This is a genomic window from Clostridium sp., assembly GCF_017888565.1.
Lineage (GTDB): Bacteria > Bacillota > Clostridia > Clostridiales > Clostridiaceae > Clostridium.
This window is the reverse complement of record NZ_JAGHFX010000075.1, coordinates 1-54,406: the sequence shown is the minus strand read 5'-3', so window position 1 is coordinate 54,406 and position 54,406 is coordinate 1. Positions and strand designations below refer to the sequence as shown.

Sequence of the window (54,406 nt, the reverse complement as noted above, 5' to 3'; positions counted from 1 at the left end):
TTGTGCTTTATTGACATAAAAAATCACCCCATTATGTAGATTGTACACGACCTTTTATTGACTGTCTACATAATGGGGGTAAGACCAAAACGCGACCCCCTTTATAAAAAGGAGTTAACTTTTTTAAGGCAATAAAACTTACTGAAATTGAATAAATTAAATTTCACATTAAATAGTTTTTTAAAACAGTACTTCTATATTATAAATTTAACTTAAAGTATATTCTTTAAAAATGATCTTCTATGTATTTTACATGCTCCAAATTCTTTTAAACCTTCAATATGTTTACTAGTGCCATAACCTGCATTTTCCTCAAAAGCATAATGTGGATATTCTTTTGAATAATCCTTCATTAAATTATCCCTATATACCTTTGCTAAAATCGATGCAGCAGCTATTGATGCTGACTTTGCATCACCTTTTATTACTGATTTATTTGGAATATTAATTCCTTTAATTAAATATCCATCTGATAAAACAAGATCTGGTTTAATACTCATAGATGTACAAGCTTCTAAGAATATAGTATTATTGCAATAAGCTATACCCTTTTCATCTATTTCATTATTTGATCTTTCTGAAATAAAATATGCTAAAGCTTTTTGTTTTATTATTTCTGCTAAAGCTTCTCTTTTCTTTTCTGATAATTTCTTGGAGTCATTCAACCAAAGTATAAGTTCATCTTCTATTACATTTAAATCCAATATAACTGCGCAAGCTACAATAGGGCCTGCAAGTGGTCCTCTACCAACTTCATCAACTCCAGCTATATATGTATACTTTCCAAAACCTTTATCAAAATTATACATTGATTTTACTCTTTGAACTTCTTTTTCTATCCTTTTCTTTTCTTTAAGTATTTTTTCACCTAATGCTTTGACATTTTTTCTTTCATCTAAAGCTAGTTTATCAATTAAATATACAAGCTCTGCATTATATCTTTCTTCAAGTATATTTATATCATCTACATAATGTTTTATTTCTTTATAACTTAAAGATTTTATATCCTTATTTAATAGATCCATTAAACTACTCCTCTAGCTCTTCTATATCATCTGGACGCTCAAGTGAAATATTACCTATTTTTCCACCTCTAAACTCATCTAAAAGAATTACAGCTATTCTATTATAATCTATTTCTCCACCCTTAACTAAGCACCCTCTTTTTCTCGCTATGCTATTTAGTGTTTCTAATGGATCTTCATTTATTTCTTCAATTTTATATCTTTCCTTTAATTTATTTCCATAAAAACTTTGAAGTCTTTTTACTAAATTAAATGAAAGTTCTTCTATATCCATTATTTCATCTTTAATAGCACCTGTAAACGCTAAATTAAGAGCTGTTTTTTCATCTTCAAACTTAGGCCATAAAACTCCAGGTGTATCTAGCATTTCTATATCCATCTTAGTTTTAATCCATTGTTTACTCTTTGTTACTCCAGGTCTATCACCTGTTTTTGCTATATTATTTTTAGCCATCTTATTTATAAATGTAGATTTACCTACATTAGGTATTCCTACTACCATAACTCTCATTTGTATTTTTACTAAACCTTTAGCCTTTAATCTATCATGCTTTTCTTTTAATAATAAATCTAAAGTTGGTTTAATTTGATTTAATCCTTTTCCTGTTAAACAATTTACCTCAATAACTTTTACATTTTCTGAAGATAAATGGTTCATCCACATCTTTGTTACTTTTGATTCTGATAAATCACTTTTATTTAAAAGTATAACTCTTGGTTTTCCTTCACAAAGTTTATCTATATCAGGATTTGCTGAGCTTCTTGGTATTCTAGCATCTCTAATCTCAATAACTGCATCTACTAGTTTTAAGTTTTCTTTTATTTCTCTTTGAGTTTTTTTCATATGTCCAGGAAACCAGTTTATTGTAGGCATATTAAAATTCCTCCCTATCTCTACTTACTATTTTTTATTATATCCATTTATATTTTCTTATATATCAGCAATGAAAAGTTTACTTTCTTTATAAATAAAAAGTAAAGAAAAAGGGACTTATAAAAGTCCCTTACTTAATCATTAGATAATTATCTAACGTTTAATTCTTTAACTTTAGCAGCCTTACCTACTCTATCTCTTAAGTAGAATAACTTAGCTCTTCTAACTTTACCTTTTCTTACAACTTCCATCTTATCAATGATTGGAGAGTTTATTGGGAAAGTTCTTTCTACTCCAGTTCCGTAAGCAACTCTTCTTACAGTGAAAGTTTCTCTTAATCCACCGTTTTGCTTCTTAATAACTGTTCCTTCAAACATTTGTACTCTTTCTCTTGTACCTTCTTTAATTTTAACGTAAACTTTAACAGTATCTCCTACGTGAAAATTTGGAAGATCGCTTCTCATTTGTTCTGCTTCAATAGCTCTTATTATTTCGTTCATTGTGTAGTCCCTCCTTAAATTTATATTAGACGTTCTTAACAAATACTTGACAGAGGACCGCCCGTACTAACACAAAGCTTATTTTAACATAAGTTATGTTATATTTCAACAATTTATTTATACTTTTCTAGTATTTTTCTGTCCTCTTTAGTGAGCATTATTTTATTATATAAATCTTCTCTTTTTATCTTAGTTATTATTAAAGATTGAGCCCTTCTCCACTTTCTTATATTCTCATGATGCCCTGAAAGCAACACGTCCGGAACTTTATCTCCCTCAAATTCTTCTGGCCTAGTATATTGTGGATATTCTAATAATCCATCTGAAAAAGATTCATCCATATAGCTTTCTTCTTTTCCTAGAACTCCACTTTTTAATCTTAATATAGAATCAATCACTGGAATTGCTGCCATTTCACCACCAGTTAATATAAAATCCCCTAATGATATTTCTAGATCTATATATTTATAAACTCTTTCATCAATGCCTTCATAATGACCGCATATAAATATAAGTTCATCTTCTTTTGCTAATTTTTTAGCCATACCTTGATTGAATGTTTTTCCTCTCGGTCCTAGAAAAATAACTTTTCCTTTATTAGTTTTTTTACAGTGCCTTATAGAATCCACCAATGGTTGAGGGGTCATTACCATTCCTGCCCCTCCACCATAAGGATAATCATCTACTTTTTTATGCTTATTTAGTGTAAAATCTCTTATATTTATTGCATCTATTTCTACAAGATTTTTTTCTTTAGCTTTTCCTATTATACTGTAATTAAATATATCAAACATTTCAGGAAATAATGTAAGAATATTAATCTTCATCTTGCCATTCTCCTACTGGTTTTATTGTAATTTTTCTATTTTCTACATCTATATCTGTAACTATGTCTAGAAGTACAGGTATTAATAATTCTTTAGGTTTTCTTATCCAATACACATCATTATTCTTTGTTTGTATTACATCATAAACTTCTCCTAAAGGTTTTCCTTCTGTATCATAAACATTACACCCTATTATATCTGCAATATAATAGGTATCTTCTTCTAATGGAACTGCATATTCTCTTGGAATTTCCATATACTTATTTTTATATTTTTCTGCTTCTTCTATAGAATCAATTCCTTCTATTTTTACTATTACTCTATCTTTTTGAAATTTACAACCTTGAATTTTTCTTTCTGTTCCATCTATTAATACAAAATCCAAATCATTATATCTTTTAGGATCATCAGTTAAAGCTATAACTTTTACTTCTCCCTTTAATCCATGAGTATTTACTATTTTCCCAACTCTTAAAATATCCCTCATTTTAGCACCTCTTTTTGTTAAATTATTTATTTTAATTTATCTATTTAGCTTAGTATTGTCAATATATACTAAAATTAAAACACTAATTTTCATTTAGTATATTTAATATTTCTAATATTTCTATAATCTTTAATAGATACATTAGAAATATTACAATAAATATATTAATCTATGTATTTACTTATATTAATTGAATGTTTAAAAAGAGTTAGGATTATCCTAACTCTTTACATCAATAATTTCAACTACTACTTTTTTGTCTTCTTTCATTGCTGCTGCTTTTACAACAGTTCTAATAGCTTTTGCTATTCTTCCCTGTTTACCAATTACTTTTCCCATATCTGCAGGAGCAACCTTTAGTTCCAGAATAATTGATTGCTCTCCTTCGATTTCATTTACATGAACTTCAGTTGGATTATCCACAAGGGATTTAGCTATAATTTCAATTAATTCCTTCATAAACACCTGTAATTATAGTAATTACAGAGTTCACCTCCTAAAAATTACTTATTTAATCCTGCTTGAGCAAAAAGTCTCTTAACTACATCTGTAGGTTGAGCTCCATTTTGTACCCATTTAGTAGCTTTTTCTTCATTGATTTTAACTTCAGCTGGTTCAGTTAAAGGATTGTAGTATCCTATTTCTTCGATGAATCTACCATCTCTTGGTGCTCTTGAATCAGCAACTACTATTCTATAGAAAGGAGCTTTCTTAGCACCCATTCTTCTTAATCTGATTTTTACTGCCATGTTGTTTCACCTCCTTTAAAAGTGTCATTATATTAACTCATAAAAGGTAATTTACCAAAGAATCCTTTTTTAGATTTCTTTTGAAATGACTTCATTTGTTTCATTTGCTTTCTCATCATATCAAAGCCCTTAATGAGTTTGTTTACTTCTTGTAATGATGTACCTGAACCTTTAGCAATTCTTTTTTTTCTTGAAGATGATCCAGCTATAAGCTTTGGATTTCTTCTTTCTTTTGGTGTCATTGAATGAATTATAGCTTTTACTCTGCCTAATTGTTTTTCACCAGCATCAAAATCTATATCTTTCATTTCTTTTGGAACCCCAGGCACCATTTCCAGTATCTTGCTTAAAGACCCCAGTTTTTTCATTTGCTCCATTGCTGTTAAATAATCTTCATAAGTAAAGTCATTTTCTAGCATTTTTGAGCTTAATTCTTGTGCTTCTTTATCGTCAAAGGCTTGCTGAGCTTTTTCTATTAATGAAAGAACATCTCCCATTCCTAATATTCTTGAAGCCATTCTATCTGGATAGAAAACTTCAAAATCGCTCATTTTTTCACCCACACCAATAAACTTAATTGGTTTTTCTGTAACACTTCTAATTGATAAAGCTGCTCCACCTCTTGTGTCACCATCAAGCTTAGTTAATATAACACCAGATACATCTAATGAATTATTAAAGCTTTCAGCAACATTAACGGCATCTTGACCTGTCATTGAATCTACTACCAGTAATATTTCTTGAGGATTTACTTCTTCTTTAATAGATTTCAATTCTTCCATAAGATTTTCATCTATATGTAGTCTACCTGCTGTATCTATTATTATTACATTATTTCCATTTTCTCTTGCATGAGCTATACCTGCTTTTGCTATATCAACAGGATTTACTTTATCACCCATTTGAAAAACTGGAATATCTATTTGCTTTCCAACTACCTCTAATTGTTTAATAGCTGCTGGTCTATATATATCACAAGCTACTAAAAGAGGTTTTTTATTTTGTTTTCTAAGTTGTAGTGCAAGTTTTCCACTCATTGTAGTTTTACCTGCCCCTTGTAGACCAGCCATCATTATAACTGTTGGTCCTACAGAGTTAAAGTTTAATTTACTTTCACTACCTCCCATAAGATTAGTAAGTTCTTCGTTAACAATTTTTATAACTTGTTGAGCTGGAGTTAAACTTTCTAAAACTTCATTTCCAACACACTTTTCACTGACACTTGAAATAAACTTCTTAACTACTTTAAAGTTAACATCAGCTTCAAGTAACGCAAGTTTTACTTCTCTCATGGCTTCTTTTATATCTTTTTCAGTTAGCTTTCCTTTGCCTTTAAGCTTCTTAAAAGCTTCCTGCAACTTATCGGATAAACCTTCAAAAGCCATGTTAATCCCTCCTATGATCTTATAAATCTTCTAATATACTTTTATATTTATTATAATCATCTTCAGATATTGAGTATTTATTCTTTAACTCCTCAAGAAGACTTATAATTACTTTTTCTTGATTAAAACTTTTTTTAAGTAAATTAAGTTTACTTTCATAGGATAGAAATTGTTTATAACATCTCTTTATTAAATCATGGATAGCCTGACGACTCGTGTTATTCAATTCAGCAATTTCGGCTAAGGATAAATCCTCATTATAGTAAAGCTCCATAATTTTATACTGTTTCTCTGTTAATAATGGACCGTACAAATCCATTAATAATGAAATCTCAACCCTATCTTCCATTTCATCACCTTACCCACAAAAGAGATTTTAACAAAACAATTCTATACTGTCAAGTACTTTTACTTAACACCCTACAAAAATTTTGTCCAAAATTTTTAAATGAACAATTGTTAATTATTAATTGTTAAAACAGAGCTTCTGCAAATCCTTCTGCATCGAATTCTTGAAGATCATCTATTCCTTCTCCTACCCCTATATATCTAACCGGTATGTTTAAAGTATTTTTAATTGAAATTACAACTCCACCTTTAGCTGTTCCATCTAGCTTAGTTAAGATAATACCGTCAATAGGGCACGCCTCCATAAATTGTTTTGCTTGAATTACTGCGTTTTGTCCTGTAGTTGCATCTAAAACTAAAAGTGTTTCTTTTGAAGCATCACTAAATTCCCTATCTATTATTCTACCTATTTTAGATAATTCGTCCATAAGATTTTTCTTATTATGAAGTCTTCCTGCAGTATCACATATTAATAAATCTATATTTCTTGATTTAGCTGCACTTACGGCATCAAATACCACTGCTGCTGGATCTGACCCTTCCATATGCTTTACTATGTCAACTCCTGCTCTTTCACTCCACACTTCTAATTGGTCTATCGCTGCGGCTCTAAATGTATCTGCTGCTGCAAGCAATACCTTTTTGCCTTCTTCTTTATTCTTTGCTGCAAGCTTTCCTATAGAAGTAGTCTTACCTACTCCATTTACACCTATTACAAGCAATACTTTCTTTTCAGAATTTAAATCTTCTTCTTTTGATTCTGTTCCTTCTAGTAGTATATCTTTTATTACAGCTTTTAACGCTGGATAAACTTCACTTGGATCATTAATTTTTTCTTTTCTAATTTTAGCTTTAAGTCTCTCTATAATTTCTAATGTTGTGTCCATTCCTATATCAGACATAATTAGAATTTCTTCTAATTCCTCATATAGATCCTCATCTATAGTAATAGCTAGTTTTAATGTTTCATTAATTTTATCTGTTAGTGCATCCTTAGTCTTTGAAAGTCCTGATTTTAAATTATCAAATATTTTTCCAAATATGGCCATAGTTTACCTCCTAATTATCTTTACTTAAGTCTACAGAAACTACTTTTGAAACTCCTTTTTCTTCCATAGTTATTCCATACATAACATCACTTGCTTCCATAGTACCTTTTCTATGTGTAATAACTATAAATTGTATATTCTCAGAGAATTCCTTTAAAAATTCTGCATATCTATATACATTTGCATCATCTAAGGCAGCCTCAATTTCATCTAATATACAAAACGGTGTTGGCTTCATCTTTAAAATTGCAAATAAAAGCGCTATAGCAGAAAGAACTTTTTCTCCACCTGACATTAGATTTATATTTTGAAGCTTTTTACCTGGTGGTTGAACATTTATTTCAATGTTAGCTGTTAGTTCATCGCCTTCACCTAAAATAAGTTCTGCATTTCCACCTTTAAATAAATCCTTGAATGTTTCATTAAAGTTTTTATTTAATATCTTGAAGTTTTCTCTAAATAATTCTTGCATCTTTGAAGTCATTTCATTAATAACAGTCATTAACTCATCTTTCGCTTTATTCAAATCCTCTTCTTGAGCAGACATAAACTCATACTTTTCACAAACTTCTTCATATTCTGCAATTGCTGCTAAATTTACCGTTCCAAGTGCAGTAATTTTACCTTTTAACTTAAATATCTCATCCTTAACCTTTGAAACATTTTCTATCTCCAATGCAATTTCAGCAGCTTCTGCTAAAGTTAAATTTAATTCTTCATTTAATCTTTTGTAGTGATTTTCTCTTTCACTTTCTATCTTAGCATATGCTATTTCCCTTTTATTTAGTTCACCTTCTAGATTCCTTAATGTTTCAATTAATTCATTAGTTTCCCCATCTTTTATTTTTAACTTATCTTTTAAAGTTATTCTTCTTACTTCATCAGACTTAAAGATATCTTCAAGTTTATTTAACCTCTTATTGATTTCATCTATTAAATTCACTTTTTCATCTATTTGTTTTTTTAGATAGTTTATGTTTTTTTCTTTCTCAGTATTTTCAGTTTTAAGCTTTAATATTTTTTCTTCTTTTTCTTTTTCTTCTTTTTCTTTTCTTTTTATTTCTGATTCTTTTCCATAAACTACTTCGTCTAATGTTGCTTTATTTATTTTTATTTGTATAACTTCATCTTTTATTTTATCAAAGTTTTCCTTCTTTTCAATTAATAAAGTTTGTAATCTTTGTGACTCATTTTTATTATTTGAATTATTTTCTTTTAATTTATCTAATAACTCTTCTTTTATCTTTATTTCTTCCCTTAATCTATTTAAAGTTTCTTTATTTAAAGATAATTCTTTCTTTGAAACCTCAAGAGAATTTTTAAGCTTTAAACCTTCATTTTCTAATGCTTTAATTTCACTTTCAAATCTTGTTATATCAATTGTCTTTTCATGAACTTCATCACTTTTATTTAGATTTTCTTCATCTATTACTTTTATTTCTTCTTTTATTTTATTTAAAGATTCCTGCTCTGAAGAATATCTTTCTTTGCTTTTTGATATATTTTCTTCAAGCTCCTGAAGTTCTCTTCTTCTTCCTAAAATGCTTGAGTTATTTTTCTTATATATACTACCTCCAGTAAGAGCTCCTCCTGGACTAATCACTTCTCCATCTAAAGTAACTATTTTTAGTTTATAATTTCCGAGTTTAGATATTTTTAAGGCACAATTCATATCCCTAGCTATTATTGTTTTACCTAAAGAATAATCCATTATTCCCTTAAATTTGCTATCAAACTCAATTAGATCAGATGCTAATCCCAAGAATCCAGGAACATTTTTTATATTTTCAGAAACTATTAACCTATTACCTTTGATGATATTTAAAGGCAAAAACGTAGCTCTTCCTAAAGAATTTTTCTTTAAATAGTCTATTAATAACTTTGCAACATTTTCATCTTTTGTTATTACATTAGAAATAGATCCACCTAACGCTATTTCTATAGCAGTCTCATATTCTTTATTTACAGTAAATATCTCACCTAAGACCTTAGTACCTTTTCCGTAAGAAACCTGTCCACTTTCTATTCTTTCCATCAATCTCTTTACTGATAATTGATATCCTTCGTAACTTTTTTCTAAGTCTTTTAATGTAGTTAACTTACCTTCTAAAATGCTAATATTTCTAGATACTTCTCTTATAAGACTTTCTTTTCTTGTTGCTGAACTACTCAAACTAGAAAGCTTTTTCTTATTTTCTATTATACTATTTTTTATTTCTTCTCTTATTTTTCTTGTTTCTTCAATATTTTTATTAAGACCTAAAATAGTAGCTAAGTTAATACTTATATTTCCCTCAATAGTCTTTAAAGTATTTTCTCCATTTGCTCCTAATTCCTCTTTATTTAAGATTTCTTTATTTAACAAAGATATATTATTATTTATTTCTGATGTTCTTCTTAAAAGTTCGAATTCTTCATCCTTAAAATATTGAATCTTCTTTTCTAATGACTGAATTTCTCTATTTAAATCTTGTACTTCTTTTTCTAACCTACTGATATCATTTTCTCTTTGTAATTGTTCTTTTATTTTTTGTTCTAATTCCCTACCTAAAAGATTCTTTTCCTCTATAGAAATCTTCAAACTATTTTCTAAAGTCTCTACCTCTGATGAATCTCTCTTTATTACTTCCTCTAAATTTTTTATTCTTTCTTTAAATATTTCTATATTTTTTAGACTTTGATTTAACTCTTCTTTTTTAGTATAATATTCGTTTTTTTCTGTGTTATTTTTATTTTCCAATTCTTCTATCTTATTTTCTAATAATAGAAGTTCTTCTTTGTCTTTATGTAATTTATTTCTTTTAGTTTCTATATCAACTTTTCTACCACTTATATCTTCACTTATTCCATTAATTTCTTCATCAATTGTTTTTATGTTACTAACTAAAACAGAAACTTCTTTAACTTTAAGCTCTTCAGCTAAAGTTTTATACTCTAAAGCCTTTTCTCTTTCTATTTTTAATGGTTCTATTCTCTCTTCATAAGTAGATATTATGTCTCTTATTCTCACCAAATTATTTTCAGTATTAGATAGCTTTCTTTCCGCTTCTTCTTTTCTTGATTTAAACTTAACTATACCTGCAGCTTCTTCTAATAAAGCTCTCCTATCTTCTGCTTTACCACTTAAGATAGCTTCTATTTTACCTTGTCCAATAAGTGAATATCCCTCTTTACCTATACCTGTATCCATAAACAAATTATTAATGTCTTTCAACCTACATTTTTGATTGTTTATTAAATACTCTGTTTCACCAGATCTAAATATTCTTCTTGTAACAGTTACCTCTGAATAATCTGTATCCAATGAATTGTCTGAGTTATCTAGTGTAAGTGAAACTTGAGCTAGTCCAACTGGTTTTCTAAACTGAGTTCCTGCAAAGATTACGTCCTCCATTTTTCCACCTCTAAGTGTTTTTACACTTTGTTCACCTAAAACCCATCTTACAGAATCAGATATATTACTTTTTCCACTACCATTTGGACCTACTACTGCTGTTACTCCTTTTTTGAACTTTAATTGGGTTTTATCTGCAAAAGATTTAAAACCTCTTATTTCTAGGGATTTTAAAAACATAGATACACTCCTTACCTATATCAATGATACTAATAAACTCATTGAAAACATGATAGCTAAAATTATAGTAATTACATATATCATTTTTTGTCTTGTTTGCTTCTTCATAATTACCACTCCTATTCTTATTTAAGTTTATAGTAAAGATACTAAAATATCAATAATAAGGTAGGCAAAATCTTGCCTACCTTATATACTAACCTTTTCTATTCTTTTTAGTACGATAACATTAACATTTCCTCTGTCTATTTTATCTTTGGTAGCTACTAGTATTTTTCCTTTATGAGTATTTCTTAAGTTGTTAAAATATACCTTCTTATTTGCATAAAGCTTACTTAAATCCTTTGAATTTATTTCAATAATTATATCTTCATTTTCATTTATAACAGATCTTATTTTATCACAAATTAAACTTCCCTCTACCAATTCTCTAAATGATGGATGGAACGGTCCATCTATTATATCTTTTCCCCAAGTTATACTTTCAGTTGGCTGAAGACCTATTCTAATTATATTGACATTTGAATCTTTATATAGCTTATATAATTCTTTAGATATGTCTACTGCTTCTTCTAAGGAATAAGGCTTATATTGACCTCTTTCATACATATCAGCCATAGGTGTGTCTTTAATTACTAATGAAGGATATATCCTACATATATCCGGTTTCATTTTTATAGACTTCTTCACTGTCTCTATGTCTTTTTCAAAAGTATCTCCTGGAAGTCCTGGCATTATTTGATGTCCTAATGTAATTCCATATTTTTTTATAAGTTTAGAAGCCTTTTCTACATCTTCTGCACTATGACCTCTTCCTGATAATCTTAACACTTCATCATCTAAAGATTGCACTCCAAGTTCAATTACATCTACCTTATAATCTTTTAAGTAATCTAATATGTATTTATTTATTGCATCAGGTCTTGTAGACATTCTAATTTTATCTATATACCCTTTTTCTTTATATTCTTTTGCAACTGCTAGTAATTCTTTTTGTTTATTTACATTTATTGCTGTAAAAGTTCCTCCAAAAAACGATATTTCGACAGTTGCATTTTTATAATCTATAGTCTTAAGATATTCATCTACAGTTTCTCTTACATCTCTATCTGTAACTTCTTCCTGAACAACCTTTGCTATTCTATCTTGATTACAAAATACACATTGATGCGGGCAACCTTGATGAGATATAAATATTGGTATTATATAATGTCTTTTACTCATTTAATTCCTCCAAATTTCTTAAGGCTTCTTTAGCTGCATTTTGTTCTGATTCTTTTTTACTATACCCTTCACCTTTTCCAAGTTCTCTATCTTCTATTAAAACTGATGTAAAGAACTTTCTTCTGTGCGGAGGACCTTCATACTTAAGCAATTCATATATTATTGATACTTCACCTGATTTTTGCATCTCTTCTTGAAGCTTAGTTTTATAATCTAAAACAATATCATTATTTATTGCTTTATCTATTATTTCTTTGAAATGACCTATTATATAATCCTTAACGAATTCAAGCCCCTTATCTAAATAAATTCCTGCAAGTAAAGCCTCTACAGCATCAGCTATTATAGAAACCCTTTCTCTTCCTCCTGTTAGTTCCTCACCCCTACTTATTCTAATAAAATATCCTAAATTTAATTTTTTACCAATTTCATAAAGTGAGTTTTCACAAACTATAAGACTCCTTATCTTTGTTAATTCACCTTCGCTCTTATTCTTATAATTTAAGAAAAGATACTCAGTGATACATAACTGTAATATGGAATCTCCTAAAAATTCAAATCTTTCGTTATACTCTTGATCTTTGTGTTGATTTGCATAAGAGCTATGAGTTAATGCAATTTTTAAAAGCTTTGGCTCATTAAACGTTAGTCCTATACTATCTTCAACTTCTTTTATATTAAACTTCGCCATTTTGTACACCCCTTGAAGTTTATTCTTCAATTTGCTTTTTAATAAACTCTTTTTAATAGAGCAAATTCAAGAATAAACCAAATTCTACCGTAAATTTTAAATATAAAATCCCGCATTAAAGCGGGATTATATTATTCTTCAACATGATTCTTTAAATACTTAACTACATCTCCAACAGTTTTAAAGTTTTCTGCTTCTTCATCTGGGATTTCAGTATCTAACTCATCTTCTAAAGCCATCATAAGTTCAACTAAATCTAATGAATCTGCATTTAAATCGTCAACAAATGAAGAATCCATTGTTATATCATCTTCGTTAATGCTTAATTTTTCAGCTATTATTTCTTTAACTTTCTCAAACATCTAATTCACCTCCTACATATATCATTTAGATAATATTATATATTATTTATCTAGTCAATATGCATATTGGAATAAATTATATATTATTTTGAAGTTCTTCTTTTATTTTTTCTAATACACCATTGTCATGAAAAGTTTTGGTTTGTCTTATAGCATTCTTAAAAGCTTTTCCATCAGAGCTTCCATGAGCCTTAATACAAATACCATCTACTCCTAGAAATGGTGCTCCACCATATTCTTTATAATCAAACTTCACTTTTAATGATTTGAACACAGGACTTAAAAGTCCAGCACCTATTTTACTAATTATACTCCCTGATAAAATTTCTTCTTTTATCATCTTTAATAATGTTGATGCTACACCTTCATACATTTTTAATAATGTGTTTCCTACAAACCCATCACAAACTAAAACATTTACATCACCTTTTGATGTATCCCTTGGTTCTACATTTCCAATAAAATTTAAGCTATCTTCTTCTTTTAATAGCTTATGGACACTTTTAGTTAATTCATTACCTTTTTCTTCTTCTGCACCTATATTAACTAGTCCTATTGAAGGATTATTATTACCTAGTACCCCTTGGTAATACACCTTTCCCATTTTAGCAAATTGTACCAAGTAATTAGGCTTACAATCAACATTAGCTCCAGCATCTACTATCATAAAGCTACCATTTTTCCCTGGCATAATTGGAGCAAGGGCTGGTCTTTCGACCCCTTTTATTCTTCCAACTATAAGTGTACAACCTGCTAAAAAAGCACCTGTACTACCTGCTGATATAACAGCATCACATTCTTTTTCTTTAACAAGTCTTAATGCTTTGCATATACTGGAATCCTTTTTCTTTTTTAAAGCCATTACAGGATGCTCATTTGGAGAAATAACCTCTCTTGCATCAACTATATTAACTAGTTTTTTATCGTATTGGTATTTATTTAGCTCTTCTTCTATTTGCTCCTTAGGACCTGTTATATAATATTCTATTCCTTCATATTCCTTTAAAGCTTGAATAACGCCTTCTACTACGGATTTAGGTGCATTATCTCCACCCATACCATCTATAGCTATTTTCATAATACCACTTCGCCCCTTTTCTTTATATATAAAGAAAAGAAAGTCATTAGACTTTCTTTATTCTTCTACTGAAGCAACTACTTCTTTACCTTTATAGAATCCACAGTTCTTGCAAACTCTGTGAGCTAACTTCATTTCGTGACATTGTGGACACTCAACTATTCCAGGTAAGCTCGCCTTGAAAGTTTGAGCTCTTCTTGAATTTCTCTTTGCTCTATATGTTTTTCTAGCTGGATTTCCCATTACTACACCTCCTTATTTCCAAACAACTCTTGTAACTTTGCCAGTCTTAAGTCTACATCATTTGTCTCACATTGACAAGAACCTTCATTAAGATTTTTACCGCATTGGTAGCAAAGTCCCTTACAGTCATCTGTGCAAAGTCTCTTAATAGGTAAGGTTGAAATAATAACATTTTCAACTATTTTAGCAATATCTAAAGTATCGCTATCTACAAAAATAATTTCTTCATTATCTTGAAGTTCCTTATTATTTGTAAACCTTTCTTCTATATCAATATCTATTGGATAGATAAAGGCCTCTAGGCATCTTGAACAATTTAATTTCAATTTTGTTTTTATTGAAGCTTTTAAAGTTAAAACATCTTCAACAGAGATAATATTTCCAACTAAATTTATAGCTTCTACAGCTTCTATTTTTTCTCCATCAAAATAAAGTGGAGCTAATTCATATGTTACATTGATTTCTTTTTTTCTTTTCTTTGATGAAATTAAGTCTGAAAATTGTATAATCATATGTATTTGCTCTAGACATTGTCCTCATATCCTTTGGGATACATTATACACATTATGTGTATAGCTTGAGCAAAGCTTCATTTCACTCCTTAGACAAATATTTGCCGAATAAACACAATTTATTATATAAAGTGCATGATTAAAAGTCAAGCAATTTATTCTAAATAACCCAACTAATAATTATGCACTCTAAAAATTATCTACTTAATTAGTTCAACAGTATCTCTTGCTATAACTAATTCTTCATTAGTTGGTATAACAAAAGCTTTTACCTTACAACCATCTTTTGATATTTCTCTTACTTTACCTCTAACATTATTTCTTTCAGTATCTACTTCTACTCCTAGGAATTCTAATCCTTTTAGAATTGATTCTCTAGTTTCTGGTCCATTTTCTCCAACTCCTGCAGTAAATACTATTGCATCAACACCACCCATTATAGCAGCATATGATCCAATTGTAGCTCTTACTTTATATTCAAATATAGCAAGTGCTAACTTAGCTCTATGAATTCCTTCTTTAAATGCAGCATCTTCAATATCTCTAAAGTCTGAGCTAATTCCTGATATTCCAAGAACACCCGATTTCTTGTTTAATAAATCATTAACTTCATCAATTGATAAACCTTCTTCTTTCATTAAGAAAGTCACTATAGCTGGATCTATGTTTCCACTTCTTGTTCCCATAGCTACACCTTCAAGTGGAGTAAATCCCATTGAAGTATCTATAGATACACCATTTTTAACAGCGCATAAACTTGCACCATTTCCTAAATGACATGTAACTATCTTTAAGTCTTTTATATCTTTACCCATAACTTCTGCTACTTTTTGAGAAACATATTTATGAGAAGTACCATGGAATCCATATTTTCTTATTCCATGCTTCTTATATAAATCATATGGAAGAGCATATAAATATGCTTCTTCTGGCATTGTTCCATGGAAAGCAGTATCAAATACAGCTACCATTGGTGTATTTGGCATTAACTCTTCACATGCTTCTATACCTATCATATTTGCTGGATTATGAAGAGGAGCTAATTTGAAGCAATCTTTAATATAGCTCTTAACTTCTTCATCTATAACTACTGAATTATTATATTTTTCTCCACCATGAACAACTCTATGCCCAACTGCTGTTATCTCATCCATTGATGAAATAACTCCATGCTCACTATCTACTAAAGCATCTAAAACTAGTTTTATAGCTACCTTATGATCATTCATAGGTTGTTTTACTATATACTTATCTCTACCTTCAACCTTTTGAGTTAAAACTGATCCTTCAATGCCTATTCTTTCTACTAACCCTTGAGCTAATGATTCTTCAGTAGCCATATCGATTAATTGGTATTTTAGTGATGAACTACCACAATTGATTACTAATACTTTCATTTGTTTTACTCCTTCCTAATGGACAATTATTTTTGAGCTTGTGCTTGAACAGCAGTTAATGCAACAACATTAACTATGTCATCAGAGCTACATCCTCTTGATAAATCATTTATTGGTTTTGCAAAACCTTGACACATAGGTCCTATAGCTTCTGCATTAGCAAATCTTTGAACTAATTTGTATCCTATATTTCCACTTTGTAAGTCAGGGAATATAAGTACATTAGCTTTACCAGCAACATTGCTATTTGGAGCCTTTTGTGCTGCTACCTTTTCAACTATAGCCGCATCTAATTGTAATTCTCCGTCTATTGAAAGATCTGGTCTTAATTCCTTTGCAAGCTCTGTAGCTTTTCTAACTTTATCAACCATTTCATGATCTGCGCTTCCCATAGTTGAGAATGAAAGCATTGCCACTTTTGGTTCTATCTTACAAAGGTTTCTTGCTGTGTCAGCTGTAGCTATTGCTATTGCTGCTAATTGTTCGTAATTTGGATTTGGATTAACTGCACAATCAGAGAATAAAAGCATGCCTTCTTCTCCATATTTTGATCCTGGTACCATCATTATAAAGAAACTTGAAACAACTGATACACCTGGTGCAGTTTTGATTATTTGTAAACCTGGTCTAAGTAGATCGCCTGTTGTATGTACAGCACCTGATACCATTCCATCAGCATCATCTAACTTAACCATCATAGTTCCAAAGTATAGTGGATCTTTTACTATTTTTTCTGCTTTTTCTAAAGTCATACCTTTATTTTTTCTTAGTTCATAAAACTCATTAATATAAGTTTCTAATCTTTCTGAAGTATTCGGATCAACTATTTCTATTCCTTCTAAGTTTACTCCTAATTCTTTAGCCTTTTCATTAATTTTACTATTATCTCCAACTAAAACTGGATAAGCTAAACCAAGCTCTTGTATTCTTTGAGCTGCTACTAAAGTTCTATCCTCATCACCTTCTGGAAGAACGATTCTTCTTTTATCAGCTTTAGCTGCATCCCATAATTTATTCATAAGTTCCATAATATTTACTCCTTTCAAAAAGACACGGACTCATCTTCACATACTAATATACTCCTAAATAACTATAATTTTCAACATAAAATTGTGCGAAAGATTTAATTCTTTATATTGTAAATATTCAGAATATTTTCTTTATACACAAATCATATCTTCTTTATATATAAACCATATCTTTTATTATAATTTTATTATGCTATAATAATTTTATATTTCCCAATAAGGAGTGTATTTATGAATATAACAGGAATAATAACAGAATATAATCCTTTTCATAACGGTCATCTTTACCACTTAAATTCTGCTAAAAAAGAAACTAATTGCGATGGCATTGTTTGTATAATGAGTGGAAATTTTGTTCAGAGAGGTGAACCTGCATTAATTGATAAATGGAAGAGAACTGAAATGGCAATTTTAAATGGTATTGACTTGGTTATTGAATTACCTACTTTTTATGCTTTATCTTCTGCTGAATTTTTTGCAAAGGGCTCTATTTCTATTCTTGACTCAATTGGTGTAATTGATAATATTTTTTTTGGAAGTGAATGTGGCAATATAAGTTACTTGAAAAAAATTGCTAAAATATTAACAATAGAATCTAGTGATTTACAATCTAAAATTAAGGAAAATTTAAAAACTGGAATGACCTTTGCTAAAGCAAGAGAACTATCTTTAAAAGACATATTAAAAGATAACTCACTCGAAGAAGTCTTATCTAGCTCAAATAATATTTTAGGAATTGAATACATAAAATCTTTAATAAATTTAAATAGTTCTATTTTACCAATGACTTTAAAAAGAGAAGGAGCAAGATATAACGATAAAATATTAACTAGTTCTTTTGCTTCTGCAACTAGCATTAGAGAAAACTTAAAAAAAGATTTATCCTTAGGCGAGTTAGAAAAATATTTACCTAGCGCATCTTTAGATATTCTTTATTCATTAAAAGAAAATAATTATCCTTTTATTTTCGAAAAAGAAATGTACCCATACATTAAGTATAAACTACTGACTGAATGTATAAATTTTAACAATCTTTTCGAAATAAAAGAAGGGTTAGATAATAAATTCTTAAAAGAAATTTATAATAGTAATTCATATGAAGATTTGATATTTAAGGTAAAAAGTAAAAGATATACTTACACAAAAATTTCTAGACTAATGGCTCAAATATACTTATCTTTAGATAAGTATTCTCATGAAGAACTAATAAAACCAACAAATTTATATGCTAGAGTTCTTGGTTTTAATAATACTGGAAGAGCTATTTTAAAAGAAATGAAAAAGAATTCAAAAATACCAATTATAACAAAAGTTCCTAAAAACATAAATAATCCATTATTAGATTTAGATATTCAAGCAACAAAGGCATATTCAATTTTAAATAACAAATTAAATCCCTTAAGTGATTATTTTCAATCACCTATAATAAAAGATTAATATTAAGAAGCCATAGGCATATAAATACTATATAGGAGGTTAGTTTTATGTTTAGTATTTTTGTTTTATGGCTTTTTGTCTTTTTACTTGTAGCATTATTATTAAAGCTTTTAAATGTAAGAAAGAATTATGTAATATGCTTTGCAATTACCATCTTTATTATTATATTTGTAGTAAATTTAGAAGCCAGTATGGCTGCAGCTATAAGTGGCACAAAACTTGTTGTAACTGCAATATTACCAACAATTTTTCCCTTTACTGTAATTTGCAATTTACTAATTTATTATGATGGTATCGGACTTTATTCCAAAATATTAGGTCCATTAATTTGCAAACCATTAGGTCTTTCAAAAACTTGCTCTTTCCCATTAGCTGCAAGCTTTATATGCGGTTATCCCTTAGGAGCAAAATATTCTTCTGATATTTATGAACTTGGATATATACATAAAAGCGAATATGAAAGGTTATTAAATATAGCTTCTAATGCAGGTCCCATTTTCATATTAGGATCTGTAGCTACTTCTATGCTTTATAACGTAAAACTTGGGTATATCTTATTAATTGCTAATTATCTATCTATAATAATTGTGGGCTTTTTAACAAGAAAAAAATCTATAAATATTAGTTCATCTAATACTATGAATAACGCTTATAAAGAACATCCTTTTGGAACTAATTTAAAAAATTCTATAGAAGGAGCAATTAGTACAACTATAAATGTAGGGGCTTTCGTCATAATATTTTCTGTAGTTATAAGCATAATAAAAAGCAACACTTATATAAGTACTGCTTTTGAAGTTCTTGAAAACTTAGTTAAATTACCAACTGGAACTTTATATAATTTATTTTTAGGTAGCATTGAATTTACAAACGGATGCAAACTAATTTCTGCATCTAATATATCTATGAGCTTAAAATTAAGCATGATGAGTTTTATTTTATCATTTTCAAGCTTATCAGTAATAGCTCAAGTAAGCTCCATAGTAAGCAAAAGTAATCCAAATATTAAAAAATATATTATTTATAAATTTATTCAAGGAGTAATAAGTTTTATAATAACCTTTGTAGCAAGCAATATAATTTTAATTTCAGCACCTACTACAAATATAACTCCAAATGAAGATTATACTATTTTTATATATTATAAATTTTTTATTCCTATATTAATATTCTTTAGTATAACACTATTAATATCAATGGTAGTAAAAAACTTTAAAAGAAGATTACATTCCTCTTAATTCAGAAATGTTTTCTTTAATTTTATCTCCTGTGCTACTTAATTTTTCATCTATATCTTTTGCTGCCATTTCAAAAGATTTTTGCATATTTTCAATTAGCATATTCCTTTTTTCTTCAATCTCTCTATCTAATTGAGCTAAAATTTCAGTTGAATATTCTCTAGAACCAATCCTAATTGCCTTAGCATCTCTTTGAGCTAGGGCAATTATTTCATTAGCTCTTATTTTTGCTTCTTTAACTACATCATGATTTTCAACTTTTTGTTTCATAATTTCCATAATTTCACTTTTAGTTGACTCATATTGTTTTTGAGCATCACCTAATATTCTATCCTTCTCAGTCATTACCCATTGTGCTTTTTTTAATTGATCCGGAAGATAATTGATTACTTGATCAATTACTTCTAAGAATTCCTTCTTATCTATTACACTTTTACCTGTTATAGGTACTTTAGGTGCTGTTTCTATTAGCTCCTCTAAATATTCTAAAAGCTCTATAATATTAACTTCGATCTTCTCCATCACTCTTCCTCCTTGATAAAAAACTTTAAAATCTATCCATTACTTCTGTAATTAGTTCTTCAGGTACAAGACCTTTAATATTTCCACCAAACTTCGCTACTTGCTTTACTGAAGATGAACTTACATAAGAATATGCTGAAGAAGTCATCATGAATACCGTTTCTATATCTGGATCAAGTTTAGAATTCATAAGTGCCATTTGAAATTCATATTCAAAGTCAGCTACAGTTCTAAGACCTTTCAATATAACTTTTGAATTATGAATCCTTGCAAAATCTACTAACAGTCCATCAAAGCTTAAGACTTCTACATTTTTTAAATCCTTAGTAACTTTTTTAATTAACTCCACTCTTTCTTCAATATCAAATAAACATTTTTTATCCATATTTACTAGCACAGCAACTATAAGCTTATCATAAATTTTAGCTCCCCTAGTGATTATATCTAAGTGACCATTAGTAATAGGATCAAAACTTCCTGGATAAACTGCTATATTCATATCTCTCACCTTTTAAATTACCCCTCATATTTATAAAAACATACTGTTGTATTACCGTACTTTCTCTTTTGTAATAACTTTATATCCTTATATCCATCGTATATTTCTTCTATGGAATCTATTTTAGTAACTATTATTCCATTTTCTTTTAGCATATTATTTTCTTTTATTATTTTAATTGCTTCTGGAATCATTTCCTTACAATAAGGTGGGTCTATAAATATAATATCAAAAATCTTTCCCTTTTTATTTAACATTTTTAAAGCATCATATGAATCCATGTTTAATGGAGTACAAAAATCTTGAAATTTTAAATTCTCGATATTTTGTTTTAATAAAGGAAATGTTGTGTTACTTTTATCAATTAAATAAACCTCTTTAGCTCCTCTACTTGCTGCTTCTAAACCAAGACTTCCTGTTCCTGCAAAAACATCTACAGCAATTGCTTCTGGTATGTATCCTTGAATTATACTAAACATAGCTTCTTTTACTCTATCTAAAGTTGGTCTAGTTTCCATAGTTGCAGGAGGTATTAATTTTCTTCCTCTTGCTTTCCCTGCTATTATTCTCATTTAGTTTCCTCCTTAGGTACTATCATTTCAATTTTAACATAATATTTCTCTATATACAATTTTTTTAGTTAAAACAAATATATCGACTATATCTTTCAATTGAATTAGATATTTCATTACATAATTTTACATGCTCTATTTGCTTAGAGTTAATTAGATTATTTGCTTCATATCTTGCGCATTTCAATATATCAATATCTTCATAAATATCTGCAAGCACGAGACCTATATCTCCACTTTGCCTAAGTCCAAACATTTCTCCTGCACCTCTTAGTTTAAGATCCTGTTCTGATATGTAAAAACCATCAGTTGATTCTGTCATTATTTCCATTCTTTTTTTTGTTTTTTCATTTTTAGCTTTTCCAATTAAAATACAATAAGATTCGTATTGTCCTCTTCCAACTCTTCCTCTTAACTGATGAAGCTGTGCTAACCCAAATCTTTCTGAATTCTCTATAATCATCATAGATGCATTAGGAACATTTACCCCTACCTCAATAACAGTAGTTGAAATAATAACTTTGATTTTATCATCTTTAAATAAATTTATAAGATCATCTTTTTCTTTTGGCTTCATTTTACCATGAAGTATTTCTACTCTTACATTTCTAAATACACCATCTTTTAATTCTTCATAAAGCTTTTCTACTGAATTAAGCTCCATTTTCTCATTTTCTTCTATTAAGGGACAAACTATATAAACTTGCCTCCCTTTTCTTATTTCATCTAAAGCTAAATCATAAGCTAACATCCTATCATTTTCCGAATAAAATCTTGTATCTATCTTCTTTCTTCCTGGCGGCAACTTATCAATTATTGATACATCTAAATCAGAATACATATATAAAGCTAAGGTTCTAGGAATAGGAGTAGCTGTCATAACTAAAACGTCTGGTCTTCTTCCCTTATTTATAAGCTTACTTCTTTGTTCCACACCAAATCTATGCTGTTCATCTGTAATAACAAGCCCTAAATTAGTAAAATCTACATCTTCTTGTATTAATGCATGTGTTCCTATAACAATTAACGGTTCTCCACTTGATATCCTTTCTTTTATCCTTCTTTTTTCTTTTAAACTGGTACTTCCAGTTAGTAATTCAACTTCTACATTAAAATTTTTCATAATCTTTAACGTCTCTTCATAATGTTGATTAGCAAGTATTTCTGTAGGAACCATTAAAGAAGCTTGAAATCCATTTTTTATAACATTAAACATAGCTATTATAGCAACTATAGTTTTTCCACTACCAACATCCCCTTGAACTAGCCTGTTCATAGAATATTTGCTTTTTTGATCTCTTAAAATTTCTCTAACAACTTTTGTTTGTGCATCAGTCAAATTAAAAGGTAATGATTGCTTTAATAAAGTTAATTCTTCATGCCAATAGAAAGATATACCATCATTGCTTCTTAACTTATTTTTAAGCAATAAAAGCTTCATTGAATATGTAAATAACTCTTGAAATTTCAATCTTATAATTGCTTGATCTAAATCACCTTTTCCCTTTGGAAAATGTATTTCTCTAATAGCTTTATCAAGACCTATCATCTTATACTTTTCTAAAATTTCCTTTGGTAAATTATCTGTTATTATTACTTCATCTAATATCTGATTTATAAGTTTAGTAATTATTCTATCACTTAAATCACCTTTTAATGTATATTTAGGTATAATTTCGCTTTTTTTCGCATCTCTACACCCAACCATTGGATTTATTACTTCTAATAAATTTCCTATTCTTTTAAACTTCCCTACTAAATCATAAGATTCATTTAATTTATAAGAATTTTTTATGTATCTTTGATTAAACCATTTTGCAACAACTATATGCCCTTTATAATCAAATTTAATTGCAGATATTATCTTTCCCGTTTTAGTTTTAACATCTCTATCGTATCCTATTACCCTGCAAGTTAAAATTTGTTTTTCTTCACCATCTATTTCATTAAAGGCTACATCACCTTTAATGAATTCATAATCTCTTGGAAAATATAAAAGTAAATCATATATAGTAAATATTCCACATTTATTAAGCTTTTCAGTAAGCTTTGGTCCTACTCCTTTTAGAGAAGAAATCTCCATAAATATATTCATTTGCTCACCTCAAAATTTTAATTCACTAAATATTAAAGCACAAGTTTCCACTTATGTAAATAAAGTAGTAACTTGTGCTTTTTAATTATTCTACTGACATTAAGAAGTAATAAAGAGGTTGTGCTCCTCTATAACATTGAACGTCTAAATCTTCATATTTTTCTTCTATTTTTTCTGCAAATTTCTCCGCATCTGCTTCAGTAACATCTTCGCCATATAATATTGTTATAAGTTCACTTTCTTCATCTATCATCTCTGAAAGCACTTCTTCTGCAACATCACAATATGATGATCCAACTTTCTTTATCTTACCTTCGATTAACCCAAGCATGTTTCCTTCTTTTATTTCTATTCCATCCATTTCTGTATCTCTTACTGCATAAGTTACAGAACCTGTCTTAACCATCCCCATTGCTTCTTTAAGATTTTCTAAATTTTCCTCGACTTCAGCTTCTGGATTAAACATAGTTATGCATGTTATTCCTTGAGGAATTGTAGTTGTTGGAATAACTTTAACATCTTTATCAGATATTTCAGCAGCTTGATTTGCTGACATTATTATATTTTTATTATTTGGTAAAACAAATATATGTTCAGCATTTAATTTAGATACACACTCCATTATATCTTGAGTTGAAGGGTTCATTGTTTGACCACCTTCTATAACATAATCAACACCTAAATCTTTGAATATATTCGTTATACCTTCTCCCATAGCAACTGCTACAAAAGCGTATTTCTTCTTTTCTTGTTCTAATTCTTCAATAGCTGCTTCACCTTCAAAGTGATTTGAATCATCAACGTTAGCTTCTTTATACTCTTCTTTACTTAAAAGTACTTCTCTATGTTCTTCTCTCATGTTATCTATTTTTATTTTAGATAATTCTCCTAGTTTAACAGCCTTTGCTAAAACAGCACCTGGATCATTTGTATGGATATGTACTTTTATTACATCTTCATATCCAACTACAACTTGTGAATCTCCCATTGGTATTATTTCATCTCTAAATCTATCTGCTTTGCTAGCATCTGCTAAAATTATAAACTCAGTACAATATCCAAATTTTATATCTATATCTTCTGTACCTTGAGCTCCTTGCATTTTAGCTGAAGCTGGCTTTATATCTTTTATCTCTGCTTTTATATCATCTTTTAAAGCATCATACATCCCTTTAAGAATAATGTATAATCCCATTCCACCTGAATCTACAACCTTTGCCTTCTTCAAAGCTGGTAATAAATCTGGAGTTTTATCTAACATTATTTTTGCTTCTGTTACTATAACTCCCATAAGATCCACTACATCTTTAACATCTGTATCTATAGCAGCTTCTGCAGCTGCTCTAATTACAGAAAGTATAGTTCCTTCTGTTGGTCTCATAACCGCTTTATAAGCAGCATTGCTACCTTCTTTAAATGCTATTGCAAGTTCTACAGTGTCTACTTCAGTCTTTCCTTCTAACCCTTTAGAAATACCTCTTAATATTTGTGAAAGAATTACTCCTGAATTTCCTCTTGCACCCATTAAAGCCCCTTTAGCAAGCTTTTTTGAAGTTTCTGCAATTGACTCAGAATTTAACCCTTCTATTTCTTTAACCGCAGCTTTAAATGTAGCTGACATATTTGTTCCCGTATCTCCATCTGGAACAGGGAATACATTTAAAGCATTAACGTATTCACTTTCCTCTAACAATCTATTGCTAGCATTAACAACCATGTTATAAAAATCATGGCCATTTATTTTCTGATATTTCATCTTTTTACCTCCTAGACTCTAACTGCTTGAACATTTACTGTAACAGATGAAACTTTTAATCCAGTAAAGTTTTCCACACTATAACGTACCTTTTGTATTATGTTATTTGCAATTACGGAAATTTTTGTTCCATATTCAACCATAACATATAATTCTATTACTAATTTATCTTCATTAAACTTTAGCTTAACACCCTTGCTTAAATTTTCTATTCTCATTAATTCCCATAAGCCTTCAGTGGCATTCTTAGAAACCATACCAACAACTCCATAGCACTCCATAGTCGAAAGACCAACAATTTTTGCAAGTACCTCTTCAGAGTAATGTATATTTCCAAGTTCGTTTGAATATCCTACCATATAGAATCCTCCTTATAAATATCCTTATACTATATTTTATATTACTTACATTTATTATTCAAGTAAATATTATATAGCTTAGTATATGGAGATATCTCTAGATATATAATTTTTTTTAATTTAAAAGTTTTTTCATTTTTTTCTCAATTTCTCTTGCTTTTTTGACACTTACTATGTTAAAATTTAATCTGTCCTATTGAAGAGAAATTATCTTCACAAATAAGGAGGTGTTTTCAAGTGGCAAGAAGATGCGAAGTTTGTAATAAAGGGGTTGTATCTGGAACTCAATACTCCCACTCACATCGTCAATCAAAGAGAACTTGGGCTCCTAACATAAAGAGAGTAAAGGCTTTAGTTAACGGAACACCAAAGACAGTTCATGTATGTACAAGATGCCTTAGATCTGGTAAGGTTCAAAGAGCAATATAAGTTCAAATAGAAAATGCAATTGAATTAGCAATTGCATTTTTTATTTTGTATTTTTTTAATTTTTAAAGGATTCTTTCCTTAATAGTCATACACTCTTCATATGTATTTTATTTTCTTCTTTTAAAAAATCTTATAAAATTTGAAATAAACCTTGGCAATTTTATAGCTATTATCTTCATAAATTCTCCCTCCAATAAAAAATCACTCATCTCTTTATATACATTGTATGCAAATAAATAAAATGAGTGATTACTTTTTTTAATTTAATCTTTTGTATAGAGAACCATTAAAATTCCACTATCAAATGTTATTTTTATATCATTACCTATAAATTCATTAGATGTTGTTAATCCATCGCCTAAATATAAATTATAATTTCTAAGATCATATTTTGATCCACATATAGTAAGATTTTTTACAGATTCACAATATGCATGAAAAGATATTGTGTCTCCTTTATTTCCTTTTAATATCATACTTTTATCAGTTAAAAAAATTATATTATTATCATCAATTATTTTTAAGATTATAGACCTTTTTAGAGCTTTTAACATAAGACCTAAATTACTTAATGAGTGATCGTACCTTGTCCCTGTAGCTCCTAGTAATATTATTTCTTTTGCTCCCTTTTCAACTGCTAAATCAAAAGCAATTTCTGTATCAGTAAAGTCTTTTTCCTTTTTATACTTAATTTTTTCACAACCTGAGACTTCCATAGCTTTTATTATATCTTTATTAGCTGAATCGAAATCACCTAATATGTAATTAGGAGATATATTATAATTGTATAGCACCTCACACCCTTTATCTGCACCTATTATTAAATTTGAATTTTCTATTTCTTTTAATAATAGCTCTTTTGACGGTGCTTTTCCGCCTGATACTATTATGGCTTTCATTTTATTCTCCTCTTATTGCTTCAATATTTTCTTTAAGATTTCCATCTCCGAAAACAGCAGAACCAGCAACTAAAACATTAGCTCCAGCTTCTATAATAGCTTTTGCATTAGTTTTATCTACTCCTCCATCTACTTCTATTAATAAATCCTTATTTGAATTTAAACTCATTTCCTTCACTTCTTTAATTTTATCCAAAGCATAAGGTATAAACTTTTGTCCTCCAAATCCAGGATTAACTGACATAATTAGAACTAAATCTAATTTATTTATTATATCTTTCAAAACAAAAGTTGGTGTTCCAGGATTTAGTGATACACCTACCTTTATACCTTTTGATTTTATATATTCTATAGCTCTATCTATATGCTTCTCTGATTCATAATGTATAGTTATTATATCTGCGCCAGCATTAACAAAATCATCTATATACCTTGATGGATTTTCTATCATTAAATGAACATCAAAGACCTTAGATGTTTTATTTCTTATAGATTTTATTACTGGTAATCCTATACTTATATTAGGTACAAAATTTCCATCCATAACATCTATATGGATAAAATCCGCTCCTGCTTTATCTACATTAATAATTTCTTCACCTAATTTTGAAAAGTCTGCTGATAATATTGATGGTGATATTTTTACCATTTGTATTTTTCCCCCTCTAACAATTCTTCTAGTATTCTTATATAAAAATTATATCTAGTTTCATTAATTTTATTTTCTTGTAATGCATTTTTTACTGCACATTCAGGTTCTTTATTATGAAGACACCCTCTAAACTTACAATTATGATTGTACTCCTCAAATTCAGGGAAACAATATCTAAGTTCTTCTTTATTCATAAAGCTAATATCTATATTTGAAAAACCAGGGCTATCTACTAAATACCCATTTTCTATTTCAATAAGCTCACTATGTCTTGTAGTATGCTTTCCTCTACCTATTTTTTCTGATACAACTCCTGTTTCCATGTATGTTCTATTTATAAGAGTGTTTATAAGAGTTGATTTTCCTGCACCTGAAGGTCCACATAGTACTGTTTCATTATCACTCAATCTTTCTTTAAGCAACTCTATACCTAAACCTTTTTTAGCATTTATAAACAATACATCATAACCAATATCATTAATTTTTTTCTTAACTTCTTCTTTTTCTTCTTCACTTGCTAAATCTACTTTATTTAAACAAACTATTGCTTTAATGTTGTTATATTCACATAAAATTAAAAATCTATTTAAAAGATCAAAGTTAATGTCTGGATTCTTTATTGCAAATACTACAAAAGCTTGTGTAACATTTGCTACAGTAGGTCTTATCAACTCAGAAGATCTATCATGTATATCTTCTATTACTCCTTTTCCGTTAGAAACATTTATATCTACGTTATCTCCAACCATAGGCTTCATATCCTTATGCCTAAACTTTCCTCTCGCCTTACATTCTATAACTCCTTCTTTAGTTTTAACATAGTAAAACCCACCAATTCCTTTTATTATTTTTCCTTCCATACTTCCTCCGAATAATTTAATCTTCATATTTATAATAAACAGATTTCACCAAAAAATGCAAATAAATTTTAAATAAAATAAAAATCAGCTAAAAGCTGATTTTTATTTTATTAATTATTTCCATTATTAGCGTTGTTATTACTATTATTAACTTCTGGCTTATCTGTATTCTCAGGTTTTTCAGAATTCTTTGCTTTAATTATTACAGTTTCACCTTTCTTTATTTCTTTAGTGAAACTTTCAACAGTATCTCCAACTCCATCAATTTGATATGATAGGTCATGTGAAAGAAGTATAGTTGTTGCTTCTTCTACTTTCATTCCAACTTTAAGCCCTAATCTGGCAATATCTATAACTTTATCATCATCTTTTTTCTCTTCATATTTTCCTACTGTTAAAGTAATTGGTGTTCCTTCCTGAACTTTTGTAATAGGTAAACTTTGTTCTAATACTATTCCATCTTGTTTTTTATCTTTAATAATCTCTTCCTTAACAGTAATATCAAGTCCCTTTAATAACTCTTTCGCTTCATCTAATGATTTTCCTTTTACATCTTTTACATCTACAAGTTTAACTTCTGGCCCTTCACTTACTGTTATTTCTATTTTAGTATTTTTACCAATCTTAGTGCCTGCAGATGGATTTTGTCTTATGAAACGTCCTTTTTCAACAGTATCACTATATTCTTTATTAATAGTATAATTAGTAAATCCTTTATTTTTTAAGGTTTGTTCTATATTACTTACTTCATAATCTCTAAAATCAGGCATTTCAACTTGTTCTTCTCCAGATGAAACTACAACTTTTATTGCAGAATCTTTTTTTACTTTTGTTCCTGCTTTTGGATCAGTTTCTAATATAGTGTTTTCAGGTTTATCACTATTTTGTGTAGATTTAATTTCTATTTTTAATCCCAATTTTTCTACTTCTTCTTTTACTTCATCTATAGTCTTTCCAACGATATTTGGAACTTCAACTTCCTTACTACCGCCACTACCTACAGCTAAGAAGTACCCTACAGACCCTAAAATTATAACCCCAATTATAACTCCAATTATAACTATAGCTTTTTTAACCCCATTTTTACTTTTCTTTTTCTTCTTAGGTAATTCATCCTCATCTTCATCATAATCATCATCAAAATCTTCGTCATAATCATCATCTTCATCATAGTCATCTTCTAATTTAGAAATATGAGTTGTTTTTTGATTTTGAGTATTAATTGGTGTCATAATTATAGTATGATCGCTATTATCAATGATAGGAGTTCCAATAACTACATCTGGATTCTCTTGTATTTTTTGCAAATCTTGAATAATTTCTTTCGCGTTTTGATATCTCTTTATTGGCTCTTTTTCAACAGCCTTAAGTATTAACTTATTTAAACTATCTGGGATAGCAGAATTTATATTCTTAGGTGGAATAGGTTCTTCTTGTAAATGCTTTAATGCAACTGTTACTGGTGAGTCACCTTCAAAAGGTAATTTTCCTGTTACCATCTCATATAAAACTATTCCAAAAGAATAAATATCCGATCTAAAATCAATATAAGTTCCCTTTGCTTGTTCTGGTGAAAGATAATGTGCTGATCCAATAATACTTGTAGTATTAGTGATAGTTTGAGAATCTGTCGATTTAGCTATACCAAAATCAGTAACTTTTACCTCTCCAGATTCTGTAACTAATATATTTTGTGGCTTTATATCTCTGTGAATAATATTATTTCTATGTGCACAATCTAAAGCTTTAGCTATTTGAAGTGCTATCTTTATAGCTGTATTATAAGTAAGCTTTCCGCTATAGTGAATTAATTCTTTCAAAGTCTTTCCACTTATATATTCCATTACTATATAATCTATATCCTCTTGTGTTCCTACATCTAGAACATTAACTATATTAGTATCAGATAAATTTGCAATGGCAGTTGCTTCCCTTTTGAATTTTTGAGAAATTTCTTTATTGTCTGCGAATTGCTTTTTCAATATTTTTACTGCAACAAATCTATTAAGCTTATTACATTTAGCCTTATAAACTTCAGACATTCCGCCTTCCCCTACTTTTTCAAGAAGCTCATATCTACCACCTAGTATAATTCCGTTCATATTACACCTCTCCTCCAAATAACATTACAGTTATATTGTCTCTTCCACCATTAATTTTAGCTAGTTCAACAAGCTTTTCACAAATATTCTGTAAGTATTGTTCTTCTATTTCAAATGATAAACCCGCTTCTAAATCTATTTCATTGCTTAATCCATCACTACACATAAGAAAAAATTCAAATTTATCTTTATCTATATCAAATACATCTATATCTACTATTTCCTCTGTTCCAATTGCCCTAGTTATAACATTTTTTTGAGGATGATTTATAGCTTGCTCCTTAGAAATGCTACCACAATCTAATAGTTCTTGAACCAAAGAGTGATCCTTTGTTATTTTAGTAGCTTTATTAAATTTAATTCCATAACAAGAACTATCTCCAACATTAGCTACTTGAATTATATCTTTAGTTATTAAACATGCAACTAAAGTAGTCCCCATACCATTATAAGTTTCATTACAATGTGCTAAGTTGAAAACTTTCAAATTTGCATGTCTAATAGCTTTTCTTAATATCTCTGTATTATTGATATTTTTAAAATTATCTCTTATGTATTTTATTAAAGATTTTGAAGCTGTTTTGCTAGCAATTTCTCCAGCATTATGTCCACCCATTCCATCTGCCACTACATAAATTTTAAACTCTTCACCTTCATAAAATTCTGCATAATCCTCATTTAAATTTCTTAAGTTACCTACATCACTTTTTATACCAACCATTAACACCCACTCCCCTAACTTTTAGACTTTAAGAAATTTCTCCTTAATTGGCCGCAAGCTGCATTTATGTCATTACCCATTTCTCTTCTTACCGTAACTTCAATCCCATTTTCATTTACTATCTTTTCAAATTCTTCTATAGTCTTTTTTGAAGGTCTTTTTAGAGTATTTTCTTTTATCTCATTAACAGGTATAAGATTAACATGACACTGTCTTCCTTTTAATAATTTTGAAAGAGATTTTGCATCTTCTTTACCATCATTTATACCTGATACTAATGAATATTCAAAAGTTATACGTCTACCTGTTTTTTCAAAATAGTAATCACATGCCTCTAGTATTTCTTTTATTGAATATTTATTGGCAATTGGCATTATTTCTCTTCTTTTTTCATCACTAAAAGCATGTAATGATATAGCTAGTGTTATACTATAACCTTTATCTGCTAGTTCATAAATTTTAGGTACTAATCCACAAGTAGATAAAGTTATATGTCTTTGGCCTATGTTTAAACCATAATCTGCATTTACTAAATCTAAAAATTTAGTAACATTCTCATAGTTATCTAAAGGCTCTCCACTTCCCATTAATACTATATTAGAGATTCTTTCTCCTACTACCTTTTGCGCTACAATAACTTCTGATAAAATCTCTCCAGCTGTTAAATTTCTCACTCTACCTTCTAATGTTGATGCACAGAATTTACATCCCATTCTACATCCAATTTGTGTAGAAATACATATAGAATTCCCATGTTTATACTTCATTATTACACTTTCAATGATGTTACCATCATCGAAAGCTAATAATAATTTTTGCGTGCCATCTAATGTTGACTCATACTTTTCTACAACTTCTGGGATTCCTATATAAAAATTTTCTTTAAGTTTCTCTACTAGAGACTTAGGTAAATTCTTCATATCATCAAAATTCCATATATTCTTATATATCCATGAGAAAACTTGTTTTGCTCTAAAAGCACTTTCTCCATTTTCCTTCATCCATAAGGAAATTTCATCTAAACTGTAATTTAAAATATTATTCATTATATCACCTATTTTATCTTCTTTATTTTGCCTATAAAGAAACCATCCATAGAATCATTTGGTAATATAGTTAAACTTCCATCTTCATTGTATATAAAGTTATTGTTGTTTCCTATATATATTTTTTCTATTTCTGCATCATTATGCTTTGATAAGAACCATTGTAGGTTTTCTTCATTTTCTTCCTTATTTAATGTGCATGTAGAATAAACAAGAGTTCCACCTGGTTTTAAATATTGCCATGCATTTTCCATTATCTCTCTTTGTATTGGAACTAAGTCTTTTAATTGTTGTCTTGTTTTATTCCATTTTATTTCTGGTTTCTTTCTTATTATACCAAGTCCTGAACAAGGTACGTCTATTAATACTTTATCTCCATAGCTTATATAATCACTATTTAGCTTAGTTGCATCCATAGTCTTACATACTATATTATTTAATCCTAATCTATTTGCATTTTCTTCTATAAGAGAAAGTTTATTTTCATGTAAATCAAAGGCTAAAACTTCACCACTATTTGATAGTAATTCAGCAATGTGAGTTGTTTTACCACCTGGAGCAGCACAAAGATCTAGTACCTTCTCTCTTTCTTTTAAGTCTAACAAAGGCGCTACAAGCATTGCACTTTCATCTTGAACTGTGATAAGTCCTTCTTTGAATAATTCATTATCCTCAATTCCTTTTCCACCTTTAATAGCTATCGCTTCTGGACAAGCGTATCCATCTTCAATATTATATCCAATTTCCTCAAGTTTTTCATAAACTTCATCATACTCAGCTTTAAATTCATTTACTCTTACAGTAACTTTTGGCGTTTCATTTAAGCCAGCCATTAATCTCATAGTTCTTTCTTCACCATATTGTTTTATAAACAATCTTATCATCCAAGGTTGGAAAGAAAATTTATAAGCAAGCTCATCTATTCTATTTCCTGGAACTACAATTTCCTTTTCATCTTTAATATAATTTCTTAAAATACCATTTACAAGCTTTGATGCTTCTAAAGAAACTTCTTTTGCTTCTTCTACCGCTTCATTACAAGCTGCATATTCAGGTATTTTATCTAAAAAGTACATTTGATAAATAGCTACTCTTAATATATTTAATACAGTTGTATCAATTAAATTAATATCTTTAACAAAGTTTCCTATTAATACGTCTAAAGTTTTCTTTCTTCTTAAAGTACCATAAACAATTTCTGTAATAAGCCCCTTATCTTTATCTTCAATATCTCTGCTATTAAGTTCATTTGAAAGAACTAAGTTTGAATATGCCCCTTCCTCTAGAACTCTTTGTATTATTTGTCTTGCAAGTTTTCTACTGTTCATCCTTCTACCTCTTAATTATCATTATATCTATTATTTATAGCTATTAGTCTTATTAACTGAGAAATAGCCATAAGAGTTGCTGCCACATATGTCATTGCAGCTGCATCTAAAACTTTTTGTGCACCCTTTAATTCATCTCCATATAGGAATGTTCTTGTTTTCAATATATTTAGCGCTCTTGTTGATGCATTAAATTCTACTGGAAGAGTTACTAATTGATAAATAACTGCTCCTCCAAAGAATATTATACCAACTTTAGCAAATAGAGGATTACCTAAAAATATCCCTATCATAAATAAATATATTGATAATGTGCTCCCTACATTAACAACTGGTGCTATCCTAGTTCTTAAAACTAAAGGTACATAGTGATTTTGATGCTGAATTGCATGCCCGCACTCATGAGCTGCTATCCCAGCAGCTGCTACAGTTGCTCCGTCATATACTTCTGGTGAAAGCCTTATTACTCTTGATGATGGATCATAATGATCCCCAAGATGCTTTCCATACCTTTCAACTCTTACATCAAAAAGTCCTGCTCCATCTAATATACTTCTTGCAACCTCACTTCCTGTAACACCACTTAAAGTTCTAACAGTTTTATACTTTTTATAAGCACTATCTATTTTAAACTGTGCCCAAAAAGCTATTATCATAGCTGGTATTAAAATTAAAAATGTTGGGTCAAATAAAAATCCTGGGTAAAACATAAACCCATCTCCTTTTATATAGTTTAACTAATTATTATAGATCTTAAATAATTTTCTTATTTATCTCAAGTTCATTACCATTTATATATTGTTCTATAGTTAGAGGCTTCCCATTTGGGAATTGAATTTTTTTAACTAATAATACCCCTAAACTTGTTGAAACTTTCATACCTTCTTTTGATACATTTATTATAGTACCAGGCTCTTTATTACTATTTTCGCATAATACTTCACTCTCATATATTTTCATTGGTTTATCATCATAAGTAGTATGCGCAATAGGCCATGGATTAAGTCCTCTAATTAAATTATGAATATCTTTAGCAGGATTATTCCAATTTATTCTTCCAAGTTCCTTATTTAACATTTTAGCATAAAAAGTTTCTTCGCTTTGCTTTTCTGGAGTAATACTTCCATTATATAGTCCCTCTATAGTTTTAATTAGAAGTTCTGCACCTCTATCCATTAGTAAATCATGTAATTCTCCAGCCGTCATATTATCAGTTATTTCAACTTCATCCTTTAAAAGCATATCTCCAGTATCAAGGCCTACATCCATTAACATTGTAGTATTTCCAGACTTCTTCTCTCCTTTTATTATAGCCCAATTTAAAGGTGCTGCTCCTCTATACATTGGTAATAATGATGCATGTAGGTTTATACATCCATACTTTGGAATGTCTAGTACTTCCTTAGTCAGTATTTGACCAAAAGCTACTACGATTATGAAATCTGGCTTTAACTCTTTGAGATACTCTAAAGCTTCCCTATCTTCTTTTAACTTAATAGGTTGTAAAACCCTTATATTATTTTCTAGAGCTACTTCCTTAACTGGAGAGTAAGCCATCTTCTTTCCTCTTCCTTTTGGTTTATCTGGTTGAGTAAATACACTTTCAACTCCATAAGTTTCTATTATCTTTTTTAATGATGGTACTGCAAAATCTGGAGTCCCCATAAATACTATTTTCATGTTAGTCCTCCTTTGCTATTTTAAATAATCTATAAATAGAGTTCCATTTAAGTGGTCATTTTCATGAAGTATAGCTCTTGCTAAAAGTTCTGTTGCCTCTAAAACAAACTCTTCTCCCTTTTCATTTAAAGCTTTTACCTTCACATAATTTGGACGTTCAACATCTGCAACTTCTCCAGGTACGCTTAAACATCCTTCCTCGCCTAATTGGCTTCCTGAAACTTCTAAAATTTCTGGATTTATAAATACTCTTAACCCATAATCATCATAAACATCTATAACAAATATTCTTTGAAGTATTCCAACTTGCGGTGCTGCCAGACCAACTCCATCTGCTTCATACATAGTGTCTGCCATATCTTCTATTAACTTAAGTGTTCTTGGTGTTATTTCAGTAACAACCTTACACTTCTTTCTTAACGCCTCATCGCCATTTTGTCTTATATTTCTAATTGCCATTTCTTTACCTCCTAAGTCAAATTATTTGGATTAATATCAATAGTTACTTTTACTTCATTATATACATTCTTATTTAATTGATAAAGTTTATCTTTTATTTTTTTACAAAAATCTAGAGATAAATCACCTTTAAATAATATTTGCCACCTATAATTATCTTTAATTTTAGAAATTACACATGGAACTGGGCCTAGCATTTCTGTATTTGAATATTCATCTTTAATTTTCTCCATCTCAGCCTTAATTGATTTCATAAAATCTTTAAGTGAGTTTTCATTTTTAGAAGAAGCATTCACTAATAGTATTCTACCAAAAGGAGGATAATACATCAAACCCCTTGTAGTAAATTCTTCGTCATAAAACCCTTCATAATTATAGTTTTTTGCATAAATTAGACTATAGTGCTCTGGATTATATGTTTGAACAATCACTTTACCTTGTTTCCTTCCTCTACCTGCTCTTCCAGCAACCTGAGTTACTATTTGAAAAGTTCTTTCTGAAGATCTATAGTCTGGTATATTTATAGACATATCAGCAGCAAGTATTCCTACTAATGTTACATTTTCAAAATCTAGACCTTTTGATATCATCTGGGTTCCAATAAGAATATCTCCTTCTCCATTTTTAAATGCTTTATATATTTCTTCATGAGAATTTTTATTTCTTGTGGTATCTACATCCATTCTTAAAACTCTAGCATCCTTAAAGTACTTTCTAACTTCTTCTTCAACTCTCTCTGTACCTGCCCCAAAATGTTTTACATACTTACTTTTACATTTTGGACAGATCTTTTGTTGCTTTTGAGCATAGCCACAATAATGACATACTAAATATCCATTTTTATGGAAAGTCATTGAAATATCACACTTAGGACATTTAAAAACATATCCACAGCTTCTACAAGATACAAATGTAGAAAATCCTCTTCTATTTAAAAACAAAATAATTTGCTCTTTTCTATTTAATGCTTCCTTTATTTCAGTAAAAAGTTTTCTGCTAAACATAGAAATATTACCACTATTTAATTCATCTCTCATATCTACTATATCCATTATAGGCATTGGCTTATTATCTATTCTATTATTCAATTCTACTAACTCTATCTCTCCAGTTATAGCCCTATAATATGTCTCTATAGACGGCGTTGCTGATCCTAATATAACTTTACAATCTTTTATTTCACTTAAAAATTCAGCAACTTCTCTTGTTGCATATTTAGGATTTTGTTCAGATTTATAAGTAACTTCATGCTCTTCATCTATTATAATTATCCCTAGCTTAGAAGCTGGTAAAAACAATGCACTTCTTGCTCCTATTATAAGTTTAGCTTTTCCTTCTTTTACTCTAAACCATTCATCATATCGCTCTCCATCGGATAATTTACTATGAAAAACTGCAACTTCCCTTCCAAATCTTCCTTTAAATCTTTCTATCATTTGTGGTGTTAAAGAAATTTCAGGAACTAAAACTATTGCATATTTTCCCTCTGCGATAGTATCACTTACAAGTTTCATATACACTTCTGTTTTCCCTGATCCAGTAACCCCTTTAAGCAAAAACATTTTATTATTAGACTTCTCAATTTTTTCTAAAGCTTTAATTTGATCCGTTGTAAGCTTTCTTTCTTTATAATCAATATATTCTTTATCATTATATCTATATACTATTTCTTCATCTACTTTTAAATATCCATCTTTAATGAGCTTATTTATTCTATATAGAGAAAGAGAGTGTAACTTTACAAGCTCATTTTTATTAAACTTTCCGTTATGTTCTTTTATAAAGTTTAATATATCCCCATATTTTTCTTCAACTTCTTTATCATAAGACTTATTTCCAAGCGCTATTACCATCTTATATTTATTTTTTGCGCCCTTTAAGACACCTTGTGGAATAAGAAGTCTTATCGCATCTATATACTTACATAAATAATTTTCTCTTATAAAATAAATAAGCTTTAAATCATCATTATTTAAAAGTGGTTCTTTTGATCCTATAGCTTTTATCTTTTTAATCCTAATCCCCTTTATCTCTTCTTCCTTTATAGATAATATAAATCCATCTACAAGAGAGTTTTTAACACCAAAAGGTACCTTTACCCATTGACCTACCTTTATATCCTCTTTAAGTTCTTCAGGTATTTCATAGGTAAAGGGTTTATCTATATCTAAAGCATCACTATTTATAACAATTTGTGCATATATTTTCAAATTCATCACCCTTTTGCTAGGTTCTATTTTCCCTCATAACAAGAAGAAAGCGCATTTTAGCGCTTTCTTAATATAGTTTCAAAGATTTTAGATGCAACTTCTTTTTTACTCATCTTATCTAAATATATTTCTTCTCCACCTCTTGAAATGATAATAACTTTATTATCCTCACTTCCAAATCCGGTGTCAGCACTTGTAATATCATTGGCTACTATATAATCCAAATTCTTATTTTCCAGTTTTTTCTTTGCATTTTCTAATACATTAGTACTCTCTGCTGCAAACCCAACAAGAATTTGATTGCTTTTCTTTTCACCTAATATTTTTAAGATATCATTATCTCTTACAAAGGTTAGGACTAGATCTCCATCACCTTTTTTAATTTTTTCACTACTATAATTTTTTGCTTTGTAATCTGCAACAGCCGCTGATTTGATTACAATGTCACTTTTTTCAAAATTATCTAAAATTGCATTTTTCATTTCTTCATTTGTTGTTACATTTATTATATTTATACCATCAGGTGGATTAATATTAGTAGGTCCTGATACTAATGTAACATTAGCTCCCCTACGTTTTGCCTCTTCTGCTATATAATAACCCATCTTTCCTGTAGATCTATTTGTAATGAATCTCACTGGATCTATTTTAGAATGAGTTGGCCCTGCACTAACTAAAATGTTTTTACCACTTAAATCCTTAGTAATTTCTTTTTCATCTAATGCTTCCAATACTCTTTCTACAATTGTGTTCACATCTGCAAGCTTTCCTTTACCTAAGTCACCACAAGCAAGTCTTCCTGAAGCTGGTTCAATAAACTCATATCCATATTTCTTTAATTTTTCAATATTATCTTGAACTATTGGATTTTCATACATATTAGTATTCATAGCTGGAGCAAAAATAACCTTTGCTCTTGTTGCCATAATAGTCGTAGATAACATGTCATCAGATATTCCATTTGCAACTTTTCCAATTATATTTGCAGTAGCTGGCGCTATTAAAAAAACATCTGCTCTTTTTGCTAGTGATATATGCTGTATTTCAAAAGCCTTAGGTTCTGCAAACATATCAGTCACAACCATATTTTGACTTAATGATTGAAATGATAAAGGAGTTACAAATTTAGTTGCAGATTCAGTCATAATTACCCTTACATCAATGTCCTTCTTTTTTAAGGCACTTATAATGTCTAAAGCTTTATAGACTGCAATTCCTCCACTTACTCCTATGCATACGCACTTTTTTTCATTCATAACTATTTAAATCCTTCTTTTACAGGAGTAGATTCATATCCTACTTCACCCTCATTAACTTCATTAATAGCAATTGTTAATGGTTTCTTTGATTTTGTCGCAACCATTGGATCGCTTCCATCTATTATTTGTCTTGCTCTTTTTGAAGTAACCATTACTAAAGAATATCTGTCATCTACCTTTTTAAGTAAATCCATTATTGATGGATTAATCATAGAGTTGTTCATGAATTAAGCCCTCCTTAGAATCTAAAATTGTATTTTCTTTTATTCTATCAACCCTGCATTTTTCAGCAGCTATAATTGACTCTACTTTTGAAACTGCTAAGTCTAAAGTATCATTAACTACTGCATAATTATATTTTGATACATAATTTATTTCTTTATATGCATTTTTAAATCTTGTCATTAATGATTCTTCTGTTTCACTGCCTCTTTTTATAATTCTTTGTTTTAATTCCTCCATTGATGGTGGAAGAATAAATATAAATACACCTTCACTGAAATTTTCTTTTACTTGTAATGCTCCTTGAATATCAATTTCTAATATAACATCTTTTCCTTCTTCAAGCATTTTTTCCACATTAACTTTTGGAGTACCATAAAAGTTTCCATGTACATTAGCATATTCTAGGAATCCATTTTGAGCTACTTTTTCTTCAAAGGATTCTTTTGTTAAAAAGTAGTAATTTATTCCATCTACTTCTCCAGCCCTTGGAGATCTTGTTGTTGCTGAAACTGAAATATATATATTGTTGTGTTTTTCTAATAATTCCTTACAAATAGTACCCTTTCCTGCTCCTGATGGACCTGAAATAACTATCAAAACACCTCTATTACTCTGCATTATTCATCAACCTCATCTACAGCTTCATCTTTTACTACAAGTCTGTGAGCTACTGTTTCTGGTTGAACAGCCGATAAGATAACATGATCACTATCTGTTATTATTACAGCCCTTGTTCTTCTACCATAAGTTGCATCTATAAGCATACCTCTATCTCTAGCTTCTTGTATTATTCTTTTTATAGGTGCTGATTCTGGACTTACAATAGCAACAAGTCTATTAGCTGAAACTATATTACCAAATCCAATATTAATTAATTTTATACCCATTACTTTCCTCCTAATTACTCTATATTTTGCGATTGTTCTCTTATTTTTTCTATTAAGTTTTTTATGTTAATGACATAGTTTGTCATATTCATATCACTGGATTTAGAAGCAATAGTATTAGCTTCTCTGTTCATTTCTTGAATTATAAAATCAAGTTTCCTTCCAATTTGCCCACCTTCTTCAAATGTTTTTCTCATTTGACTCAAGTGGCTTTTCAACCTTGTAATTTCTTCATCTACGGCTGACTTATCTGCTATTATAGCTATTTCTTGTGCTATTCTTGCCTCATCTATTTCTATGCCATCAAGTAAATCTTTAAGTTTTAACTCTAATTTCTTTTTGTATGTATTTGGCACTGTATCAGCTATTTTATCTATATCATAAACTAAAGATTCTATTTCATTTAACTTTTGTAAAATATCTTCTTTAAGCTTTTCGCCTTCAATAATTCTCATATTATCCATCATTGTTAAAGATGAATTTATAAGTGGCTTAATAGCTTCCCAAATTTCTTCAACTGAGTCTTCTTCTTCAACAATTGTTATAACATCTGAAAATCTTGCTATTTGAGTAACTGTTATATCATTTTTTACATTTAAATTTTCTTCTATTTCTTTTAAACAATTATAATAACTTTCTGCAAGTTTCAAATTTAATTTAGCTATACCTTCGCCGCCAGAGTAACTTTTTTGGTTAATAAAAACATCTACTTTTCCTCTAAAAAGCTTTAAGTTTATTAATTTTCTAATTTCTTCTTCTAAAGAAATTATACTTTTAGGTAGTCTTACATTAACGTCTAAATATCTACTATTTACACTTTTCATTTCAATTGAAAATAAATATTTATTTCCTTCTTCACTACTAGCTCTACCAAAACTAGTCATACTTTTAACCATATATGCCTCCAAAGCTTATCTTTGTATAAATTTTATAAATAGTTTTCTATAATTATTATTTTATAAAAACTATATTATAATCTTATATTATCTTACTTTTTTAATAACATATTAATATTAATTTATATCTTACTTAACTGTCAATGTTTTGTTCACAAATTGTTAACATCTTATTTTTAATTCAAAAAAGAAGTAGAATTATATCTACTTCTTTTCCGGGATTTATGAATACAAAATAGTTACCTCTTTTATAATTTATATAAATTATAATATAAATTATCTTTATTTTATAGAAAAACTAACTTAATTATAAATAGTATTGCAAGTACTATCATAACCACTGATATCTTAGTTCTATCTTCTTTATCTTTACAAAACAAGTTATAAATTAAATTAATAAATACATAAGATAATATTCCAATAGTTAAACCATCACCAATACTATATGTTAAGGCCATAGTTGTTATTGTTAAGAAAGCTGGTACACCTTCAGTTATATTATCAAATTCAATATTTTTTACAGCTCCAAGCATTAAGTATCCTACATAAATTAACGCTGGTGCAGTTGCACACGATGGTATAGCTATGAATATTGGTGAAAAGAACATTGCAAGTAAAAATAATACCCCAGTTGTTATTGCTGTATATCCTGTTCTTCCCCCTGCTGCAACTCCAGTTGAGCTTTCAACATATGTTGTAACGGTTGATACACCCATTAAAGCCCCAATAGTTGTTGAGACAGCATCTACTAATAAAGCTCTACCTGCATTGGGCACATTTCCATTTTCATCTAACATATTTGCTCTTGATGAAACACCTACTAAAGTTCCAACTGTATCAAAGAAATCAACAAATAAGAAAGTACATATTACTACAATAAATGACCATATTGTTTCTTGATTTGTTAAATGTGAAAAATCTAATTTCCCTGCTATTGGTGCTATACTTTCAAATTTAAATAATCCTTCTGGTAAATAAATTCCTAGACTTGCAGCTGCTTCTGAATTTGTTAATGCATATCCCCATGCTAATAATGTACTTGTCAATATTCCAAACAGTATAGATCCTTTTATTTTCTTTTTATCTAAAACTGCTATTATGATAACACCAACTAAAGCTATTACAACTGTAGGCGAAAAGTGACCCATTTTAACTAATGTTGAATCATCATTTATTACTAATCCCGCTCCAACCATTCCTATAAAAGCTATGAAAACTCCTATACCTGCAGTAACCGCATGTTTCATTGTCATTGGTATAGCATTTACAACAGCTTCTCTCACTTTAAATAGAGATAATAATATAAATATAATTCCTTCAATAAATACTGCAGTTAAAGCCATTTCCCATGATATTCCCATTCCTATAACAACTGAAAAAGCAAAAAATGCGTTAAGTCCCATTCCTGATGCTAATGCAAAAGGCAAGTTCGCAAATACCCCCATTAATATACATGCAATTGCTGCTGTTAAACAAGTTGCAGTAACTAAAGCTCCAGCTGGCATTCCCGTTTCTGACAATATGTTAGGATTTACTGCAATTATATAAGCCATTGTTAAAAAAGTAGTAATCCCAGCCACTATTTCCCTTTTAAAATTTACATTTTGATTCCCTAGTATGGGTAATAACCCACGTTCCTTTGATAAGCTTTTCATTTTTATACCCCCTAATATTTTTTATGTAAAATAAAAAGTTGCCATGAATTATCAAGTAGATAACTCATAGCAACTTTAAAGCAAATGCCAACAATTACATAATATAATTAGCATTAAACTCATAGTCAAGATGTTTACGGTATCTCGGTAGAAACTTATGACCCTTATTGTCAATATTATATGAGCTACTTATCTTACGAATATTATTATACATTTTAAAATATTCTTCGTCAACATATACGCATAAATTTATTTCAAACTCTACATAATATTCGTATTACTTTTTAAATGATTCTCTTATATCAATTGCCTTTTTACTGGAAAGAGCCACTATAAGCTTAATTCTTGCCTTTTGCCCTGGCATACTTTCCTCAAAGAATACACCTAAATCCTTAAGCATCTTTCCGCCTCCCTCATATCCATATGATTCATAAACTCTTCCTTCAAAACATCTTGATACAATAACTACTGGTATATTTTTATCTAAAGCTCTTTTTATTCCATCAACCATAGTAGGAGGAACATTCCCTCTTCCTAAAGCCTCAATTACTATCCCCTTATATTCATTATCTATAAAATAATTTATATAATCTGATCCTATTCCTGCAACACATTTTATTAGTGCAACTTTATCAATTATATTTTCCACGTGATAAACACTATGTTTTTTTGTATTTCTATAAAATAAAACCTTATTATTATCTACTATACCTATTGGGCCGAAATTAGGCGTCTTAAAAGCATTAAGTGCCATAGAATTTGCCTTTGTTACTTCAGCTGCTGAATTTAACTCTCCATTAAAACAAACCAATACACCCCTACCTTTAGCATCCTCTGAAATTGCTGTACAAATAGAGGTTGCTAAATTAAAAGGACCATCATATCCAAGTTCTGAACTGCTTCTCATTGCCCCAGTGACAACTATAACCTTTTCAGTATCTATAGTTAAATCTAAGAAATACGCTGTTTCTTCTAAAGTATCAGTCCCATGCGTTAAAACTACCCCATCTATATCTTCTCTATCTGTTAATCCTTTTATAAATTTACTAAGCTCTAACATATTTTGTATAGTCATATGTGGAGAAGGCTTGCTAGAAAAACTGTAAGATTCCACTTCTGCAAACTCCTCTATTCCAGTTACCATTGACATTATTTCTTCACCTGTCAAGCTTGGAACAGCGGCTTTAATTCTTTCATCAACCTTCATAGATATGGTTCCACCATTAAAAACTACTGCTACCTTTTTCATAGTTTCCTCCTAAAGTTAATTATAAAATAAAAACTCTTGGTACACCCAAAAGTTTAAAAATTTTAAAAGTTGATTATTGGTAGGTCGGCGTATCCTACATCTCTTGTTACTGAAAATTCAGCGCATGAGGAGCCATTTCTCACCTCAATAACCATTTTATTTTATGCCAATATACATATTATAGCTTTTATATTAAAATGTTTCAACTTTTATTTCTATATCCACCTTATTAGTTTTCCACTATATAATTTATTATTAATCTTACTCTCACTTATTGGATACATAGTAGACACATATATATAATCTCTCTTCTCATCTATATCTATACCTATTAATATATTTGAATCTACTTTTTTAATTAGTTCAATATGCATTCCATTTTCAGTTAGCTTATATACTCCTATATATTCTGGTTCCTCAATTATTTCTCTCATATATTCTATTAAATTACCACTTATCTTTTTACTCAAATGTTTCCCATGTCTTTTTTTAATATGCTTTATTACCCCTGGGGATGCATAAATGGTTCCTGTAAATTTTACCCCTAAGTTTTTTGCCATTCTTTCTTTAAAATATCCAACTCTCTTATAGGTACAAAATCTGTCTTCCATATCTATCCCTCAATTCTGTATAGTGTATATGAGCTTAATTTTTCAAATCTCTCTTATATAATATATTATTCATTAAGGTTGCATAAATTTACTAATATTAAAAACTGGAATAAAGAAAAGACTAGTCTTAAAAAGACTAGTCTTATTTCCTTATAGTATTATGCAGATTAATCCACCACTACCTTCATTTATTATCTTTTGAAGAGTTTTTTGAATCTTTACTTGAACGTCATCAGGCATCTTATATAGTTTATTTTGTAAACCTTCTTTAATTAATACTTCTAATGGCTTACCAAACATATTACTTTGCCATAATGATGCTGGATCTTTTTCAAATTGTTCCATTAAAGATCTTACAAGCTCCTCGCTTTCTTTTTCTGAGCCCATTATAGGACTTATCTCTGTTTTTATATTTGCTTTAATAAAATGTAATGATGGTGCAGATGCTTTTAGTTTAACCCCAAACTTAGTTCCTTGTTTGACCATTTCAGGCTCTTCAAACTTCATTTCTGATAATTGAGGTGCAACTAAACCATACCCCGTTTCACGCACATCAATTAATGCATCCTTTACCTTATCATATTCTTTTTTGGCAAAGTTAAGATCTTTTATTAATGATAATAAATCACTTTCTGACTTAACATCCAAATCACAAATTTCACTTAATATGTTATAGAATATTCCATCTTTAGGTTTCATAGTAATTGTTGCTTTACCTTCACCTAAATTAACTGAACTCATTTCTGTTGGAGCTAGATTTTCTTCTTCTTTTAATAGATCTAATGTATTCCTTATATCTCTAACTCTACTTATGTTTTCACACATTCCTTTAACTATACTAAAGAAATTCTTTTTTAGCCAATTCTCTGGTTCTAATCTTTCAACCCAACTTGGCATTTCAATATTAATTTCTTTAACTGGGAATTCTTTAAGTACATGTTTAAATACATCTTCTACATCATTTTCATTCATATTAGCTACATCCATAACTTGAACTGGAACATCATATTTTTCTTCTAAGTCTTTCTTCATCGCTCTTGTTTCTGGAGCATTAACATATTTCGTATTAAGTACAACTATAAAAGGCTTGTTTATTGCCTTTAATTCTTCTATTACTCTTTCTTCTGCTTCTAAGTACTCATCTCTTTCTATGCCTGTAATACTTCCATCAGTTGTTACTACGAGACCTATTGTAGAATGATCTGTTATTACTTTTCTAGTCCCTATTTCTGCTGCATCTTCAAAAGGAATTTCGTATTCATACCATGGAGTATTTACCATTTTAGCTTGGTCCCCATCCATATATCCCACTGCACCTTTTACTATATACCCAACGCAATCAACCATTCTAACCTTAAATTTTATGTCTTCATCAATAGTAATTTCTACAGCCTCATTTGGTATAAATTTAGGCTCTGTCGTATGAATGCCTTTCCCTGATCCACTTTGAGGTAGTTCATCTTTTGCTCTTTCCTTCTTATAATTATTATCAATCTTTGGTATTACCATAAGGTCCATAAATTTTTTTATAAATGTTGACTTACCTGTTCTAACCGGACCAACAACACCTACATATATGTCTCCTTGTGTTCTTTCAGCTATATCCTTGTATATATTAAAGCTGTCCACGGTGTAACCTCCTATTTATTTTTAACACTATATATATATTCGAGAGAGTAAAAAAGTATACAACTTTTTTAAAATTTTACACTTCTTCTCAACTACGTATATAATAATATATTATCTATGGTTAAAAATTATTACTAATACAAAAGGAGAAGTAAAGTTTACTTCTCCTTTTGTATTAGTATATTTCACTTTTTCTTTCTCTTTCCATTAAGTCTATAACTGCTTCATTAAGATTTTTATTTTTAAATAAAATTTTATATAAAATGTCTGTTATAGGCATTTCTACATTTAGACTTTCTTTTAATTCATAAAAAGCCTTACATGCTTTAATTCCCTCAACAACCATTCCAACTTCTTTAATAGCTTCCTCTGTTGTTTTTCCCTTACCTATTAAATATCCTGCCTTCCTATTTCTAGAGTGAAGACTAGTACAAGTTACTATAAGATCTCCCATTCCTGTTAATCCAAGAAACGTTTCAGGCTTTCCTCCAAGTTTCATTCCAACTCTAACTATTTCAGCCATGCCCCTTGTCATAAGAGCTGCTTTTGAGTTATCTCCATACCCAATACCATCACAAACTCCAGCTGCTAATGCAATTATATTTTTAACTGCACCACCTATTTCAACACCTACTAAATCTTCATTAGTATATACTCTGAAGTTTTTATTAATAAATAAATCTTGCACTTTTTTAGCAGACTCTACACTTTCAGAAGAAACAACTACAGTTGTCGGAATATCGAAAGCAACCTCTTCAGCATGACTAGGTCCAGATAATATTACAACTTTATTACTTGGTAATTCCTCTTTAATAACTTGAGATAATCTTAGATTACTTCCTTCTTCAATTCCCTTAGCTATGCTTACAATAATTACATCATCATTTATTTTACCCTTTAATGATTTTGTAATTGATCTTATCACATGAGATGGAACTGATAATACTATATAATTTGCCCCTCTTATAGCCTCATCTAGATTAATATAAGCAGTGACATTTTCAGGTATATGTAGATCTTTAATATATTTATCATTTTTTCTATTCATATTTATATCATCAACTACATTTTTATCTCTATCGTATATGCTAACCTTATTTCCCTTTTTAGCTAACAATATCCCTAAGGCGGTACCAAAACTACCTCCTCCTAAAAAAGTCACATTATTCATGCTTATTCCTTCCTTTCCCTATATTCTATTTGAATACCTGTTCCACTGAAGTCAAAGCTTTCTCTTAATTGATTTTCAAGATATCTTTCATATGAAAAATGAGATGCACTTGAATCATTAACGAAGAATATAAACTTTGGTGGCTTTGCTGCAACTTGAGTTGCATAGTATATTTTCATTCTCTTAAGTCCTACTATTGGAGGTTCCTTCATAAGAACTGCTTTATTTATAACTTCATTTAGTATTCCTGTAGGAATTCTCTTAGAGTAATTATCATAGCATTCCTTAGCAGTTTCTAGAACCTTATGTGTTCTTTGTCCTGTCTTAGCTGATATAAATAAGTATTTTGCATACTTTAGGAACTTAAGGTTCATTTGTAGTTCTTCTTTATATCTTTGCATTGTTTTATCATCTTTTTCGATTAAATCCCACTTATTTACTATAACCATAATAGCTTTATTCATTTCATGAGCATAACCTATTATTTTTTCATCTTGTTCAGTAACCCCTTCAGTAGCATCTATCATTAAAATACATACATCTGCTCTTTCAATAGCTGCATATGTTCTAATTACTGAATATCTTTCTATTTCTTCTTTAACTTTGCTTTTCCTTCTAAGGCCAGCTGTATCAACTAGAACAAACTTTCCCTGCTCAGTTTCTAAAGCACTGTCTATAGAGTCTCTTGTTGTTCCTGGAATATCAGAAACTATTAGCCTTTCTTCTCCAAGCAGTCTATTAATTAAAGAAGATTTACCTACATTAGGTTTTCCTATCATAGCTATTCTTATAAATTCATCTTCTTCATCTTCTTCATTGAATTTATCAAAATTCTCAACAACCCTATCTAGCATATCTCCAAGTCCTAAAGCCTGGGAAGCTGATATAGTTACTGGATCTCCAATACCTAAATTGTAGAATTCCCATGCATTTTCTTCTTCTTTTAAAGAATCTACTTTGTTTACTACTAAAACAACTTCCTTTTTACTTTTTCTAAGCATATTTGCTACTTCATGATCCGCAGGAGTTAGACCTTCCTTACCATCAACAACAAATATTATTACATCGGCAGTTTCTATAGCTATATTAGCCTGCCTCCTCATTTGTTTAACTATTATATCTTCTCTTTCTGGTTCTATACCACCAGTATCTATCATTGTAAAATTATAGTTAAGCCATTCTGCTTGAGCATATACTCTATCTCTAGTCACCCCTGGTGTATCTTGAACTATAGATATTCTTTGACCAGCTAATTTATTAAATAGAGTAGATTTACCTACATTCGGTCTTCCAACTATTGCTACTATTGGTTTAGCCATTATTTTTCCTCCTCACAATTTGCATTTATTATGTCAATAAGGTCATCTCCTGTATAATCACAAACTATCACCTTAACGCCTAACGCTTTTTCTACATCATCAATTCTTAAATCATCTAACATAACCATATCTGCAGGTGCAAGCTCATATCCTTTTCTAAACATATTATCTGGCATAATTAAATAATCTGTTTTTATTTTTCCTTTTAATTGATCTATTATATCAGTTCCAGTTAAAAGCCCTGCTACTGTTATAGTATTACCAAAGAAGTTATTAGTAATCTTATAGACATCTATTTCAATATTAGGATTATGCTTCATTATAAGGTCTGCAGATCTTTTTATTTCATCGTAAGCTAATTCACCAGTTACCATTGAAAAACTTCCTTTAGAATTTTTATCTAAAAATTCTAAAGATCTTTGTACTACTTCTCTATAGTATCTGATCATTCCAACACCATCTTCTAGTTGTTCATACTCTGAATAAAATTCTTCATTTGGAACATCTAATCCAGCTACAATATAAAATTCATCTGATAATCTAACAAATGGTGCTCCTGTTTCTCTAATAAATCTTTCTTGTAGATCTTGAATCATCATTATTTCATTTTTTGATGTTTCTTTTGTAAATGTATCTACATAAGGTAGGTTTTCTCTAAACTTAGTAACTCCTATTGGTACAACAGCTACATTTTTTACATATGGTTGTAATTCATATAAATCAAGAACAGTTTTTCTTAATTCTTCACCATTATTTACATTTGGTATACAAACTATTTGTGCATGCATTTCAATTTCTGCATCTCTAAGCTTTTTAAGTCTATCCATTATAGCTCCTGCAAATCTGTTTTTTAACATCTTTACTCTAAGCTCTGGATTTGTTGTATGTACTGAAATATTTATAGGACTTATTTTATATCTTATTATCCTATCTATATCTTCATCCTTCATATTTGTTAAAGTAACAAAGTTACCTTGTAAAAATGATAGCCTTGAATCATCATCTTTAAAATATAAAGAATTTCTCATTCCCTTAGGAAGTTGATCTATAAAGCAAAACATACATTTGTTAGAGCAACTTTTTGCTTTATCCATTATTCCGCCTTCAAATTCAAGTCCTAAATTTTCTCCATATTCCTTTTCAATTTCGTATTCCCAAACTTCACCATTAGCTTTTTCAATTTCTAGTAGTATTTCTTCATCTGCTGCTAAGAATTTATAATCTATAATATCATCTATAGGAGTACCATTAATTGATAGTAATACGTCATTAACTTCTATTCCAACCTCTTCTGCAATACTTCCAAGGTCTACTTGTTTAATTATATTTTTCATATTTTCACCTCAATATCTTAAAATATTGTCTTTTAATTATCTTATAGTTTATCTAAATCAACATTACATTTATCCAAAATCAACCTAAATACCCATAATTAGTTAATTTATTTCTAAAATGGAGAGCTTCATTCCTCTTAAGCATACCCCACCTAAGTATAATAATCACTTGATGTTATATTACATTAATAATAAATTCAAGTCAACAGAAAACATCCCCATTATAGGGGATGTTTTTCTTTATCTATTCATTTAAATCAACATAATTGCCTTTCTTAGAGAATATTATCCATTCACATATATTAGTTACATGATCACCAATTCTCTCTAAATACTTAGATGCAAATAATATTTGTGTGCCTTGATTTATCATGGATTCATCTTTTCCCATTTTCTTTAATACAATTTCAAACATTCCTTGATAAATTTCATCTACTCTATCATCCATATCACAAATTTCATATGCAGCTTTTTCGTCTCCCTTTACATAGGCTTCAATTGCAAGTTTTATCATGCTTATAATTATATCAACTATTTGCCAAATTGGTGCTATTTCATTTGAAAAATCTACACCTTTAACTCTTGGAACTATCTTACAGATATCTACTGCATAATCAGCCATTCTTTCAAGATCAGTTACTATTTTAGATGTAGTATATATACTTCTTAAATCTCTTGCAACTGGCGATTCAGTAGCCATAAATTTTACGCATTTCTCTTCTATTTCCTTTTGAAGATTATCGACCTTATCATCATTTTTCATAACCTTCTTTGCTAAGTCTAAATCTTGATCTTTGAGCGCAGTCATACTGTCATATATTTGTTTTTCAACTAAGCTAGCCATTTCTATAAGCTCTGAGTTCAATAATTTTATTTTGTTACTCATTACTTCTCTCATCATTTCAAATCACCTCTTATATATTTTTAGCCGAATCTTCCTGTAATATAATCTTCAGTTCTTTTATCCTTAGGTTTATAGAATATATCCTCTGTATCAGCATACTCTATTATTTCACCATTTAAGAAAAATGCAGTTTTATCAGCAATTCTTCCTGCTTGTTGCATGTTATGAGTTACTATAATAACTGTATACTTCTTCTTTAATTCTTCCATTAATTCTTCCATTTTATTAGTTGAAATAGGATCTAATGCAGAAGTTGGCTCATCCATTAATATAATTTCTGGTGAAACTGCTATAGTTCTAGCAATACAAAGCCTTTGTTGCTGTCCTCCTGATAAACCTAAAGCACTTTTTTTGAGTCTATCTTTCACCTCATTCCAAAGCGCTGCTCCTTTTAAACTTTTCTCAACTATTTCATCTAAAGTCTTTTTATCTTTTACTCCATGTAATCTAGGGCCATATGCTATATTATCATAAATTGACATAGGAAAAGGATTTGGCTTTTGGAAAACCATCCCTACCTTTGTCCTTAATGCTATTACATCTTTACTTTTATAAATATCCTCTCCATCAACTAGTATTTCCCCATCTATTTTAACATTATCTATTAAATCATTCATTCTATTTAATGTTCTTAAAAATGTTGATTTACCGCATCCAGAAGGTCCTATAAATGCTGTTACTTTATTTTCTTCCAAATCTATGTTTATGTTTTTTAATGCTTGATTATCACCATAATATAAATTCAAATTTCTTACTTTAATTTTAGGCATTAATTCCTTTGACATACTTACACCTCTTAGCTTTTATTCTTATATTAGTAATTTGCCTTACTAAATTTCTTCGTTATTAACTTTGCTATAATATTTAAAGCTAATATTATTCCTATTAACACTATACCAACAGCAGCTGCTTGCTCTATATCTCCTGCTTCCTGAGTTACTAAATATGATTGAACTGTTAGTGTTCTTGCACTAGACATTATTCCTTTAGGCATTTTAGCAACAGTACCTGCAGTTAAAAGTATTGCAGCTGATTCTCCAACTACACGCCCAACTGATAGTATTACTCCAACCAAAATACCTGGAATAGCACTAGGTACTATAACCTTATAAAGAGTTTGGAATCTTGTTGCACCTAGTCCTAATGATGCTTCCTTATATGATTGAGGAACTGATTTTAAAGATTCTTCTGTTGTTCTTATTATTACTGGTAATATAATTATTGCAACAGTTAATGATCCAGCTAATAAAGAATACCCAAGCTTTAAAGTTACAACAAAAAATATTGATCCAAATAATCCGTACACTATTGAGGGTATTCCTGATAAACTTTCTGTTGCAAATCTTATTATTTTTACTATTTTACCTTGCTTTGCATATTCTGTTAAATATATTGCTGCAAGTATTCCTATTGGTGTCGCTACTATTATAGATATAAAAACTGTATATAAAGTAGCTACTATCATAGGTAAAATACCGCCATTACCTGACGCTGAATAATTTTTAGTCAAAAAATCTATACTTATACCTTTATAGCCTTTTAAAAATATAAATCCTAATATAAACACTAATACTCCAACTGTAAGTCCAGCAGAAATCCATACTAATGCTTTTAATAAATTTTCTTTAAATTTTCTCATATCTAATTACCTTCCTTATTAGAAAGTTTACTTAATACTAAGTTTAATAATAATATAAATAAGAATAGTATAACTCCCGTTGCAAATAGCATTTCTTGATGAGTTCCAAATGCATAACCCATTTCTAGTGCAATATTCGTAGTTAAAGGTCTTACAGAATCCATTATTGAACTTGGAATTATAGCTGAATTTCCTGCTACTAATATTATTGCCATAGTTTCTCCAATTGCCCTCCCGATCCCAAGGACAACAGCTGCTAAAATACCTGACTTTGCTGCAGGTACAACAACCTTAAAAGTTGTTTCTATATGTGAAGCACCAAGTGCTAGTGAACCTTCCTTATATGATTTAGGAACTGCTCTAATTGCAGTTTCCGAAACTGTTACTATTGTTGGTAACATCATGACTGATAAAACTATTATAATTGCTAAAAGACTTTGCCCTTTTGGCAAATTAAATGTATTCATAATCCATGGTACTATTACTGCTAATCCAAATACCCCATATAAAACTGATGGAATTCCAGCTAAAAGTTCAACTGCTCCTGATATTACTTTCCCAACTTTTCTTGGAGCAATTTCTGCTATAAAAATAGCTGTTAGTATTCCAATTGGTACTCCTAATATTAAAGACCCCAAAGTTCCAAATATAGATGCTAGTACCATTGGCAAAATTCCAAATTGCTCTGAACTAGGAATCCACTTCGTTCCGAATAAGAAATCTTTAAAAGAATATCCTTTACTTATAAAAGGCGTCAATCCTTTATAGAATACAAAACATATGATTAACAATAAACTTATTACTGCAATTAGAGCACTTGCTAAAAATACTCTTTTTGATATATTTTCTATTAAGTATTTACTATTGTTGTTTTTTTTAACATTTAACATGCTTACCCTCTCCTATGAAAGTAAGAATGCTCGATAATGAGCATTCTTAATAACTTAAAGTTATTTAACTGGAATTAATTTATTTTCTTTAACTATTGTTTGACCTTCATCACTTAAAATAAAATCAATTAACTTTTGACCATTTTCACTTAAATTTCCTTCCTTAGTAGCTAATAAGAATGGTCTCGAAATCTTATATTCTCCTGACTTTACCAAGTCAGCTTTTGGCTCAACATTTTCAACATTTACAATATTCACCTTTTCATCTAAGTATTCAAAAGATACAAAACCTATTGCATTTTCATTTCCTACGACTGTTTCCTTTAATCCACCATTTCCATTGGAAATCATTGCATCAGTTTTTAATTCTTCTGATTTGTATCCAACTATTTCTTGAAATGCATCTCTTGTTCCTGAACCTTCTTCTCTTGAAGCAACAACTATAGGTGCATCTTTTCCACCTTCAATCTCACTCCAGTTAGTTATTTTTCCTGTAAATATCCCTTTGATTTGTTCTAAAG

Annotated in this window: 56 protein-coding genes and 1 riboswitch; of the genes, 3 read left to right on the top strand and 53 right to left on the bottom strand. The window is 29.4% G+C overall.

Annotated features, from left to right (window positions below):
• Positions 1-212 precede the first annotated feature (212 nt).
• The 19 genes from J7M87_RS14775 to pta all read right to left on the bottom strand — a co-directional run bounded on the left by J7M87_RS14775 (position 213) and on the right by pta (position 17,353).
• On the bottom strand, positions 213-1,025 hold the full coding sequence (locus tag J7M87_RS14775; protein ID WP_291652006.1) for a ribonuclease HII: 813 nt from the start codon (positions 1,023-1,025) through the stop codon (positions 213-215).
• Positions 1,026-1,029: 4 nt separating this feature from the next.
• Positions 1,030-1,899 carry a ribosome biogenesis GTPase YlqF gene (gene ylqF / locus J7M87_RS14770; RefSeq protein WP_291652004.1) on the bottom strand — a complete coding sequence of 290 codons (870 nt, stop codon included), beginning with the start codon at positions 1,897-1,899 and terminating at the stop codon, positions 1,030-1,032.
• A gap of 149 nt (positions 1,900-2,048) precedes the next feature.
• Positions 2,049-2,399: a 50S ribosomal protein L19 gene (rplS, locus tag J7M87_RS14765; protein WP_291652001.1), complete on the bottom strand. Its 351-nt coding sequence runs from the start codon at positions 2,397-2,399 to the stop codon at positions 2,049-2,051.
• A gap of 113 nt (positions 2,400-2,512) precedes the next feature.
• Entirely contained in the window at positions 2,513-3,226 is a 714-nt protein-coding gene (gene trmD, locus J7M87_RS14760) for a tRNA (guanosine(37)-N1)-methyltransferase TrmD (RefSeq protein WP_291651999.1), read from the bottom strand.
• On the bottom strand, positions 3,216-3,713 hold the full coding sequence (rimM, locus tag J7M87_RS14755; protein WP_291651997.1) for a ribosome maturation factor RimM: 498 nt from the start codon (positions 3,711-3,713) through the stop codon (positions 3,216-3,218). The genes trmD and rimM overlap by 11 nt, the downstream gene beginning before the upstream one ends.
• 219 nt (positions 3,714-3,932) lie before the next feature.
• Complete coding sequence (locus tag J7M87_RS14750) at positions 3,933-4,172, bottom strand: KH domain-containing protein (RefSeq protein ID WP_291651995.1); 240 nt, start codon at positions 4,170-4,172, stop codon at positions 3,933-3,935.
• Positions 4,173-4,216: 44 nt separating this feature from the next.
• The gene (gene rpsP, locus J7M87_RS14745) at positions 4,217-4,462 is read right to left on the bottom strand and encodes a 30S ribosomal protein S16 (protein WP_008678375.1); all 246 of its coding nucleotides are present in this window, start codon (positions 4,460-4,462) and stop codon (positions 4,217-4,219) included.
• Between the two features lie 32 nt (positions 4,463-4,494).
• A complete protein-coding gene (gene ffh / locus J7M87_RS14740) occupies positions 4,495-5,847 on the bottom strand; it encodes a signal recognition particle protein (protein WP_291651992.1) in 1,353 nt (450 codons plus the stop codon).
• Positions 5,848-5,866: 19 nt separating this feature from the next.
• On the bottom strand, positions 5,867-6,196 hold the full coding sequence (locus J7M87_RS14735) for a putative DNA-binding protein (protein WP_291651990.1): 330 nt from the start codon (positions 6,194-6,196) through the stop codon (positions 5,867-5,869).
• A 124-nt stretch (positions 6,197-6,320) separates the two neighbouring features.
• Positions 6,321-7,238, bottom strand: coding sequence for a signal recognition particle-docking protein FtsY (gene ftsY, locus J7M87_RS14730; RefSeq protein WP_291652010.1), 918 nt, complete (start codon positions 7,236-7,238; stop codon positions 6,321-6,323).
• 16 nt (positions 7,239-7,254) lie between these two features.
• Positions 7,255-10,818: a chromosome segregation protein SMC gene (smc, locus tag J7M87_RS14725; protein WP_291651988.1), complete on the bottom strand. Its 3,564-nt coding sequence runs from the start codon at positions 10,816-10,818 to the stop codon at positions 7,255-7,257.
• Between the two features lie 189 nt (positions 10,819-11,007).
• Positions 11,008-12,042 (bottom strand): radical SAM protein, encoded by a 1,035-nt coding sequence (locus J7M87_RS14720; RefSeq protein ID WP_291651986.1) that lies wholly within the window; start codon positions 12,040-12,042, stop codon positions 11,008-11,010.
• Positions 12,035-12,733, bottom strand: coding sequence for a ribonuclease III (gene rnc, locus J7M87_RS14715; protein ID WP_291651984.1), 699 nt, complete (start codon positions 12,731-12,733; stop codon positions 12,035-12,037). Before rnc ends, J7M87_RS14720 begins: the two co-directional genes overlap by 8 nt.
• Before the next feature lie 131 nt (positions 12,734-12,864).
• Positions 12,865-13,095, bottom strand: a complete 231-nt coding sequence (gene acpP / locus J7M87_RS14710; RefSeq protein WP_008678360.1) for an acyl carrier protein — start codon at positions 13,093-13,095, stop codon at positions 12,865-12,867.
• Between the two features lie 76 nt (positions 13,096-13,171).
• The gene (plsX, locus tag J7M87_RS14705; RefSeq protein WP_291651981.1) at positions 13,172-14,173 is read right to left on the bottom strand and encodes a phosphate acyltransferase PlsX; all 1,002 of its coding nucleotides are present in this window, start codon (positions 14,171-14,173) and stop codon (positions 13,172-13,174) included.
• 57 nt (positions 14,174-14,230) lie between these two features.
• Positions 14,231-14,416, bottom strand: coding sequence for a 50S ribosomal protein L32 (gene rpmF, locus J7M87_RS14700; RefSeq protein WP_008678357.1), 186 nt, complete (start codon positions 14,414-14,416; stop codon positions 14,231-14,233).
• Positions 14,417-14,418: 2 nt separating this feature from the next.
• On the bottom strand, positions 14,419-14,928 hold the full coding sequence (locus tag J7M87_RS14695; RefSeq protein ID WP_291651979.1) for a DUF177 domain-containing protein: 510 nt from the start codon (positions 14,926-14,928) through the stop codon (positions 14,419-14,421).
• Between the two features lie 200 nt (positions 14,929-15,128).
• Entirely contained in the window at positions 15,129-16,325 is a 1,197-nt protein-coding gene (locus J7M87_RS14690) for an acetate kinase (protein ID WP_291651977.1), read from the bottom strand.
• Positions 16,326-16,351: 26 nt separating this feature from the next.
• Positions 16,352-17,353, bottom strand: a complete 1,002-nt coding sequence (gene pta, locus J7M87_RS14685; protein WP_291651975.1) for a phosphate acetyltransferase — start codon at positions 17,351-17,353, stop codon at positions 16,352-16,354.
• A 231-nt stretch (positions 17,354-17,584) separates the two neighbouring features.
• Here pta and J7M87_RS14680 point away from each other — a divergent pair, with 231 nt between their 5' ends.
• Together J7M87_RS14680 and ylbJ are read left to right on the top strand one after the other, a co-directional pair.
• Positions 17,585-18,790, top strand: coding sequence for a nucleotidyltransferase (locus tag J7M87_RS14680; protein ID WP_291651973.1), 1,206 nt, complete (start codon positions 17,585-17,587; stop codon positions 18,788-18,790).
• A 47-nt stretch (positions 18,791-18,837) separates the two neighbouring features.
• Complete coding sequence (ylbJ, locus tag J7M87_RS14675; protein WP_291651971.1) at positions 18,838-20,028, top strand: sporulation integral membrane protein YlbJ; 1,191 nt, start codon at positions 18,838-18,840, stop codon at positions 20,026-20,028.
• Here the strand turns inward: ylbJ and J7M87_RS14670 are convergent.
• The 6 genes from J7M87_RS14670 to J7M87_RS14645 form a co-directional block, all read right to left on the bottom strand.
• Complete coding sequence (locus J7M87_RS14670) at positions 20,014-20,550, bottom strand: ATPase (protein WP_291651969.1); 537 nt, start codon at positions 20,548-20,550, stop codon at positions 20,014-20,016. The two genes, ylbJ and J7M87_RS14670, sit on opposite strands and share 15 nt — an antisense overlap.
• Positions 20,551-20,575: 25 nt before the next feature.
• Entirely contained in the window at positions 20,576-21,049 is a 474-nt protein-coding gene (gene coaD, locus J7M87_RS14665) for a pantetheine-phosphate adenylyltransferase (protein WP_291651966.1), read from the bottom strand.
• A gap of 17 nt (positions 21,050-21,066) precedes the next feature.
• Positions 21,067-21,621: a 16S rRNA (guanine(966)-N(2))-methyltransferase RsmD gene (rsmD, locus tag J7M87_RS14660; RefSeq protein ID WP_291651964.1), complete on the bottom strand. Its 555-nt coding sequence runs from the start codon at positions 21,619-21,621 to the stop codon at positions 21,067-21,069.
• 64 nt (positions 21,622-21,685) lie between these two features.
• Complete coding sequence (gene recG, locus J7M87_RS14655; RefSeq protein ID WP_291651963.1) at positions 21,686-23,716, bottom strand: ATP-dependent DNA helicase RecG; 2,031 nt, start codon at positions 23,714-23,716, stop codon at positions 21,686-21,688.
• 85 nt (positions 23,717-23,801) lie between these two features.
• On the bottom strand, positions 23,802-25,472 hold the full coding sequence (locus J7M87_RS14650; RefSeq protein WP_291651961.1) for a DAK2 domain-containing protein: 1,671 nt from the start codon (positions 25,470-25,472) through the stop codon (positions 23,802-23,804).
• A gap of 11 nt (positions 25,473-25,483) precedes the next feature.
• Complete coding sequence (locus J7M87_RS14645) at positions 25,484-25,831, bottom strand: Asp23/Gls24 family envelope stress response protein (RefSeq protein ID WP_008678337.1); 348 nt, start codon at positions 25,829-25,831, stop codon at positions 25,484-25,486.
• Between the two features lie 237 nt (positions 25,832-26,068).
• Here J7M87_RS14645 and rpmB point away from each other — a divergent pair, with 237 nt between their 5' ends.
• A complete protein-coding gene (gene rpmB, locus J7M87_RS14640) occupies positions 26,069-26,260 on the top strand; it encodes a 50S ribosomal protein L28 (RefSeq protein ID WP_008678335.1) in 192 nt (63 codons plus the stop codon).
• 263 nt (positions 26,261-26,523) lie between these two features.
• Here the strand turns inward: rpmB and J7M87_RS14635 are convergent, their stop codons facing one another.
• The 28 genes from J7M87_RS14635 to J7M87_RS14500 form a co-directional block, all read right to left on the bottom strand.
• Positions 26,524-27,159: a thiamine diphosphokinase gene (locus J7M87_RS14635; RefSeq protein WP_291651957.1), complete on the bottom strand. Its 636-nt coding sequence runs from the start codon at positions 27,157-27,159 to the stop codon at positions 26,524-26,526.
• Position 27,160: 1 nt separating this feature from the next.
• A complete protein-coding gene (rpe, locus tag J7M87_RS14630) occupies positions 27,161-27,808 on the bottom strand; it encodes a ribulose-phosphate 3-epimerase (protein ID WP_291651955.1) in 648 nt (215 codons plus the stop codon).
• Positions 27,802-28,671, bottom strand: coding sequence for a ribosome small subunit-dependent GTPase A (gene rsgA, locus J7M87_RS14625; protein ID WP_291651953.1), 870 nt, complete (start codon positions 28,669-28,671; stop codon positions 27,802-27,804). The genes rpe and rsgA overlap by 7 nt, the downstream gene beginning before the upstream one ends.
• A gap of 110 nt (positions 28,672-28,781) precedes the next feature.
• The gene (gene pknB / locus J7M87_RS14620) at positions 28,782-30,773 is read right to left on the bottom strand and encodes a Stk1 family PASTA domain-containing Ser/Thr kinase (protein WP_291651951.1); all 1,992 of its coding nucleotides are present in this window, start codon (positions 30,771-30,773) and stop codon (positions 28,782-28,784) included.
• Between the two features lies 1 nt (position 30,774).
• Positions 30,775-31,494: a Stp1/IreP family PP2C-type Ser/Thr phosphatase gene (locus J7M87_RS14615; protein ID WP_291651949.1), complete on the bottom strand. Its 720-nt coding sequence runs from the start codon at positions 31,492-31,494 to the stop codon at positions 30,775-30,777.
• Positions 31,495-31,508: 14 nt separating this feature from the next.
• Complete coding sequence (gene rlmN, locus J7M87_RS14610; protein WP_291651947.1) at positions 31,509-32,540, bottom strand: 23S rRNA (adenine(2503)-C(2))-methyltransferase RlmN; 1,032 nt, start codon at positions 32,538-32,540, stop codon at positions 31,509-31,511.
• An 8-nt stretch (positions 32,541-32,548) separates the two neighbouring features.
• The gene (rsmB, locus tag J7M87_RS14605; protein ID WP_291651944.1) at positions 32,549-33,868 is read right to left on the bottom strand and encodes a 16S rRNA (cytosine(967)-C(5))-methyltransferase RsmB; all 1,320 of its coding nucleotides are present in this window, start codon (positions 33,866-33,868) and stop codon (positions 32,549-32,551) included.
• 11 nt (positions 33,869-33,879) lie between these two features.
• Positions 33,880-34,578, bottom strand: a complete 699-nt coding sequence (locus tag J7M87_RS14600; RefSeq protein WP_291651942.1) for a zinc metallopeptidase — start codon at positions 34,576-34,578, stop codon at positions 33,880-33,882.
• 43 nt (positions 34,579-34,621) lie between these two features.
• A complete protein-coding gene (fmt, locus tag J7M87_RS14595; protein ID WP_291651941.1) occupies positions 34,622-35,548 on the bottom strand; it encodes a methionyl-tRNA formyltransferase in 927 nt (308 codons plus the stop codon).
• 15 nt (positions 35,549-35,563) lie between these two features.
• Entirely contained in the window at positions 35,564-36,007 is a 444-nt protein-coding gene (gene def / locus J7M87_RS14590) for a peptide deformylase (RefSeq protein WP_195263652.1), read from the bottom strand.
• A gap of 11 nt (positions 36,008-36,018) precedes the next feature.
• Positions 36,019-38,217 (bottom strand): primosomal protein N', encoded by a 2,199-nt coding sequence (priA, locus tag J7M87_RS14585; RefSeq protein ID WP_291651936.1) that lies wholly within the window; start codon positions 38,215-38,217, stop codon positions 36,019-36,021.
• A 56-nt stretch (positions 38,218-38,273) separates the two neighbouring features.
• Positions 38,274-39,473, bottom strand: coding sequence for a bifunctional phosphopantothenoylcysteine decarboxylase/phosphopantothenate--cysteine ligase CoaBC (gene coaBC, locus J7M87_RS14580; protein ID WP_291651934.1), 1,200 nt, complete (start codon positions 39,471-39,473; stop codon positions 38,274-38,276).
• Between the two features lie 2 nt (positions 39,474-39,475).
• Positions 39,476-39,700 carry a DNA-directed RNA polymerase subunit omega gene (gene rpoZ, locus J7M87_RS14575; RefSeq protein WP_291651932.1) on the bottom strand — a complete coding sequence of 75 codons (225 nt, stop codon included), beginning with the start codon at positions 39,698-39,700 and terminating at the stop codon, positions 39,476-39,478.
• Entirely contained in the window at positions 39,681-40,319 is a 639-nt protein-coding gene (gmk, locus tag J7M87_RS14570) for a guanylate kinase (protein ID WP_291651930.1), read from the bottom strand. Before gmk ends, rpoZ begins: the two co-directional genes overlap by 20 nt.
• The gene (remA, locus tag J7M87_RS14565) at positions 40,319-40,588 is read right to left on the bottom strand and encodes an extracellular matrix/biofilm regulator RemA (protein WP_042396960.1); all 270 of its coding nucleotides are present in this window, start codon (positions 40,586-40,588) and stop codon (positions 40,319-40,321) included. The genes gmk and remA overlap by 1 nt, the downstream gene beginning before the upstream one ends.
• A 14-nt stretch (positions 40,589-40,602) precedes the next feature.
• Positions 40,603-41,484, bottom strand: coding sequence for a YicC/YloC family endoribonuclease (locus tag J7M87_RS14560; RefSeq protein ID WP_291651928.1), 882 nt, complete (start codon positions 41,482-41,484; stop codon positions 40,603-40,605).
• Between the two features lie 287 nt (positions 41,485-41,771).
• The gene (locus tag J7M87_RS14555) at positions 41,772-43,139 is read right to left on the bottom strand and encodes an NCS2 family permease (protein WP_291651926.1); all 1,368 of its coding nucleotides are present in this window, start codon (positions 43,137-43,139) and stop codon (positions 41,772-41,774) included.
• A 102-nt stretch (positions 43,140-43,241) separates the two neighbouring features.
• A riboswitch (purine riboswitch) is annotated at positions 43,242-43,343 on the bottom strand.
• 73 nt (positions 43,344-43,416) lie between these two features.
• Positions 43,417-44,388 carry an asparaginase gene (locus J7M87_RS14550; RefSeq protein ID WP_291651924.1) on the bottom strand — a complete coding sequence of 324 codons (972 nt, stop codon included), beginning with the start codon at positions 44,386-44,388 and terminating at the stop codon, positions 43,417-43,419.
• 215 nt (positions 44,389-44,603) lie between these two features.
• The gene (locus J7M87_RS14545) at positions 44,604-44,999 is read right to left on the bottom strand and encodes a PBECR2 nuclease fold domain-containing protein (RefSeq protein WP_291651923.1); all 396 of its coding nucleotides are present in this window, start codon (positions 44,997-44,999) and stop codon (positions 44,604-44,606) included.
• A gap of 150 nt (positions 45,000-45,149) precedes the next feature.
• Entirely contained in the window at positions 45,150-46,628 is a 1,479-nt protein-coding gene (gene spoIVA / locus J7M87_RS14540; protein ID WP_291651921.1) for a stage IV sporulation protein A, read from the bottom strand.
• A gap of 175 nt (positions 46,629-46,803) precedes the next feature.
• Complete coding sequence (locus J7M87_RS14535; RefSeq protein WP_291651918.1) at positions 46,804-47,799, bottom strand: NAD(P)H-dependent glycerol-3-phosphate dehydrogenase; 996 nt, start codon at positions 47,797-47,799, stop codon at positions 46,804-46,806.
• Positions 47,800-47,801: 2 nt separating this feature from the next.
• Complete coding sequence (der, locus tag J7M87_RS14530) at positions 47,802-49,118, bottom strand: ribosome biogenesis GTPase Der (protein ID WP_291651916.1); 1,317 nt, start codon at positions 49,116-49,118, stop codon at positions 47,802-47,804.
• Positions 49,118-50,452 carry a DUF512 domain-containing protein gene (locus tag J7M87_RS14525; RefSeq protein WP_291651914.1) on the bottom strand — a complete coding sequence of 445 codons (1,335 nt, stop codon included), beginning with the start codon at positions 50,450-50,452 and terminating at the stop codon, positions 49,118-49,120. The genes der and J7M87_RS14525 overlap by 1 nt, the downstream gene beginning before the upstream one ends.
• 244 nt (positions 50,453-50,696) lie before the next feature.
• Complete coding sequence (gene phoU / locus J7M87_RS14520) at positions 50,697-51,353, bottom strand: phosphate signaling complex protein PhoU (protein WP_291651912.1); 657 nt, start codon at positions 51,351-51,353, stop codon at positions 50,697-50,699.
• 23 nt (positions 51,354-51,376) lie between these two features.
• Positions 51,377-52,126, bottom strand: a complete 750-nt coding sequence (gene pstB / locus J7M87_RS14515) for a phosphate ABC transporter ATP-binding protein PstB (protein WP_291652008.1) — start codon at positions 52,124-52,126, stop codon at positions 51,377-51,379.
• A gap of 44 nt (positions 52,127-52,170) precedes the next feature.
• Positions 52,171-52,995: a phosphate ABC transporter permease PstA gene (gene pstA, locus J7M87_RS14510; protein ID WP_291651910.1), complete on the bottom strand. Its 825-nt coding sequence runs from the start codon at positions 52,993-52,995 to the stop codon at positions 52,171-52,173.
• Positions 52,996-52,997: 2 nt separating this feature from the next.
• The gene (gene pstC, locus J7M87_RS14505) at positions 52,998-53,885 is read right to left on the bottom strand and encodes a phosphate ABC transporter permease subunit PstC (protein WP_291651908.1); all 888 of its coding nucleotides are present in this window, start codon (positions 53,883-53,885) and stop codon (positions 52,998-53,000) included.
• A 60-nt stretch (positions 53,886-53,945) separates the two neighbouring features.
• Positions 53,946-54,406: substrate-binding domain-containing protein (locus tag J7M87_RS14500; RefSeq protein ID WP_291651906.1), on the bottom strand; the 461-nt coding region annotated here is incomplete at its 5' end.

What these genes read in the sequence shown, in the direction of transcription:
- J7M87_RS14775 (WP_291652006.1), bottom strand. Translation starts at nt 1,025, where the DNA reads ATGGATCTATTAAATAAGGATATAAAATCTTTAAGTTATAAAGAAATA.
- ylqF (WP_291652004.1), bottom strand. Translation starts at nt 1,899, where the DNA reads ATGCCTACAATAAACTGGTTTCCTGGACATATGAAAAAAACTCAAAGA.
- rplS (WP_291652001.1), bottom strand. Translation starts at nt 2,399, where the DNA reads ATGAACGAAATAATAAGAGCTATTGAAGCAGAACAAATGAGAAGCGAT.
- trmD (WP_291651999.1), bottom strand. Translation starts at nt 3,226, where the DNA reads ATGAAGATTAATATTCTTACATTATTTCCTGAAATGTTTGATATATTT.
- rimM (WP_291651997.1), bottom strand. Translation starts at nt 3,713, where the DNA reads ATGAGGGATATTTTAAGAGTTGGGAAAATAGTAAATACTCATGGATTA.
- J7M87_RS14750 (WP_291651995.1), bottom strand. Translation starts at nt 4,172, where the DNA reads ATGAAGGAATTAATTGAAATTATAGCTAAATCCCTTGTGGATAATCCA.
- rpsP (WP_008678375.1), bottom strand. Translation starts at nt 4,462, where the DNA reads ATGGCAGTAAAAATCAGATTAAGAAGAATGGGTGCTAAGAAAGCTCCT.
- ffh (WP_291651992.1), bottom strand. Translation starts at nt 5,847, where the DNA reads ATGGCTTTTGAAGGTTTATCCGATAAGTTGCAGGAAGCTTTTAAGAAG.
- J7M87_RS14735 (WP_291651990.1), bottom strand. Translation starts at nt 6,196, where the DNA reads ATGGAAGATAGGGTTGAGATTTCATTATTAATGGATTTGTACGGTCCA.
- smc (WP_291651988.1), bottom strand. Translation starts at nt 10,818, where the DNA reads ATGTTTTTAAAATCCCTAGAAATAAGAGGTTTTAAATCTTTTGCAGAT.
- J7M87_RS14720 (WP_291651986.1), bottom strand. Translation starts at nt 12,042, where the DNA reads ATGAGTAAAAGACATTATATAATACCAATATTTATATCTCATCAAGGT.
- rnc (WP_291651984.1), bottom strand. Translation starts at nt 12,733, where the DNA reads ATGGCGAAGTTTAATATAAAAGAAGTTGAAGATAGTATAGGACTAACG.
- acpP (WP_008678360.1), bottom strand. Translation starts at nt 13,095, where the DNA reads ATGTTTGAGAAAGTTAAAGAAATAATAGCTGAAAAATTAAGCATTAAC.
- plsX (WP_291651981.1), bottom strand. Translation starts at nt 14,173, where the DNA reads ATGAAAATAGCTATAGATGGTATGGGTGGAGATAATGCACCTAAATCC.
- rpmF (WP_008678357.1), bottom strand. Translation starts at nt 14,416, where the DNA reads ATGGGAAATCCAGCTAGAAAAACATATAGAGCAAAGAGAAATTCAAGA.
- J7M87_RS14695 (WP_291651979.1), bottom strand. Translation starts at nt 14,928, where the DNA reads ATGATTATACAATTTTCAGACTTAATTTCATCAAAGAAAAGAAAAAAA.
- J7M87_RS14690 (WP_291651977.1), bottom strand. Translation starts at nt 16,325, where the DNA reads ATGAAAGTATTAGTAATCAATTGTGGTAGTTCATCACTAAAATACCAA.
- pta (WP_291651975.1), bottom strand. Translation starts at nt 17,353, where the DNA reads ATGGAACTTATGAATAAATTATGGGATGCAGCTAAAGCTGATAAAAGA.
- J7M87_RS14680 (WP_291651973.1), top strand. Translation starts at nt 17,585, where the DNA reads ATGAATATAACAGGAATAATAACAGAATATAATCCTTTTCATAACGGT.
- ylbJ (WP_291651971.1), top strand. Translation starts at nt 18,838, where the DNA reads ATGTTTAGTATTTTTGTTTTATGGCTTTTTGTCTTTTTACTTGTAGCA.
- J7M87_RS14670 (WP_291651969.1), bottom strand. Translation starts at nt 20,550, where the DNA reads ATGGAGAAGATCGAAGTTAATATTATAGAGCTTTTAGAATATTTAGAG.
- coaD (WP_291651966.1), bottom strand. Translation starts at nt 21,049, where the DNA reads ATGAATATAGCAGTTTATCCAGGAAGTTTTGATCCTATTACTAATGGT.
- rsmD (WP_291651964.1), bottom strand. Translation starts at nt 21,621, where the DNA reads ATGAGAATAATAGCAGGGAAAGCAAGAGGAAGAAAATTAATACCTCCT.
- recG (WP_291651963.1), bottom strand. Translation starts at nt 23,716, where the DNA reads ATGAATATATTTATGGAGATTTCTTCTCTAAAAGGAGTAGGACCAAAG.
- J7M87_RS14650 (WP_291651961.1), bottom strand. Translation starts at nt 25,472, where the DNA reads ATGAAATATCAGAAAATAAATGGCCATGATTTTTATAACATGGTTGTT.
- J7M87_RS14645 (WP_008678337.1), bottom strand. Translation starts at nt 25,831, where the DNA reads ATGGTAGGATATTCAAACGAACTTGGAAATATACATTACTCTGAAGAG.
- J7M87_RS14635 (WP_291651957.1), bottom strand. Translation starts at nt 27,159, where the DNA reads ATGAAAGCCATAATAGTATCAGGCGGAAAAGCACCGTCAAAAGAGCTA.
- rpe (WP_291651955.1), bottom strand. Translation starts at nt 27,808, where the DNA reads ATGGTAAAAATATCACCATCAATATTATCAGCAGACTTTTCAAAATTA.
- rsgA (WP_291651953.1), bottom strand. Translation starts at nt 28,671, where the DNA reads ATGGAAGGAAAAATAATAAAAGGAATTGGTGGGTTTTACTATGTTAAA.
- pknB (WP_291651951.1), bottom strand. Translation starts at nt 30,773, where the DNA reads ATGAACGGAATTATACTAGGTGGTAGATATGAGCTTCTTGAAAAAGTA.
- J7M87_RS14615 (WP_291651949.1), bottom strand. Translation starts at nt 31,494, where the DNA reads ATGGTTGGTATAAAAAGTGATGTAGGTAACTTAAGAAATTTAAATGAG.
- rlmN (WP_291651947.1), bottom strand. Translation starts at nt 32,540, where the DNA reads ATGAATAATATTTTAAATTACAGTTTAGATGAAATTTCCTTATGGATG.
- rsmB (WP_291651944.1), bottom strand. Translation starts at nt 33,868, where the DNA reads ATGAACAGTAGAAAACTTGCAAGACAAATAATACAAAGAGTTCTAGAG.
- J7M87_RS14600 (WP_291651942.1), bottom strand. Translation starts at nt 34,578, where the DNA reads ATGTTTTACCCAGGATTTTTATTTGACCCAACATTTTTAATTTTAATA.
- fmt (WP_291651941.1), bottom strand. Translation starts at nt 35,548, where the DNA reads ATGAAAATAGTATTTATGGGGACTCCAGATTTTGCAGTACCATCATTA.
- def (WP_195263652.1), bottom strand. Translation starts at nt 36,007, where the DNA reads ATGGCAATTAGAAATATAAGACAAAATGGCGATGAGGCGTTAAGAAAG.
- coaBC (WP_291651934.1), bottom strand. Translation starts at nt 39,473, where the DNA reads ATGAATGAAAAAAAGTGCGTATGCATAGGAGTAAGTGGAGGAATTGCA.
- rpoZ (WP_291651932.1), bottom strand. Translation starts at nt 39,700, where the DNA reads ATGAACAACTCTATGATTAATCCATCAATAATGGATTTACTTAAAAAG.
- gmk (WP_291651930.1), bottom strand. Translation starts at nt 40,319, where the DNA reads ATGCAGAGTAATAGAGGTGTTTTGATAGTTATTTCAGGTCCATCAGGA.
- remA (WP_042396960.1), bottom strand. Translation starts at nt 40,588, where the DNA reads ATGGGTATAAAATTAATTAATATTGGATTTGGTAATATAGTTTCAGCT.
- J7M87_RS14560 (WP_291651928.1), bottom strand. Translation starts at nt 41,484, where the DNA reads ATGGTTAAAAGTATGACTAGTTTTGGTAGAGCTAGTAGTGAAGAAGGA.
- J7M87_RS14555 (WP_291651926.1), bottom strand. Translation starts at nt 43,139, where the DNA reads ATGAAAAGCTTATCAAAGGAACGTGGGTTATTACCCATACTAGGGAAT.
- J7M87_RS14550 (WP_291651924.1), bottom strand. Translation starts at nt 44,388, where the DNA reads ATGAAAAAGGTAGCAGTAGTTTTTAATGGTGGAACCATATCTATGAAG.
- J7M87_RS14545 (WP_291651923.1), bottom strand. Translation starts at nt 44,999, where the DNA reads ATGGAAGACAGATTTTGTACCTATAAGAGAGTTGGATATTTTAAAGAA.
- J7M87_RS14535 (WP_291651918.1), bottom strand. Translation starts at nt 47,799, where the DNA reads ATGAATAATGTGACTTTTTTAGGAGGAGGTAGTTTTGGTACCGCCTTA.
- der (WP_291651916.1), bottom strand. Translation starts at nt 49,118, where the DNA reads ATGGCTAAACCAATAGTAGCAATAGTTGGAAGACCGAATGTAGGTAAA.
- J7M87_RS14525 (WP_291651914.1), bottom strand. Translation starts at nt 50,452, where the DNA reads ATGAAAAATATAATTAAACAAGTAGACCTTGGAAGTATTGCAGAAGAG.
- phoU (WP_291651912.1), bottom strand. Translation starts at nt 51,353, where the DNA reads ATGATGAGAGAAGTAATGAGTAACAAAATAAAATTATTGAACTCAGAG.
- pstB (WP_291652008.1), bottom strand. Translation starts at nt 52,126, where the DNA reads ATGCCTAAAATTAAAGTAAGAAATTTGAATTTATATTATGGTGATAAT.
- pstA (WP_291651910.1), bottom strand. Translation starts at nt 52,995, where the DNA reads ATGAGAAAATTTAAAGAAAATTTATTAAAAGCATTAGTATGGATTTCT.
- pstC (WP_291651908.1), bottom strand. Translation starts at nt 53,885, where the DNA reads ATGTTAAATGTTAAAAAAAACAACAATAGTAAATACTTAATAGAAAAT.